Genomic DNA, 57,671 nt, shown 5'->3' on the forward strand with positions numbered 1-57,671 from the left:
AAGAACTTCTCCGGAAATTACCGAACATATTCGCCCGGACCGAAACTGATGATATCAGCGGAATTGAACCACTACAGCGCCTCAAACGCTATATCATTTTTTGTGACCTCTTAAGAACTAAACGACTAATAATAATCGCCACTTTTTACTTTGGGATCGCAAAGGTAAAAACTTCCTCCCGATCTACCAAATCTTTATTTTCAAAGGAACTTACTCGTTTTAAAAACGGGTTGCAAAGATACAAAATAAATTTCAAATTCAGCTATAAAAAAGAAAAATTATTTTCAAAATAATTGCTGAAGAAAATGGAATAAGCGGAATACAAAATACAATCTGTATTCATTATTTTTTAAAAAATCACGCATCCTTAACAGATGCTTTTTCAGAGAACTATATCGTTTTTTTCAAACGCGGATGCAAATATACGAGTGTTTTTTAAAGTGCCAAACTTTTTCGCCTTTTTTAGAAAAAAATATTTTTAACATAACCGCATCATGCCTGCGCCCCAATCTGACCGACCCGTTATTTTTGTCTTAATGCGCGTGCAGCGAGCTTCACACTGCCATGCTGCAGCAGGGCTGATTTGGCTGTTTCATAATCCGAGATACCTGTTTGCTTTATGAGCATTTTTATTCCCCGGTCAACCAGCTTATGGTTGCTGATCTGCATATTGACCATCTGGTTGTCTTCAACCAGCCCGATACCGATCATTGTAGCAGTAGAAATCATATTCAATACCAGCTTTTGTGCCGTTCCGCTTTTCATACGTGTGCTGCCGGTTACAAACTCAGGGCCTACTATCAGCTCAATAGGATAGGCTGCATACTGTGCAACAGGTGATCCTTCATTACACACAACACAACCCGTTGTAACGCCAGATTGCTGAGCATAACGCAATGCCCCAACCACATAAGGCGTCGTTCCGCTGGCCGCTATGCCAACCACCACATCTTTATCGGAAACCTTATAGGTCTGCAAATCTGACCGGCCCAAATCTTCATCATCTTCTGCTTCTTCAATGCCATACCGCAACGCTGCGTCCCCTCCTGCCATTATACCCACAACAAGGTGTGGCGATACCCCATAAGTAGGCGGACACTCACTGGCGTCCAGTACACCCAGCCGGCCACTCGTACCTGCACCTATATAAAGCAGTCTGCCACCTGCCCGTATCTTTTCTTTTACCACGTCCACCAGAGCTGTAATCCAGGGAATAGCACGTTCAATGACCAACGGCACTGTTTTATCTTCTTTATTAATATTGGTCAGCACCTCCTCTGTAGTCATCTTCTCCAGATGCCTGTAGTGAGATGGCTGCTCAGTAACTTTAATAAACTTCATTTCTTTTTAGAATGTAACTGGAACAATTGATATAAGTAATTTCAGCATTTTAGCAGGCAGTATAGCCCACTGCCTAGGGTATTATAGCATTATTCTCATAGTTAAGCACATATGTTTCTATAAACCGGCTGTACTTTGTATACATTTCAGTACATAAAGCTATAGGATCTCCGGTTGGTTCCGTATTAAAAACCTGCTTGTTTTTTATCCAGCTCCACTCCCAGTTCCTGATCTCTTTAATAAAGCTGTCAGCATCAAATGATTTATTATGTTCCAGGCTATACATGGTAGCTCTAAAAAATTGCTGCCAGCGGGGTTTATAAAAGCTGTTGAATAGTCCGCTCCATTGCCGCGCCGAATACTCATGAAGCCTGTTATCCTTATCTCCCCAGGTAGTGATCAGGTTCCGGGCATTGCGTTCGTATAAATCTTTCTCTTCCTCAGTATTTCCTAACCTGCGGGCATCGGCGATCCACCGGCCCAGCAAAAACTCTTTCCTGCTGGCCACCAACCTGTCCATATCTTCTATTAATACGATAAAGTCAGCCGTATATTTTTGGTAAGCAACCATATCTTTTTTACTATAGGCCTCTGTAAACTTCTTATGGATACTGATGGCGTGATTGGAAAGCACCTGCCTTGTTACATCTACCAGGTCGAACCGGAAACCGTCGCTGAGGCTGAGTGCCGGGGCTGCCAGCAACAGTTCATTCCAGGCCCGGGCGAGCTCCTTGTTATCATACGGAAATCTTAAATCTATCCGGATACCTTTTGAAGAAAAAGTGGGACGAGACTGGATCATTGAACGTGGTCCGCGTGAGGTGAGCGAATCAGCATATGCAGTATGCCTTAAAATATTCCATGCGTTATTAGCATGAGCATTCGCCTTACCATACCTGCGCAATGTATACTGCTTCAGCCAGGCTGTAATATCAATGGGATCTGTTCGCCAGGTATTTTCCATCATCATTTCATATACCACAGGGTTGGTTTCTATAGCTTCCATCGTTAAGCCAATGCCTGCCATTTTGCCTGCATGCGGATTTTTAAGATCCCGGGAAGGATTGTTTGCGATGCTATCCATCAGGCCATGCACTACATTGTTACCCCCAAAATTATTCAGCATATTCCAGATCCAGGGTTTGCCATAATAAGAACCGTTTTTAGACCAAACGGGAAATTTTTCCGTCCATAAATCCAGTATGATCATTTTATCATCGGGAACAGCATTCAGCAACGCTTTCACCTGCGGTTCTTTCCAGAACTTTCTTGAAAAATAAAATAACCAGCCCTGCATTATCCAAACGGCATCCGAATCGGCTGTTGCCATCGACTGGTATACATTCCGGCTTACACCTGATATAAAAGCGGGATCGTCAGTGGGAGGATCTACTTCATTAAATGTATCGGCCGAATAAAGATGGTCCGTACCAAACAGACCGGTTTGAATCTCCATGAACCGCCGGCCTGTTGTTACAAACAATGAATCGCCGGGATCAATAATATTGATATTAGGAAAGATACCGTTCCAGCCCACGCTTTTAATATTTGCTTTGGGAAAATATTTTTTAAATGCCGGTGGTACATGACCCGAAAAAGCAGGTAATACCGGCTTCATACCTAACGCCCGCTGACGTTGTAATATTTTCTTCTGAAGCGCTGCATGCTTCAGCATAAGGCTGCGCGGCAGGGGACCTCCCCAGCCATCGAGATTACCCATCCAGAACCATGCGAAATAAGCCGGGCCGCTGAAAAAATTTTCCAGGTCGGCTTCTTTCATACCCATGCCTGTGTACAGCTGGTAAAGCACTTCGTTCAATCCTAAAACAGAAAGCGGCATATTGATACCATTCATTGCCATCCAGTCTATTTCTTGCTCCCACCGCTCCCAATCCCACCAGCTCATGCTATAGTTATAGGTGCAATAGTTCAAATAATATCTGTAATCGTAAGGCGTTTTTTTTACAATTTTAAATTGGGGTAATGGTAATTTAGCAGGCAGGTTCAGATTGCTGCCGTTCCAGGTAACCTGGCAGTGAGCAACGTATTTAAGGTAATGATTAAAAGCGCTTGCGATTGCTATACCACTGGTGCCACGTAAAAGTACCTTTTGGCCTTTTTTATCTATCTCAAAATGGTCTTTCCCGTTTTTTGCAGTCATGCCCTCTACGATAAACTGGTCAGCTTCTACCCCAATGACCCTTCTTATCAAATCCTTTGCCGGCTGTACAAACGGCTTGGTATTGCAGGCCCACCCGTTGAAATAGCCCGTAATCAAAACAAGAAAAATGAAACATCTCAACATCATACAAATTGACTTTATCCCTGATAACAATTAATGCCAGGACTTTAAAAAGAGAACCGGTTTAACACACCATACTTTACTGGAGGTTAAAGGAAGATACCGCATTAAACCGGGTTCGCATATCTTCTTTAGGTACTGTGATATCTAATGTAAGCGTACATACTGTGCCGGATATACTTACCGATTTAATTACTGCCAGCCCATAAGCCTCATGTATCACAGTATCTCCAACCCGTGTGCCCCAGCCTATAACAAACCCCCTGTTTACACTGGTAGCTACTATATTATCTGATAAGCGCCTGTAAGCGTTTGTAACGTTATAATTCTCCCCAACCGGGGTGGGGCCCTTAATATTATTATTAATAAAGTTCTCCATGTTTTTATCGTAAAGGATGGTATCCATTGCCGCGGCGGTTACCTTACCCCTAAATGATGTAACAAGAGTATAAGTTGCCGTCGTAAAACCGTCCATATACGGAGCGATAGATACATCGTACCCTGCTACATTATATAATGAGGGAGTAACAATTCTAAATCCGGTTTGATGGCGGATCAAACCAATATCAACAAATGCGTGATTAGCCGCAGCAGAAGGTATATCGAAGAGATTCGGAGCTTTCCAGAAGCCCATCCAGTTATTTTTACCAGCTCCGATTTCGGAAGTAAGCGTTACATTTTTGAAACGCAATAATGGTGTATACACCTGCAACACCGGCATCTCATAGTGCTGCACCCTGCCTTCATTATTGGTAGTAGAAAAGCGGATGGCCTGTGCTCCTTTTATCCCCATTACATCGGCAGTAAAATTAATTTCATCTGCCGGAGTAAAGCTCACATTCTGCTCAGCTCCATAAATACCACTGGACTTAACAGCATAGGTGATCTTTGTTATTTCTGATGCAGATACAATGGTTCCTTTTATGGAGTTTATATTATCGGCATACAGGATATCTATTGATGTTTTTCCTCCTTCCAGCGCCAGGTTACCAACCTCTCCTATTTTAAAGGTATCCACAGCCATGCCGTTATGTATGTTTTTTGCTGTAATAATTATATCTGTAAGATCATTAGGAACCAGTATATCTAACTTAAAAGGAACATTTTTAGGGTCAGGCACAGAAATATTCGTTTCCGGAGATATCACACCATCCACTACTGTTTTATAAGTTAACGACGTGATGTTATAATCTGAGATAACAGTTCCCTCTACAGCTAATACCCGGTTCACAAATACTCTTTCCACATACTTTATATTGTCCCTGAAACTGATCACAGGCAGATTTCTGATATCTGACATTTTTATGTGCGCCTCAGAGCTGTTATTGTTTTTGTCGAAAGACACAATTACCAGTTCCAGCATTGCAGGTGCTATTTTAAAAGATATGTCCTGGGTAAATGTAGACGGATAATCTTTTTTATCGACGTGTACCGGCGTTCCGGAAGCCGTACCATTTGCTGTTTGGGTCACAAAAAAATACGATAAGCGTTTTACTCCTTCGGATGAAGTTACCGTCACGGGTATTTTTATTTCTTCGCCCACATTAATACCCTGGATAGCCTCAAACTGCTTTTCAATTTTTATCTCGGGGCCCGCTGCGCTTTTCTCTCTCCATTTATCTTTATAGCAGCCTGATATCAGTAAAAATAACAGGGCGAGAGATATAGAATACCGCGTATAATGATAGAGGTTGTTCATGTACAAACTGGTTTTAACGATTAATTTTTAATTCTGCGATTACCGGTAAGTGATCGGAAGCATACGTGTCTGAAACGGTTTGGTGAGATATTACTGAAAATGCAGATGCCGGCCGGTACGCGAGAAAGTCAATTACAGAAGAAGGGTTTTGAGCGGGAAATGTAAGTGCACAACTGCTGCCCTTACAGGTACGGGTAAATGCCCCGTCAAATATGCCAAAAAATTCGGTGTTCGATTCCAGCTCGTTAAAATCTCCTCCCAGCACGATCCGGTCGCCGCGGCTTCCCAGGTTAGCTACAATATCTTTGACCTGCTGCAGCCGATTGGTAGCACTGTTATGCTGCAGGTGTGTTACCGCTATCATTACAGAGTCCTTACCCGGCAAATCCACATAAGCGGTGCCCATTACCCGCTGCTCTGTAGCGTCACTCTCTTTAGTAAGCAAAAATTTCCGCACTTCAGATAAGGGATACCTGCTAAGCACTGCTATTCCGTAAAACCCTTTCAGGTATTCTCTTGCCGAATAATAGGTAAAATTCATCTTCAGGGAATCTGCGATCACTTTAGCCTGATCCCCCGAGTAACCGTTTCTGCCCGTATTTTTATCTACTTCCTGTAAAAAAACAATATCAGGGTTGGCTGTTTTTATTGCCCTCGCCACTGCAGCTACATCTGCAATGCCAGGGTTAGAAGGAGGTACACAAGCATGAATATTGTATGTCATTACTTTCAGGCTGCTTAAAAGCGGCTGACCATCATTATTGGCTCCGTAACGGCCGTCATCTGCACCTATATAAGTGGCCGGACCCGGCGGCATATAAGGTTTTTTATTGCAGCTTAAAAACATCAGGATCATTGTGCTGATAAAAAAGGTTACCACGGTAATTATTTTTAAATTATTAAACTTCATATCACTCTTATTTAATCAATTACTATTTCCACCCCGGATTTTGAGTAAGGTTTGGATTTACCGTTAAATCGTAGATGGGTAGCGGCCATAAATAATCCCTGTTTTCGTTAAAGGCTTTATTTATGTTTATATTAGTTAAAATATTGCCTTTACCGGCACCATCCAGCTCGCTTACAGGAAACAGGTAAGGGCCGGCTGCAGGCGGCTTTTGCCCTGAATATATCTGGATCTCAGCAACGCCATCCTTATCCAGATCATACAATCCTGTACCCGGGAAATAAGTTCCTTTGAAAGGCAGGGCCAGTAAATGCCCTTCTTTCCAACGCATCAGGTCTTCCCATCTCAACCCGTTTTCCATTACCAGTTCTATTCTTCTTTCGCGCCTTATTTCGAGTATCACTCCTTTGTTTGCTCCCGACACATTTTTATATAGTGCAGCCTGGTAGGCGTCGGGATTAGCGTTAGATAATGTAAAACTTAGGTTAGGCATTCCTGCCCTGTCTCTTAAACGTTTAATTGAAATATCAATATCGCCCTGTGACAGGGTGCCTAATTCGGCTTTTGCCTCGGCATAATTCAGCAGCACTTCTGCATACCTGAACAATATCAGATCCTGGTAAGATTGAGAGCTTCCATCAAAGCTGGCTGCGTTCAACCCTTTTGTCGGATGGTATCCTGTCATTGTAAGATTAAAGTTAACCGGCGTTGGCGATGTAGCTCCCACCCTCCGGTAGCCAGGTGTTCTGATGGTTTGTGCCAGGCGCGGATCCCTGTTTTGTATTTCGCCATTGTACTGCATGGTATCGTAGCCCGGAACCTCTGTAAACCTTGATCCGTCTTTCATCAGGTAGCTGTTCACCAGCTTCTTCTCCAGGCCGGGCTTGCCCTGCGTTGTAGAAGTCATATAGAACTGAAGATTATGCGTCAGGTTTAGCGTGTTGGAATATCTTCTGGCAATTATCACTTCGGTCATTACCGGATCGATATTAAGATTATTGAACACATCCTGATACGCATTACCGCTGGGGCCGCTTGTAGCCGTGTAGAGGTTATATACACCTGATGATATCATTTCCTGTGAAGCAGCCACACATTCATTCAGTAGCGCTTCTGCTCCCGGCAGATTGAATTCTGTATGGTATTTACGCCATGTTCCTTCATACAGGCAAACTCTCGATTTAAGTGCCAGTGCAGTCCAGCGTGTTACCCTTTCAACGCTCTTTGCTTCATCTAAATTAGCAATAGCAAAATCCAGGTCAGCTACAATAGAATCCACAATTAAAACACGTGAATCTCTTCCTTTCTGCAAATTGGCGCCATCATTGGTTTCTATCACAGTCCCATACCAGGGCACATCGCCATACCACTTGACCTTATTAAAATAAAATAAAGCCCTGAAAAATTTTGCCACCCCAGCATACTTGTCTCTTAACCTGGTGTTAGAAAAATTAACGATATTCGGATGGTTCAGGAAGTAATTAATCTGCCTCAATGCCTCCCAGTTCCATTTCACATTATCGGTAGGGGGCACCTGTCTTAAGCCGGATATTTCGGCAGATACAGAAGATTTAACAATATCATCGGCGCCTCCCTCATAAATATCGCCTCCTGCCTGGAATGTTGAGTACAACCAGTTCGTATAGGTTTTCATATCATTTTCATTTCTGAAAAACATTTCCGGAGTTACCTTATCGAGAGGTTGCCTGCTTAAAAAATCTTTATTGCAGGAAAATGCAGTTATAATAATTATAGTGAACAAAAATATTTTTGCCTTTTTCATCTTAATGCTTTAACTGTTTATAAACTAATGTCAATACCAAAAGAATATACTTTACTGAACGGGTAAACACGCCCATCCTGGTTAGCCATAGCCTGTTCAGGGTCTATATATTTAGTCCTTAGCTTAGTCCAGGTTACCAGGTTTTCACCACTTACAAACACTCGGAATGAGCTCAGTCCAACTCTTTTCATGAGCGTATTGGGAAGAGAATAACCTATTGTAAGATTTTTCAACCGCAGGTATGCCAGGTCCTGCAGGTATTTATTATTGGCGGCCCTTAATTCATTGTTTGCATTTAAAGCCACATACGCCAGCAGGTTAGGGAAATATGCATTGGGGTTATCTGCACTGTAAATATCTTTTTCAAAGTCTTTAGGAATAAAGCTAAAATAGGGTCTTGAATAAGGTCCCCAGAAACGATCCGCATTATTACCGGGATACCAGTCTTTTTTACCCAGCCCCTGGAAGTATACAGAAACATCTATGCCACCCCAGCTCGCCCTGCCGTTAAAAGAATAGCTATACCTGGGAGTGGTGTTTCCAATCACCCGTTGATCGCCCGGTTCTTCTACTGTGTTGGGATTGGCACTAATAACACCATCACCATTCAGATCCACCCACCTTAAATCACCGGCCCTTATCGGAATATTATTATCAATACGCACACGGTTTAAGAAACTCTGGTCTACCGGGTAAGTTCTTGCCTCTGCATCTGTTTGAAAATACCCATCCGTAATATAGCCCCATATCTCACCGATTGTTTTGCCTTTATAGTAGCTGTATGTAAGTCTGCTATCTTTGATCACTTTCGTTATCCTGGAGTAATTATCTCCTAATACACCACCGATGCTATATCTAAACGGTTTCCCCCCCAATTCAAACCGGTCCTGCCAGTTAACCGATAACTCAAACCCCTGCGTACGCATTTCTCCAACATTCATTAGGGGCGCTGCTGTACCAAATACATTGGGCAGATCATACCCCTCTGCCAGGAATCCTTTCGTTTCTCTTATGTACCTGTCAAAAGAAATATTCAGCCGGTTCTTTAAAAACCCGATATCGATACCACCATTATAGGTAGTTACTTTTTCCCATGTTATATCTGCACTTACAGGTGTAGGGTATCTTACATAATTAGCCCTTTGGCCATCCAGGATGTAGCTCATTGAGCCAGTAGGAGAACTTAATATATACGGATAAAATCCGCCGGCAGCCTCCTGATTACCCAAAGAGCCAACGGAACCCCTGAGCTTTAAATCGCTCACCACCTTTTTTACCGGCTTAAAAAAGCCCTCTTCGCTGGCTCGCCAGCCTAAAGAAACGGATGGTGCAAAAGCAAAATTCCTGCCGTTGGCGAACCGCGAAGATCCATCGTAGCGGCCATTGGTCTCTAATAGATATTTTCCTTTATAATCATAGTTTAAGCGGTAAAAATATCCCCGCAATGCTAACTCGGATGAGCCGCCGGCCACTTCCATAATACCACTTGCGAGATTAAAATCATTTAAATCGGGGTCTGCCAGATCCTGTTTGGACGCCGTGATTTTTTTATTCCTGTAAAGCTCCTGGTTGAAACCTGCAATTATTTTAAAATGGTGGATACGGTTGAAGCTCCAGGTATAATCGCCAAAAATATTAATAACATGCATCTGGTTGAACTGCTGATCTTCTGTAAGCTTGTCCAGTCTGTACCTTGATGCGGTATCCACAACTCCCGGATATAATGAATAGACACCTGGTGTGATGCGATAGAAGCTGGGATCTGTAAACATGCGGTAGGTATAATTGGCAGTAATATTCATATTCCTGAAAGGTGTAATAACAGCCTCTGTAATACTATTCAGTTCGTACTTTCTTTCGGCCCCTTTTGACGTTCCGCTTGATATTAACAAGAAGGCCCCATCCGCAATATCGTAACTATTAAGACCTGTAATATAAAACGGGGTACCATCCGGGTTGTAAGGCGCATATGCCGGGGAAGCATGTACATTAATGGATGAAAAGTTGGCATTGCCCCCATCCTGGCGTCCATAATACAGATAATTCGAATTGTAAAAGTTCATATTCTGCGAAATCTTCAGCCATTTATTCAGCTGCGCCGTAACCTTGGAGCGAATGTTATAAGAGCTGTACTTATCGGTATGCATACGCATAATTCCATCCATCAATTTCATATTCCCATTCAGCATATACTGCACTTTTTCGTTCCCTCCGCTTATATTCAGGTTATGATTTTGATTGGGTTGCCATTTGGTGAACATAATATCCCACCAGTCATAATTACCATAGTAAACATACTGGTCCCTTCCATTCCTGTTTTGAACAGTAATCCAGGGGCGCGAGGGATCTTCGGTTTTATCATTTCTTCTTGCATAGAGCTCGGCATAATCCTGCTCAGTATAGCGGGAGTAACCGCCTACATGTGCCAGTGCTGCATCGTTCAGCTTCATCCAGTCGTACCCGGTTGTAATAAAATCCGTACTAACCGTAGGCGTAGCAAAACCAAAAGAATTATTATACCTTATAGCTGTTTTTCCCAACCTGCCATTTTTTGTTGTTACCAGTACAACACCAAATGCAGCCCTGGCTCCATAAATAGCGGCGGAAGCCGCATCTTTTAAAACAGTTATAGTTTCCACTTCTTCCGGAGAGAGCCTGTCTAAAGTACCCGGTACTCCATCAATTATTACCAGCGGCCCTCCCGATACTACAGGGTTAGACAGCGAAAGATTAACAGAAGTAACGCCCCTTACATTCAGCGAGCCCATAGTGCCCGGCGCGCCGCCGCTAAATCCTATGTTCAGATTAGGAATAGCACCCTGCAGCATTTGTGAAATATTAGTTACAGGCCGATCGCGAAATTCATCACCTTTTACCTGGTTTACAGCACCGGTAACATTTATTTTTTTCTGCGTGCCGTACCCTACCACCACTACCTCATCTAATGCAGTGGTAGCTGCGGGCTGCAGCTTTATAAAAATAGAGTTACTCTCCCCTCTCTTTATATCAAAATTGTTTACAGATTGCGGTAAAAAACCAACATAGGATACCCTTATGTGATAGCTTTGGTCAGCAATAAGCTGATTAAACCTGAAAATACCCGCAGCATTAGTGCTGGTTGTAAATTGCAGCGTTGTATCCGTAGTATTAACGGCCACCACCGTGGCGCCTGCAACAGGTTGAGAATTATCATCATGTACAGTTCCTGTTACAATTACAGGTGGTTGTGCCCGAAGCGGGATACCGTTGATTAGCAGCGCAACAATAAATCCAAAATAACAGCAAAGTTTTCTTAGACGCATCAATTTTAGTTTTATAAATACAGAGTTATTATTTAAACGTTTCCCCGAGATCAGTTCTTACGTATTACAAATTGTGTATTGTTTATCTTTAAGGATAGTGCATGCATATTACAAATGAGCTCCAGTGTCCTGGTAAGCGGATCATTGGTATTTACAGGCCCTGTAATATATATGTCGTCAATATCTGAATTTTTTAGGTCGATCTTTTCTTTTCGTATGGCAGCAAGCACGAGCAATACGTCTTTCAGCTTTTTCTTTCTGAACATAATAATACCGTTGTGCAATGAAAGGCTATCCTGTACCAGTGGCTGAACAGACAGTTTTGAAGGGAGTATATCCGTAGGCTGTAACCCCGGTGCTTTCCCGATTTTATCAGCCGGCTGCTGTAAAAAAGTATCATCCGCCGATGTCTTTTCCTTATATACTTCAATTACATTGTCATGAACACGGTATTGTAAACCGTTCATCGTACAAACCACTTTTATTATTGTCAGCAGCGAATCGCTTCCCGAAAAAGCCCCTGTGAAATAAGCGCCTTCTATATCTTCCGCACGATAAATAATTTTTGCTTTAAATACTTTTTCCAGCCTGCTGAATACTTCGGTTACTTCGGTTTTTCTAAAATGAAGCGATACTTCCGGGATCGCACTGTTACCGGCTACCGGCGCCGCTACAGCAGGAACAGGCTTAGCAGTTGCCAGCTGGGTCTTATCCGGTATCGCCACTACCGCAACAGTGTGCTTATGAATATCTATAATACATTCTTTACCGGGCAGCAGGTAAATATCTTCCATTTTAATCCGGCTTGTAGTTGCTTTTACTACTACCTTGCCTTCAAACAACTGCACGTTTATATTATTCGTGTTATCATCATTTACCATAAAACTGGTACCCAGCGCCGTTGTAGATACCGAACCCGAATAAACGGTAAATGGCTTTAGTTTATTTTTAGCCACTTTAAAAAAAGCTTTTCCCTCCAAAAAAATATTCCGGTTGTGCAGCAGGCTTTTCTCAAATTTGATGACTGATTTTGGATAAAGGCGTACAACAGAACGATCGGCAAGCACTACTTCTTTTATTACATTACTGTTGTTTTTAATGATCTCTAACGGCTCCGCCTGTGCTATTACAGCAGGTTTATGATCAGTATCCCTTTGTATAACGAACCAATAGGCCCCTAATAAAACAGCGGCAATACAGGCTGCTGCTGCCCAATAAGTCAGCTGCAGGATACGCCGCTTCTTAGATGTAGCAGTCATCACAAAGCGCCGCATAGCTTCCTCCGTATCAGGATGAACAGGCAGATTTGCATCGGCTGCGTCCCACTCCGTTTTTGCCAGCAATTCATCCAGCAGGGAAGGGTCTTCCTCCATATATTTCAAAGCAAGCTTTGCCTCCTCATAAGAGCATTCATTCCTTAAAAACTTTTTTAAAAGCTGCTTTTTGTGCATCCGGATCGTTTTAGTCCTGCATAGTAGTACGCACCAGAAAGAACTTTCCCCTACTGCTATTCTTTTTTTTTAGGCCATCCGTATATCACCGTAATATAACAGGTTACAGGTTACCTGTAGCCAAACCGGTTCTGTAACCGGTATAAACGGTCTATTTCTTCACTAATAGCAATACAATGAACCGTAAAAAACGGTAAGGCTTTATACTGGGGGTAAAATGCACTCAGCATTTAGCGGATAAAAAAGTAAATAATGGCCATGCCGGGTAAACAACAAACGATGCAGTAAAAGATTTTTTTTAGCTGCGCAGTAGCTTTCAGCAAATGGTTGTCTACCGTTTTAACAGATATATGGAGGTGCTCAGCAATTTCTTTATAAGACATACCATGTATATGCTTCAGTTCAAATACTCTTTTCCGTTTTTCGGGAAGCGCGTTCATGGCCAGGGAAAGGCTCTGCTTTAATTCAGCATTGAGATACATATTTTCCAGTGACGGCTGGGGAACCGCTTTACAGTCTTCATATTCATTGCTACTCAGATATTTTCGTGAAATAGCCTCTTTTCTTAACCAGTCTATCCATACCTGCCGGGCTTTTTGAAAAAGTTGCTGATCTATCGTCAAATCAATATTAATCCCCCTCCTGTAAGTCCATAGTTTGATAAAAGTCTGCTGCGTAAGATCGCAGGCCGTTGTTTCATCATTGGCCTTCTGTAAAAAATACGCAAACACTTTCTTATGCCAGTCATTATAAATAATGCTGAACACTTTATGGCTCCCGTCTTTTAATTCCTGTAGCATTTCTTTTTGCATAAGAAAAGCAAGTATTTGGCAGCAAAGCTGATGTTTTATACTCAAATTTAAATATTAAATTTACTTTAACAAACTGAAAAACGTATAAAAACCATACCTGCATCTGGGACTATTTTTCCCTGATTACAAATTATAAAGCACTAAAGAGCGGGCAGGACATTTACAGTGAACAGCACTTTTTCAGGATACTGCAGCTTTAATACACCGTGGAATGGCGAACGGAGGCTTTTTAAAAAAGAAAAAAAAGTATTATACAGCGCAGATCAGTACCTGACATTTACCAGCGTTAATCCATGCGCGGGTGTATCGAAAAAGGCATGATTGCAATCTTTAGATTGAATAATATGATGAAGATCTTCCAGGGAAATAATACCGCGCCCAACTTTCAGCATTGTAGCGGTTAATGCGCGCACCATTCCCCGCAAAAATCGATTGGCAGACACTACATACACCCATTGATCCTCTTTTTGCAACCACTCACTTTGCTGGATAGTACAGTTAAATGTTTTCACCTGTGTGTTACGCTTGGAAAATGACGTAAAATCAGTATAGCTTTTTATAACAGAAGCCGCCAGGTTCAGCTTTTCAATATCCAGCGTGTAAGGATAGAAATAGGCCCTGTCTGCAATAAATGGATTTTTGTATTGATAGATGTGGTAATGGTAGGTCCGGCTTAAAGCATCAAAGCGGCAGTGTGCATCATTGCTCATTGCAGTGATATTTTTCACCACGATATCACCGGGTAAAATAGCATTGAGATTATAGATCCATTTTTGCTGAAACGCATCCTCCCAGTCAAAATGAAAAAAATTTTGTAAAGCATGTACCCCGGCATCGGTTCTGGAAGACCCGGTAAAAGAAGGGAGGCCTTTGAAAAATACGTGGAACGCCTTTTCGATTTCACCCTGAATAGTCAACGCATTTTTTTGTGCCTGAAACCCGCTGTAATGCGTACCCTTATATGCAACTTCTAGGAAATAGCGCAAACCAAACAGATTTAGTGTGTACAATTTGAGTTCATAAGTACAATACCCGAAAAGTACCTACTGGATAAGGCTGTTGAACCTGCTTTTGTAATGGGTATCTTTTATTTCAGATTCAAGCGAAGAAAAATGCTCTTTATCCGCAACATGAGGATAAGCCGCTGCATAAAAGTTATACTTGCCTGCATTGGAAAGGAACATGCTGCTTAAATATTTTATTTGAGCAGTTGTGTAGCACTTTGCTTTAAAAGCCTTCTGGGCCTCTGCAATCATACTGTCATCATTAACCTGGGAAGCCATTGTGCGGCGCAGCTTCAAAAAATCGTCTTCATCAGCAACAGATTTGCAGGCACTGTTCGTTGTTTTTACCACCGTTTTGGCCGCCTGTTTCGGTTCTTCGTTCTTCGGCAGCGGCGTTTTTTCTTCTACTTTAAAGGCAGGCTCTTTTTTAGGTGCCGCCTCCGCTGCAGGTGTACCTGTATCTACAGGAACTGTTTGTGCCGAAGAACCGCTATTAGAAACGGCTCGGGGCTCTGGTATAAAAATAGTAATGGGGTCTGCCTGGCCAAATTCGTTCCTGTCATCATAAACCAGGCTAACACCTTTTACGGGTGCAGCGCCTTCCTCTTTTCTTTCAACCGGCTGATCAGTTTTTTTCCTGTCAGGCGTTGTTTCAACTGCGACAGGAGGAGCCGACACCGGCTGTTCGGCAGGCTTTTCTTCAACCGGGGCCGGTTTGGGCTTTTCCAGCAAGCTGGGATCTTTAGCCGCCTGCGACAAAATTTTAGTAAAATCAGAAACATTCTCAGCCATAGCCGGCTCATTCTTTGGCTCTGGTTTAGGGGTATCGGGCTTTTTTGCAACAGCTTCTGCACCCGGTTTGATCGCTTTTTGTATAGCCATTGTTTGCAGATCAAACAATCCCCAGCCATCGGCACCATAATCTTTTATAAGATACCCTTTATCCTTTGAATCTATACGAAAATTGAACGCCTGCTCCTCTGCCTTACTTTGCGGGAAGCCAACTACCAGCTTATAATCACCGTCTTTTAACTGGGGAAGAATAAGATACCCGGAAGCATTTGCCTCAATTTTCTGATTATTGATTTTTATATAAAACGGCTGCGCGGGTTCGGTTTGCAGATAAACAAAATATTTAGACTGTACCTGGTAACCCTGACCCGATCCAACCAACGAAAGGAGCACAAATAAAGCCGAAAAAAGAAAATGCCTGTTCATGAAAGTATGTAATTTTTCCTGCGGCAAATTTAGATAATAGTTGACAGTATCTGCCAGTATTTTTAAGATTAACAAGATAATAGGCTAATGTGATAACGTGCTAATATGCCAATGAGCCGATATGAGATTGTTTAAGGTTCCAAGTTCCGGGTTTCAGGCACAAGCAGCCAAGAGTACAGAATTTCTATACCATATTGGTTAATAATCCCTCTTCTGCTCCTTTGCTACCTTTAAACCACCATTCAACACCATTCAACAACTTTAAACCTTAAACTTTATAACTTTTCAACCTCTCCACCCTGTCACCACCTTCTTCCGTCCTCACCAGCTGCCGCCTGCGCCGCCACCGCCAAAACTGCCGCCGCCAAAACCTCCAAAGCCGCCGCCACCACCACCAGACCAGCCACTACCGCCGCCGCCTTTTAACCAGCCACCCGGAAGAATAACAGGGCCACTCCAATCGTCGCGATAGCCCCGGCGCGATACATATCCGCCTCCACCACCCCCTTTCCGGCTGATGATCGCAATGATGATGAAAAGCACAAAGGCTGCAAATAACAAACCTATGATGCTGCCGCCGCCGCTACCTTTATGGTAATCATCTGGAGCGGTATATCTTCCCGCCGCCGCCTCCATAATATTAGTAGTAGCCTCATCGAGGCCGCGATAGTTATTTCCCTGCCTGAAATTGGGCAATAATGTGTTTTGTACGATCTGGTCGGCAATTAAATCGGTTACGGCTCCTTCCAGCCCGTAACCGGTAGCAATAAAAACACCCCGCTGATCGCCTTTTTCACCTGTATTTACCAGTATCACTACTCCATTACTGAATTGCTTTTGGCCGCCTACGCCCCATTTTCGGCCTAATGCTACAGCATATTCATCACGCGAATAACCTTTCAGCTCATCAACAATAACAATGGCTATCTGGTTAGAAGAGCTGTCGTCATAGGCTACCAGCTTATCTTCCAGGGCCTGTGCCTGTTCACGCGTTAAGAAATGGCCGGTGAAGTCGTTTACCAGCCTGGGAGGAACGGGTGCTGCCGGCAGTACTTTTTCAATCTGAGCTTTCGCAAAAACTGAAACGGACAACAAGATCAGTAAAAGAAATTTTTTCATTGATGCCTTATATCGGGGACTAAAACGGGTATCTTTTATTATTTTCCAAATACAATATCATCGGGAAGCTCATTCTGATCATTAACCCGGTCATAAGGAAAAAATGTATGCAGCCCCTCACCTATTTCATATACACATTTACAAATACCTGCTGCAAAATGTTCCTTATTAAAGTCCTGTAAAATATGACTTACCAGGTTATACCAGTACGCATTACCAGTTCTGTTGTAAATCCCTTCATCACCGAAAACAGCCAGCTGGTGATCTTTATAGGCAATGTATAGCAAAACGGCATTTCTTTCCTTTGTTTGCTCCATCTTCAGGCTGAAGAAAACTTCGGAAGCCCGTTCCAGGGGTTCCACATATTTACAATGACTTTCCATGTAAATACGTATCTCGCCGCTGGTACGGCTTTCAGCGCTTCTGATAGCTGCCACCACCTGCTCTTTTTCTTCGCTGGTAAGGAACTGAGGCTTTTTTTTATTGAAGAGTGAAAATCCCAATTGTCTTAAAATTTTATTTCTACGTTTCGTTCGGCCCCTTCAGCTGCTGTAAAACCTTGCTTTACTTTAAAGCCGAATATGCCGGCCACGATACTTTTAGGGAAGCTGCGGGCAGCCTGGTTATAATCTTTAACAGCTCCATTAAAATCGGCCCGGGCTACTTTTATGCGTCTTTCATTACCTTCTAACTGTACCTGCAATCCCCTGAAAGCGTCAGTGCCTTTTAAAACAGGATATTTCTCTACCACCGCAATCAGGCGGTTGGAGGCGGCTGCCAATGTATCCTGGAGGCCAGATTGTTTCTGATAGGCCTCTGCACTAATTTCAGATGCAGTAACCGACAGCGCGTTACTCCGGGCCTCCGCAATTTTTGTCAGCGTTTCCTGCTCAAAGCCGGTCATTCCTTTTACCGTATTAACAAGATTGGGCGTAAGATCCAGCCTGCGCTGATAGGCATTCTGAACCTCGGCCCAGGTCTGCACCATTTTTTCTTCTTTTTTCACTAAAGAATTATAGGCAACGATCAAGTACAGGCCCAGCAAAATAAAGAACAGACCGATAAGATATCCTGAAAACCGCTTCTGCTGCATGATCGCTTTGATTAAAATTCAACCTTAGGTGCGGTTTCTGCTCCGGGATCTGCTTTAAATGGCTCTTTGGCTTTAAATCCGAACACACCTCCCAAAATATTCATAGGGAAAGACCTCACCTTTGTATTATAGTTGTTTACAGCGCTGTTATAACTGTTGCGCGAAGCACGGATCTCATTTTCTATACTTTCCAGCTGGTTTTGCAACTGTAAAAAGTTTTGATTGGCTTTCAGCTCAGGATAACTTTCTACTACTGCCAGCAAACGGCTCAATGCGCTGCTTACTTCTCCCTGGGCGGCCTGGAATTTTCCAATATTTTCAGGTGTAAGCTGGTCTGCCGAAATGTTTACCGAAGTAGCTCTGGAACGGGCCTCTATCACTTTTGTCAAAGTTTCCTGCTCAAATTTTGCGGCACCTTTTACGGTATTTACCAGGTTGCCAACAAGGTCGTTACGCCTTTGGTAGTCGCTCTGAACGTTGGCCCAGGCATTTTTTACTACTTCATCTTCTGCCACAAGGCTGTTATATCCTTTGCAGCCCATAAAGCCAACAATAATCAGGGCTATCAATACAATTAATCCTAGTCCTTTCATTTTATTTTGTTTTTAGGTTTATTAAACAAATTTAACTGAATTACTAATCGAAAAGGAAACTTATGCCACTTATTCGGCGAAGCACATCTATTCTCCGGTAAAATACCTTCAACGAAAAAGCCATAAAAATATTATTATGGTAATTAAATAAATATAAAGTAAATTAGTAGGGTAAAAGCTGCCATGCTATTATTTAGCATCCCCTTTAAGCCACGATACTGAGATGAATGGAAAGTTTATTGGTTACAAATAAAACTTAACATTATGTACCAGTTTATATATAATCCCTTGCCGAAAAGTAATGCTGCTTACTACTTTTCAACAGCGCCTGGTGGCTGCAACCTGACTAAAAAGCCTCAAAGCCCTTCGGGGTTATTTCTGGAATATTCTTTTATTTTCTCTATGCTGGCGGCTATAATATTATTCCCTGCCTGCAAAGAATCAAATGCCGACCGCCCCGGCGCAAAAAATACGCAGGCAGATAAAGATGCCATACTTGCAACTATTGAAAAAGAAACCGAATCTTTCTTTGCAAGAGATTATGATGCCTGGAAAGCGACTTATGCTCAAACTGATTATGCGTTCCAGGCCTGGAGCAACAGGAATGGAACTTTTGATGCCAGTGTGGGATGGGAGGGCATTAACAGCACCGTTGGTAGATATATTCATGAAAACCCGGAACCGCAATCGAGCAGCCACCCTGTAATAGAGCGTAAAAATATTAAATATAAATTCTATGGTCCTGATGCCTGCTATTTAACCTGGGACCAGTTCAACAGTAATAAGGCGGGCGACAATTTCCATCATAGTAAAGAGGTGCGGGTAATGGAAAAGATCAACGGGCAGTGGAAGATTGTTTGTGTGGCTGCATTCTGGGACTATGTCAACCCTATCGCGGCAGATAAGCTGAAAGACATTCAGCGAATGGATAAAGAATCCAGGGGTTCTGATAAGCTATGATCTATAAGCAAAAACGCTACAACCTGAAAACTCCAGCCAGGCCGTTCAAAGGTAGCACGGGTATGGTGCATCACCTTTCATCTATGAATAATGATACACCCGTGAAGGCTGTTAATATTTAACGGCCTTTTTTATTTTTCCCGGTTTACTGCCGGTAACAGGCTTATCAAGCAAGGGATTTGTAACTATGATAGGTTTGGGCTTGGTAGTTATTTCATTTTTCTCAATTTCTATTTCGTTCACAATAATACTTTCAGGCACTATCCTGCTAAAATCGGGCGTATTGGTCAGCTGCATTTTATCGGAAGCCGTAACAAACCGCCTCAGAGACCGTAAAGTGAGTGGTGTTATTTTACATTCATTTACCATTGCTACAGTGCCCTTCGCTACATCTACTTTATAAATTTCAGGACTGTTAAAAGAAAAATCCTTTACAATATATGCAGCAGACAGCCCCTCTTCCTTAGCCAGCTGCAGCAGTCTGGCCTGCATGGAGTCACTACGGGTTATGCTGGCAGAGGTTAGCTTTAATACACCGGCATTATAGTTACGCCCCATAAAAGACTGTGCAAAGCCCTGCGATTCGGGAAAGTGCCGGGTGGGAGTGCGTCCATTCAGCAAAGCTTTCAGAATTCCCTGCTGTATCAGCACCAGGGAATCGACGGGTATGACGCCCTCATCATCGACCTGGTAATAACCGGTGGTGCGCTTCCCATTAAATGACCTTAAAGCCGGGATAGCGGTAACCGTAAGGTCAGATGATACTAATTTCTGTCCCAGCTTTTCTTCATAATTGGTTTCGCCGGAATTATAACCCAAAACAGATTTACGCCTTGCCTGCAAGGGTTGTGTGAAGCATTGGGCAACAATATCGCTCACTGCATCACCCATAAACAAAACCGGCCCCATATATGATCCTTCAAAAGGCTTTGCCTGTTCCTTTTGCCTGATCTTTGCTATCAAAGCTTTTACCTGCACGCGAAGCTGGTCTGCGGAAGGAAGTTCTTCTATCGATCTTACAGTAACGGTATAGCTGCTGTTAAAAGTATTTCCTTTTTCATCCGAAACCGCACCATAGGCAGCAAAAGTTACATATTCCCCGGGTTTCCTGATAACGGTTCCTTCGCTGCTTACCAGGTAATCTTCATAACTGATTGCTGTCAACCTGCAATAAGAACTTACTATTGCGGGGTTATCCTTAAACAACGCAGATAAATCTCTTAAACGCTGTTCCCATTGTTTGGCGTTTACAGTGATCGGCTGCACTGCACCAAAATCTTTTACCACCGGGGTGATCCTGGAAAGATCATTCATCGCCAGCTCCTTTTCATCTACATTTACACGCTTTAGCGAAGACATAAAGCTGCTGTATTGCCTTGAGTTATTTTTATATGCCCTGTCTGTTTCCAGCCATAACAGCCGGCGGTACTCATCGGCATTATCCTCGTCGGGCAGGCTAATAAAATAACCATCATACATCATATAATCAAAATTCCGGTGATAATCTCCCACTCTTAACTTAACAGATGCAGATTTTTTATTGACAGGTGTTTTGACGATAGTAGTTATTTCCCCGCGCTCACCGTTTAAGCTGTAAGCGTACTCGTTACGTAAATTGTATGCTATGAAAAAAGGCTTTTCCAGGTCGGGCAAATGCAGGCGCTTTATATTACGGTGTAACTCTTTCTCAAGCACATTTACATAAAAATTGTCTTTCAGATCCTGCGCGAACAATGCCGGGCCAGCCAGCGCTGCTATCAAAAACAGGAAGAATATTTTTGCTTTCATAGTGAAATGTAAAATATTAAATCTATAATACTAAAGTATAGGATTGACGATGCCCTGTGAACCCTCAACGGTCAACTTCTTTATCCAGGTCCGGCCTTGGCAATACAGGCATACGTTCGCTTGATTTGCTCTTTTTTTGTGTTTCTATAATATCTACAAAAATAGCAGGTGATGAAGCCGAAACCGGTACCCAGCCAGACCCCGATCCGCACATGCCATTAAATGTCTCTACCTGGCTGCTGCAGGCTGCAATATGCTTGAACATGGATAACGGCGTACCTATCAGGTCCACACCACGCACCAGTTCATCTGGTTGGCCATCTGCGTAAATTTTATACACTTCAGTAGGAAGCACATTAAAAGCATTGGGTGTGGTGCGCCCTACGTTGGTAAACCCGCCCTGCACATCCTGGAACAGATAACCGTAAGGCTTGCCCTGCTTCTTACATTCAGCAATAAGCAGCTGCCGCAAATCTTCAAAAGACTGATCACTTTTACCGGTAACAATAAGGTTGCTTTGCCTGCTTTCGGGCATACCGCCGGGTGCGGTTCTTGCATGACCATTGCTTCCGCTTACCCCGTTAATAGGGGTTCTTGTCATTAAAAAATTTTTAAGGATCCCATTTTCTACCACATCTACCTTTTGAGCGGCTACCCCTTCATCATCAAACTTGTAAAAGCCGTTTACCTCATTACCCGACACCTTTTTCCTTGTAGGATCCATTGCAATGCTTAAGAAACCCGGCAGCACTTCACTTCCTATTTTATTCTTGAAGGTTTGCCCATCCAATTCATTTTTCATTCTTTTTCCTTCAAGCCGGTGCCCAAAAATTTCGTGAAAAAATACTCCTGCAGCGCGGCCGGAAAGAATGGCGGGCCCCACAAAAGGATCAGCCAGGGGCGATTTTCTTAGCACGCTCAACTTAGCACTCATTATTTTAACGTCGGCCAGCACGCTGTCTGCAGGTGGCAATCCTGAAGGATCATAGGCAAAATATAACTTGTAAAGCGGCAGCTCCATTCCATCGTCAGCTTTACTGTTGCCATAAATGCTTTGCCAGGTTTCGGTTGCGTTTTGCACGATATCTGATCCGTCTGTATCAACAAAATATTTCCGGGTTATTTTAAACTCAAAATTGGCCCCACCCATTAGCAGGTCTGGATTTTCTTTAAAAACCGATGTATAGGTTTTCATAGCATCCGCAATTTTTTGAAGGTTGGGTTTCAGTAAAGCATTGTTAACAGGAGCATCAAAAAAAACCGCTTTGGGGGCTGCTGTAAAATCCGCAGCCGTATCTTCTTCTGCCACACGTACCTTTTTATTGGTAAGGAGCTGCTCATACATCTGCACCGCGTTTTTATAGGCCCCATCGGTGCTTTTCCAAATGGCCAGTCTGATCAGGTCTTCATTGTCTGCCACCGGCAATGTACCTGCTGCAGCGCCGAACTGCATATTGTGCGTATTATCGAACTGGTACGACCCTACGCGTATCGTGGGAGTAAAAATCCGGATCCGGGTTGAATCGATTCCGTTAATCACGCCAAAGCTTGAGCTAACCCGGTAAGACATGATATCATCTACCCTGTAGCTCATATAGTATACATTTTTGTCAGCAGCTTTCAGCTGGCCAAATTCGCGCTGCAGCTCCTGCTTTAAAACGGTGGAAAGCTGGTCCTGCGCGCCGGCATTTACACAAAGTACAGCCGTCCCAATCAGCAGTAGAGCCCGGGTTGCTTTTGTCATATTATAAAGATAGATGGTAGATAGCATCCGTAGCTATGGCCGCTTCTTAATTGTTCCTTAATATTGATAATGGGTAGGTTTACAAATCATATGCAGCGCGCACTCCCTATTTATATATATATGTAATCCTCCAGAAGACGCAATTATTTAGGATTTACATAATTTTTAACGTCATCTTCAGTGATGGTTTTGCCGCTGAGAATAACCAGTCGCTCTACCACGTTACGCAGCTCCCTGATATTGCCCGTCCAGTTATATTCCTGAAGCAATAGCATCGCCTTATCATCAATCGCCTTTTTAGTAATTCCATAATCAATACAAATGCTTTCCAGGAACTTGTCAACCAGTTTAGGCACATCACCCCTGCGCTCATTCAGCGAGGGAACATGAATTAAAATAACACTCAGGCGGTGATAGAGATCGAGCCTGAAATTTTTCTGCTCTACTTCCTGTAACAGGTCTTTATTGGTAGCCGCAATCACTCTTACATCCACATTAATATCCTTATCTGCACCTACCCGGGTTATTTTACCTTCCTGCAGGGCCCGTAATACCTTGGCCTGCGCGCTGAGGCTCATATCGCCAATCTCATCCAGGAAAAGCGTACCGCCGTTGGCCTGCTCAAATTTTCCGATCCTTTGCTTAACGGCCGATGTAAAAGAGCCTTTTTCGTGGCCAAACAGTTCTGATTCTATCAATTCTGTTGGAATAGCGGCGCAGTTTACTTCTACCAACGGGCTTGCATTACGAACGCTTTTTTCGTGCAGCCAGCGGGCTACCAATTCTTTGCCCACCCCATTTTCTCCTGTTATCAGCACCCGGGCTTCGGTAGGAGCCACTTTATCAATAGTGTCCTTAATTTTCATTATAGGCTCAGAATCGCCAACAATATCCTGTACTTTGGAGATTCTTTTCTTAAGTACCCTGGTTTCGGTAACGAGCGTCCCCTTATCAAGAGCGTTTTTGATAGTTATGAGCAATCGGTTCAGATCTGGCGGCTTTGAAATAAAATCATAGGCGCCCTTTTTTACCGCCTCAACAGCCGTTTCAATAGTTCCGTGACCAGATATCATGATAACCGGAACATCCGGATGCACCTCCAAAGCCTTATTTAAAAACTCAATGCCATCCATTTTTGGCATTTTAATATCGCACAGAACCGCATCAAACTTATTTTCAGAGAAAATTTTGAGGGCCGATTCTCCGTCAGCGGCTTCGAGGGTTTTATAGCCTTCAAAAGAGAGTATCTCTATCAGCGTTTTCCTGATAGCGACTTCATCGTCTATTACCAGTATCAGCGGGGCATTATCGTTTGTCTTATTTCTATGGGGCACAGGATATAATTTTTAAGTTTTGAACACTACGTTAAAAGTCCATAAGCGAATAAAATTAGCTCACGGACTTTTAAAAATAAAATTCTGACCAGTATTATTTTTTCTGGTACATTACTTCTTTAACCAGCTTTACGGTACGGGCCACATCGGGCAATGCAGCAGCTACGAGGTTAGGCGCGTAGTGTAAAGGGGCATCGGCTGCCGTAATACGGCGGATGGGGGCATCCAGGTAATCAAACGCATCTTTCTGAATATTGTAGGCTATTTCAGAAGAAACGGAGGCAAATGGCCATTGCTCTTCCACAATTACCAGCCTGTTTGTTTTTTTGATGCTGTTCACCATAGTAGGAATATCCAAAGGACGGATCGTGCGCAGATCTATCACTTCGGCGCTGATTCCCTCTTTTTCCAGCTCCGCAGCAGCACCCAACGCTATTTTCATCATTTTATTGAAGGAAACAATAGTAACATCGCTGCCCTCCTTTTTTACATCGGCCTTGCCTAATTCGATATAATATTCTTCTTCCGGAACCTCCATTTTATCGCCATACATCTGCTCACTCTCCATGAACATTACCGGGTCTTCTTCATAACGGATCGCCTGTTTTAACAACCCTTTTGCATCATAAGGATTACTGGGCGAAACCACTTTAATACCCGGGATATTGGCATACATTGACTCAAAAGCAGTGCTGTGCTGCGCACCCAACTGGCCCGCAGAGCCATTGCCCCCTCTGAATACAATAGGACAGGAAATTTGCCCGCCGCTCATTGCCAGCATCTTTGAAGCAGTATTCAATATCTGATCCAATGCCAGAACAGCAAAGTTCCAGGTCATAAATTCTACGATCGGCCTCAAACCATTTTGCGCTGCACCTACGCCAACCGCTGTAAACCCTAACTCGGAAATAGGTGTATCTAATATCCTTTTAGGGCCAAATTCAGCCAGCATACCCTGACTCACTTTGTAAGCGCCGTTATACTCAGCCACTTCCTCTCCCATCAAAAATACACGCTCATCTCTCCTCATCTCCTCGTTCATAGCTTCTCTTAAAGCCTCTCTAAATGCAATGATTCTTGCCATATTATATTATGTTGATACTTTTAAAGTGGGGCAAATTTAAACGTAAAATGTAGAATATTCAACATAAATATAAAATAATCAATAAATCCATGCCGTTATCTTTGTTACATGCAATCTCACTATCCGGTTATTATTATAGGTGGCGGCCCCATAGGTATGGCCTGCGCGATAGAAGCTCAAAAAAATAATATACGCTATATAGTTATAGAAAAAGGCTGCCTGGTAAACTCTTTGTACCATTACCCGGTAAATATGACCTTTTTTTCTACCTCAGAGCGGTTAGAAATCGGCAATGTACCCTTTGTATCGAATAATCCCAAACCTACCCGAAACGAAGCCCTGGAATACTACAGGAGGGTAGCACAAACCTTTGATCTGCATATCCGCCTGTTTGAAGAAGTAACGAAAGTAGACAGCGGACAGAGGGCCGCTGACCGTGCAGCAGATTCCAGGAGCGGCTTTACGGTTCAAACATCTAAAGCAACCTATACCTGCGACAATATTATCATTGCTACCGGCTTTTATGATATCCCTTACCTGCTGAATATTCCAGGGGAAGACCTTGCTAAAGTAACCCATTATTACAGCGACCCGCACTTTTATGCCTTCCAGAATGTAGTGGTGGTAGGCGCTATGAATTCTGCGGTGGATGCAGCACTGGAAACTTTCAGGAAGGGGGCTCATGTTACAATGGTAGTCAAAGGCGATGAAATTGGATCGCGTGTAAAATACTGGGTAAGGCCTGATATTGAGAACCGGATCAAAGAAGGTTCGATCAGGGCTTACTTTAACTCAACATTAAAAGAAATAAGGCCTGATGAAGTTGATATCATTACACCGGAAGGTTTGGTTACCGTAAAAAATGACTGGGTCATTGCAGCAACGGGCTACCAGCCCAACCTTCATTTCCTGGAGCAGGTGGGTATTGAATTAAGCAGCGATGATGTGCGTTGCCCTGTGCTTAACCCGGAAACGCATGAGACCAACATTCCCGGCATTTATCTTGCAGGTGTCATATGCGGAGGTATGAATACGCACCGGCTGTTTATAGAAAATTCAAGAGAACATGCGGTGCTGATTGTAAAAGATATAGTTGAAAAGTTGACAGAGAGAAGACAATAGACGTTAGACTATAGATTTTAGAAATATATGTCTAACATCTAAATACTAATGTCTGCAATTCTAAAACCAGCAAATGAATAAATCAAGCGACTCCATAAAAGCCGCGCAGTTGCGCAAACACAAAGCGGTGGCTACCGGCCTGTTTTTGCTGATGGTAGCTACTTACGTACTTTCTACCTGGCTCTTAAAAAGCCGCAGTGACGTATGGCTGGGTTATCTGAAAGCCTTTTCTGAAGCTGCTATGGTAGGTGCGCTGGCCGACTGGTTTGCGGTAACCGCCCTGTTCCATCATCCCCTGGGAATTCCTATACCTCATACCAACCTCATTGAAAACAGGAAAAAAAGTATTGGAGATAACCTGGGCGGATTTGTGGTATCGAATTTTTTAAATGCTGCGGCTATCCGGCCCTATATTCAGAAACTAAATACCAGCGCCCTGCTTATCCAATGGCTGGGGAGCGAAAAAAATACTGGCATTTTAGTAACCGAATTATCGCGCATTTTGAAAGATGTAGTACAGAATGCCGATGATACAGCTGTTACAGGCTTTATCAGCAATAAATCCAGGGAGCTTCTAAAGGAAATCAAACTCAACGAAGTGCTCGCTTCAGGGCTCGATATGATTATCGAACGCGGTGATCATGTGCGAATACTGGATTACCTTGTAAATAAACTGCGCCAATATGTTGCAGCTAATGAAGCCATGGTCAGGCAAAGAGTAAAAAAAGAAAGCCACTTTCTCATACCCGGCTTTGTTGATAATATTATCGCCTCAAAAATCACCAATGGATTAGCCCGCTACCTGGATGAGATCGAGACCGATCCAAACCATAAGATGCGGCATGAACTGAACGGGCAACTGACCCGGTTTATAAACGACGTAAGAACCAGCCCTAAATGGCAGCAGGAACTGCAGGAAATAAAAGAGATGATCCTGCACAGTGATAAGATACAACAATACGCTTCTACCATATGGAAACAGTTGCAAACAGGTATTATTAACGACCTGGAAGGCCAGCAATCTGCTATCCGGCTCTACCTGAAAAAAAACCTGCTCGAAATGGTAACAAGCCTGAAACAGGATGAAGCCATGCAGCAAAAGCTGAACGCATGGGTCCGGCAAAATGCCTATAAGTATATTTTACGAAACACCGCAAAAGCCGGTGAGTTGATCAGCAATACCGTTGGGAACTGGGAAGGAAAAGAGCTCAGCAACAAGCTGGAGCTGGAGGTAGGCAAAGATCTTCAGTTCATACGCATCAATGGCACATTGGTAGGCGGTCTGGTGGGCCTGATCATTTATACCATTACAAGATTTATAGCACACAGTTAACAAAAAAGAAATGTACGTAGTAATTATTTTTGAAAATATATCGGAAGAAGTAAAAGATATCCTGCTTGCCAGCCTGCAGCATGCAGCCGAAGGGTTTGAAGAAAGTAATAACGGGCTTAAAGCGGTCTTTCTAAAAGAAAACTATGACGAAAAAGCGATAGCTGAAATAGCAGGTAACTACAACGTGCTGTATGAAAAAGAAGAAATAGCTGCCCGCAACTGGAATGCTTTATGGGAATCTAATTTCGATCCGGTAATCATAGATGATTTTGCAGGCATCCGCGCCTCTTTTCATGAACCGCTGAAAAAGGTACAGCACGAAATTATCATCACTCCTAAAATGAGCTTTGGCACAGGGCATCATGCCACTACTCACCTGATGATGCAACAAATGGGAAAAATCGATTTCAAGCACAAATCTGTTTTTGATTTTGGAACCGGTACCGGCATACTCGCCATACTGGCCCATAAGCTTGGCGCCTCGTCTGTTATAGCTAATGATATAGATGAATGGAGCATTACCAATGCCCAGGAAAATTTCGGACATAACCATGCACAGACGATACAGCTTTTGCAATCCGGCTCTGCAGAAATGGATAAAAGCTTCGACATTATCCTCGCTAATATCAACCGTAATGTGCTGACAGATAATATCCCGGTCCTTTCCAGGCAACTTCATAAGAACGGGCTGCTTATTTTAAGCGGTATTTTAGAGGCAGACGAGGAGGTTATCAGCAACTGCGCTGAAGCATACCAATTAAGCCTGCTTGAAAAAACCACAAGAAATCAATGGGTTTGTCTTGCTTTTAAAAAGCCATAGTATATTAATATTTTATAAACCAGCGCTCTTAAAATTAATCCCTATATTTGAATTTCTAAATTGCTCCATATAACAAGAAACAATGCAGGAAATATTATTAGTTTTATGTGCTTATTGTATTGGAAGTATACCCACATCTGTTTGGGTAAGCAGGGGCTTTTTTGGCATTGACATACGTGATTATGGCAGTGGGAATGCCGGCGCAACCAATACTTTCAGAATTCTGGGCCCCCGCTGGGGTTCTTTCGTAATGATCTGCGATGTGCTGAAGGGATTTATTGCTGTAAAACTGGCAGGTTTGCTGCCTGAATTTGATTCTGAAATTGCCTTTCTTAACATACAGCTGATACTTGGCATTGCTGCCGTTATCGGTCATATATTCCCGGTTTGGGCCGATTTCAAAGGTGGCAAAGGTGTTGCAACCTTGTTTGGCATTGTAATAGGTATTTCCCCGTGGACATCACTTGCGTGCTCGGGCGTTTTTTTGCTGGTTTTATACTTAACCCGGTTTGTTTCATTAAGTTCCATACTGGCCAGTATTGCTTTTCCTGTATTTATACTGGTGATTTTTAATGTGGATAATCACTTCTACCGTGTATTTGCTGTTGCAGTAGCGCTTTTAGTGATTCTTACCCATCAAAAAAATATTGGCCGCATTATACGGGGCGGAGAAAGTAAGGTTCCTATTTTTAAAAAGCGTGACCGGAGAAAGCAAAAAGACCAGGAAAGCTGATCCTCCTCTCTTCCCTTCAAACGGTATATTTTAGTTATTATATATTTGGTATAATGATTGCGTTTATAAAAGTTAAAATCAAACGCCAACACATTATGGTGAAAAAGTTAGTAAGCTTTATAGCTGTAGCAATAATTGCAGTATCCTGCTCTACCAATGCCGTGACGGGCAGGAGCCAGTTCAAATTATTACCAGAGTCGCAATTGCAGCAAATGGCCGTTGCAGAATACCAGTCTTTTTTGTCGGGTAACAAGGTGGTAGCGGCAAACGCCAATAATAAAGATGCGGAAATGGTAAACCGTGTAGGACAAAGAATAGTGGCTGCGGTTACCCGCTTTTTTAACCAGAATAATATGAGCCAGGACCTGGAAGGCTATCAGTGGGAAACCAAGCTGGTTCAGAGCAACGAAGCGAATGCATGGTGTATGCCAGGTGGTAAAATTGTGGTTTATACGGGCTTATTACCCATTACTCAGAATGAAGCGGCTTTAGCCAATGTTATGGGACACGAGGTTTCTCATGCTTTATTTGGCCATACTAATGAAAGAATGAGCCAAACCATTGCTGCTCAATATGGAGGAAGCATATTAGATGCATTTATGGCTAATAAAAGTTCGACTGCCATGCGCAATATATTTGGGGCAGCAGTAGGAGTAGGATCGCAGGTAGGGATTTTGGCTTTTGGCAGGAAGCAGGAGCTGGAAGCAGACCGCTATGGTATGATATGGGCCGCTATGGCCGGATATAACCCCCAGGAAGCCATAGGCTTATGGCAAAGAATGCAGGCCCAGGCCGGAAGCGGGAGTACTCCCGAATTTTTAAGTACCCACCCGGGGCCAGAAAGAAGGATCGAACAACTTCAAAAATATCTTCCTGAAGCTTTAAAATATTATCAGCCTATTAAGAAATAAATTTATATAATAAATAAATAATTTAAAAAGCATTAATAAATATAGATTAATGCTTTTTTTGTTAAATAGAAAAAATAATACAACTTTTTGGGTTACCTTTGCAAAACCTTTTCGAGCTTGTAATATTAACCAGGCAGTAACATATCTGGTATTTTTTAATAAATCCCACAAGTTGTATGATTCAAACAGTTTTTGAAAAATTACAGTACGCAGAAGAAAAGAATCTTTTAATTCAGGGTTTACCATCATCTATTGAAAAACAGTTCAGCAAACTATCATTCGCAAAAAACATGACACCACTATTAAGATCAAGGAAGCTTGATTTTGCCCTGGTATTTGCCGTAAATGAAAACCAGCTGAATGGTATTTTAAATGATGTGATGCCTTCATTAAAAGAAGGTACCAAATTCTGGGTTGCGTATCCTAAAACTACTTCCAAAATCGTAACGGATCTTAATCGTGAGCGGAGCTGGAACCGATTAACCAAAGATGGCTATTCCGGTATTGACAACGTAGAATTGGATCATGTGTGGACCGCTACAAGATTTGAAAGATGCAAATCAGAAAGAAGCGTGGCTTCTCCTACAGAAAGAAAAAGAGCCGCACAGCTGGCATAAGCCAGTAAGCGAAACCTAGATAATCAACCCGGTCTGTGACCGGGTTTTTTATTTACGGCATAATTATTGCAAATTTTGAAATAATTAAAACCGTAAATATGAAAAAAATATTCTTTTTAGCAACTGCTTTCTGCCTGACAGGAATTGTTTCAAATGCACAAACCCAAAAGGGTTATTATCTTATCGGAGGTAACATTGCAAGCATGGGTGGTAATACCAATGAAAAAAGCTTTAATCTTAAAATAGAACCTAAGGCCGCCTGGTTTATACAGGATGACCTGGCTATTGGCGGACAGGTAAGTTTAGGATTTGATGCCGGGCGTGGCCGTGGGCCGGCCTTCAACTATTTTGTAGGCCCTATGGCCCGTTATTATTTTGGAGACCAGCAGATAAATACACCTAAACAAACACGTGTTTTTGCTGAAGCCAATGCGGGTATAGGAGGCACCAATGGTGGCGGAAGGTCTACTAACGGTTTTGAGGCCGGCATAGGACCGGGACTTGCATTTTTCGTTAATGAAAATATAGCGCTTGAATTATTAGCGAAAGGAAACATTACTACCGGTGCCGGTAATAACGGAGTAGCGTTTAAGCCTAATCTTGGTTTGGGCTTCCAGATATATTTACCTACTTCTAAACTGAAGTCTATCAGAGATGATATGAAACAAAAGTAAAAGCCAGAAAATTTTTATCCTATGTTAATACTTAAGCCGGTCCTATGACCGGCTTTGCCTATTTTATGAAGGGTCCGCTACAGCTTTTTCGCCGTACATCTGGCTTTTGTATTTCAGAGAGGGGGAAGGGATAAACTTGCCAATGCCCAGGTCTTTCCATTTTGCATTCACAGAAGTAATGGTTTCATTATCAGCTACGATAATGTTAGGCCAATCCCTTTCAAACCCATCCAATTCTTTTGTTTTAATGGTACCATCCAGTCCAAGTATCGCGTTATATTTACCATTGCTTTCAGCTTGCTGATGCATAAAATGATCACGCTTAGGATCGAGATTGTTGCAAAAACGCCATAAAGCCGTGGGTAAATCCTGCGCATTCACTGTATGTTCCACATACAGGATCATCTTTACTCCTTTAAGAGCAGGTAACCCGCTTATGGCATCGTGCAATTCTTTTATATGTCCCGTCCTGTTTTTCTGAACAGAAACCACAATACAGGGAATGCTGTGTTCCAGCAGCGTTGTATTCAAAAAGCGGATCTCCGGAAATGCCTGCAACGCTTCGTTCACTCCGGCACTTGCAGGTACAGGATAACGGGCTTGCCGCTCATCTACTTCTTCATCATACTTAAACGTACCGTCTATGCAAAACTTTCCGCCAAAGCCCAGCTTACTGCAGCTATGATCCAGCACATCCATCGGACCCTGTGAAAAATAAACATCGGTTGCCGGGTTCAGGTTCCTGAATACTTCTTTGGCCAGCTCTTTATAGTTGGTAATAGCAAAATCCGTTTGCGAAGCCAGCACTAATATCTTATTAAACATCATTTGCCCGGCCCCCCACATGGCATTCATTACTTTTTGCCCCTGGCCGGCATACTCTTTATGTATCTGGGTTATTACCAGGTTATGGAATACGCCTTCCACCGGCATATCCATATCCTTAATTTCAGGGACCAGGGTCATTTTAATAGGCGCTAAGAATATTCTTTCGGTAGCTTTACCCAGCCAGGCATCTTCCTGCGGCGGGATACCTACTATAGTTGCGGGGTATACGGCATTCTTTTTATGCGTAATAGCGGTTATATGAAATTTAGGATACCAGTCGGGTAGGGAATAATACCCTGTATGATCGCCAAACGGGCCTTCCCAAAGCATCTCATCATTGGGATCGACATATCCTTCAATCACAAAGTCAGCATCAGCCGGCACTTCAATTTCCGGTTGTGTGATACATTTTACCAATTCTACCTTTTTCTTTCGAAGAAAACCGGCCAGCATATACTCATCCACATTTTCAGGCAAAGGCGCCGTAGCTGAGTAAGCATAAGCAGGATCGCCGCCAAGCGCTACCGCTACGGGCATTTTTTTCCCCAGCTTTTTGTACTCATTGAAATGTTTGGCAGATACTTTATGCTTGTGCCAGTGCATTGCTGTAAGCCGCGGCCCAAAAACCTGCATCCGGTACATGCCCACATTACGTACGCCGGTGTTAGGTTCTTTGGTATGTATTACGGGAAGCGTTACGAAAGGACCTCCATCCTGGGGCCAGCAGGTAATTACGGGCAACTTACCCATATCGGGCAGCCCCCCCCAGGGCTCGCCAGTAGGCAACGGTTTCTCTGTCAGGATCACCTGCTGGCACTCGCCCCTACCTTTTTTAACCCGGGGCATCCAGGAAGCAAACTCGCCCAGTTTAGGCAGCAATTTCAGTTTATCCAGTATATTTTCTTTGGGGGAAGAAAGCAGTTTAAAAAGATGCTCAATATTTCCTGCCACATCGTTCAGTTCCTTCACGCCCAAAGCCATACACATACGCTTCTCGCTGCCATAGGCATTCATTAATACCGGGAATTCGTAGCCTGTATTTTCAAATAATAATGCCTTACCTCCGCCGGGCTCCTTACTTATACGATCGGTGATTTCAGCTATTTCAAGATGTGGATTTACATACGTTTTTATGCGAAGCAGTTCCCCCGCTTTTTCTAATGCTTTTATAAATTCCTGCTGATCTTTATACGCCATTATAAAATATAGTTTAATGCAGAATAAACATCAAACATACAACAAACAATGGATTTAAGCAGCGCATGCAAAAGGCAAATCTAACTTTTCCTGTTTTCATAATCGCCCGGAGTGGATTGAGTAACCGTATGGGGCCCGGACACCTCATACAGCCATCTTCAAAAAAGTAAAAATTATTTTACAGTGCATTCTAGATTCACCGTAATACTCGCTGTTTTATTTTTAGAAGAGGTATTGAATGCTCCTCCATAGCTGTAATCTTCATTACTGTTCTGGCCGGTAATCTGGAATATACCCATATTTGCTTTGCCAACCCCGGTTATACGTCCCCCGGTTTTTTTTGCAATAATATCGGCCCGCTTGCGGGCGTCTTCAGCGGCTTTATCCAGCAGGTCCAGCTTCAGATCAGCCAGCTTGGTATAAAAGTAAAGCGGTTCGGGAGAATTCAGCTCAATGCCGGTTTCAATAAGCCCCGTTATTTCGCGGGAAAGCCCTTCCACTTTAGGAATATCCTTCGATTCTACCTTGATGTTTTGGGTAAGGTTATACCCTGTAAATTCAGAACCGGTAAACCGTCCTTCGGCATTATATTTCGTATCGAACTGCTTGTCTATTTTCACGGACGAAAATATCATTTCTTCAGGTTTTACGCCCTTGCTTACCAGGTAATTCTTCACGTTGCTTTCGTCCGCTTTAATTAGGGCATATGCTTGTTTCAGATCAAATGCTTTGCGGCTGTAACTGCCATTCCATACGATCAGATCGCTTACAAAATCTTTACCCGCGCTGCCTGTAACCCGTATAGTTTCCTGTTTCCTGAATTTATATTTATAGGCACCGGAAATAACAACGGCGCCTGCTACCAGGGCGATGGCTATTAATGCAAACCCTAAAAAACTGAAGCCCTGAAAATAGTTTTTATTTACTGTGTCGCTCATATATGTTTTTTTGTATCTTATAAAAATACTACAATTGTTTTATCCTGATATTTTTAAAATACGCTTTATTTCCATGATCCTGTAAGGCAATATGGCCTGTCTTTGCTTTTCCATAATCAGGATAATCTTTCCATTTGCCGGTAGTACGCTTTTCGTTCCATGCTCCCGTCCAGGCTTCAAATGCCACAATTTTTTCGCCATTCAGCCAGTGTTCCACAAGCCCTTTATTAAAGACTATTTTACTATGGTTCCAGTTGCCTGCCGCTTTTAATTTTTTATTGGGGGCCGCCAGGTTCATTGCATAATCGGCCCCGGCCTGTTGCCATGCTTCCAGCTTGCCTGGAAAATTCACATCGTCAATAATCTGGTATTCCGGCCCGGTTTCGTAAGGACCTTTGTATTTTTTGTCCTCCACAACGTGGTACATTACACCGCTGTTGCTTCCTTTGTCTACCTTCCACTCCCACTCCAGCTCAAAATTATCAAACTGCCTGTCTGTAACAATATCTCCACCTGTATCGTGCGCCGAGGCCCCGAGGCATACTAATGCCCCATCAATAATGGTCCAGTTGGTTACAGGGGCATCGCCTTTATTATAGCCGTGCCAGCCGCTAAGGGTTTTACCATCGAACAGGCTGATCCATTCGTTTTTATTTTTGGAAGATTTATTAGTTACAGCACAGGATGCAAAAACACTTAGAAAAACTAATACAGGTATTGATACTTTCATATAAATATATTTTACGCTCTTTAACCAGAAGTGGGAATTTAGGAGAACCCATCCGTACCGGCACAGGCGGACGGAACAGTCAGTCCAGGTAAAGAGACGCGCATTGCACCAGAAATGAAAAGTGCCATACAAATCCGATGATTTTTATTCGCAGGCTGATAAAAAAACAAGCTATACTTTTTTCATATTTACCGGGTCCCAGTGCATGGGCTTTTTCTCGCGTAAACTATCGTTACACAAAAGGGCCGGGGCCGCCGCACGATAGCCGAAAACCGCATCCTCTGTAACATTTTTATTACTTCCGCTGCGGATAGCGGTAAAGAAGTTGACCATATGATCGTAAGGACCGCCTTTATATCCTTCTTCAGCCTTGTAAGTGATCGTACGGGGAGGCAATATTTTTTTACGTGGTTCGTTGGCATTGGCATTCTTTTGTTTTTGAAGAAAAGGATCGCCGCTGTCAGAAAAATTGTTCTTTTTTAGAGTAACATCATCCCAGGTTACATCCATTGAGCCTTCGCTGCCTACCAGCTTTAAATAGGTGGTGCCACTGGTTCCATCTACAAAATTGCAGCGAAGAGACAGGTTGAAAGCCGGGTGCACAGCAGTTTTAGGATAATCAAATGCGCCTAACTGCATATCGGGGCACTCGCGGCCATCATTCCAGAAACGCAGCCCACCGGTTGAATAGATCCTGTCAGGCCCAACAGAGCCGGTTATAAAATGCAGGCTGGAAAACAGGTGCACATATAAATCACCCGCCATGCCGGTTCCATAGTCATTGTAATTCCGCCAGCGAAAAAACCGCATTTTATCAAAAGGGCGTTTGGTGGTATTACTGATATAAGTTTCCCAGTCTACCGTTTGTTCTGATGCATCGTCGGGAATAGGGTATTGCCATACCGCTACAGGATCGCGCCGTGCCCAAAAGCCTTCAGCATAATTTAATTCACCAATAGCCCCGGCTTTTAAAAGCTCCTTTGCTTTTTCATTTCCTAAAGACGAAACGCCCTGGCTGCCTACCTGAAAAACCCTGCCGGTTCTTTTCTGGGCTGCAATTACATCCGGTCCCTCTTCTATGCTGTGAACCATTGGCTTCTCGCAATACACATGCTTGCCTGCATTCATGGCATCAATAGATATCTGTTTGTGCCAGTGATCGGGAGTTGCAATAATAACCGCATCTATGTCTTTCCGGCTTAAAATTTCTTTATAACTTTTTGTAATAAAAATATCATTCCCCCATTTCTTTTTAGCGGCTTCCAAACGACCTGTATACAAATCACAGGCGGCCACCATTTTAACACCCGGAACCATTATAGCAGTGTTAAGATCGCCACTGCCCATACTGCCGGCCCCGATCAAAGCTACATTGATATTATCGTTCGCGCTAAAGGTTTGATTACGCGACACACCAATGATCTTCCTTATTTCCGCCTCCGACGCAGACAAATAATTGCCCGCGGCAACAGCACCTGAAGTAAGCATTAGTTTTTTCAAAAAAGACCGGCGTGCCTGGTTTGGATTCTCGTTCATATTCTTTTAATTGGGCAGTTAACAGATTTGTTATCCTATCAAAGATAAAAGAATAGCTAGGCTGTAACAAACTGTGAGCAGGTAAATATTTTCCCGCGGTTTAACGGTTGGCTGAAAGGCAATAGCAGCAGCGTTTGTTATGACGGGCATTTTTATTCACATATAGGGTGAAAGGCTTTGCGCCGGCTCAAACAACAGGCAGGAGATTTTTGCAGGAGCAGTATTTTCTTCTGTAAAATATAAGTAGAGGTATCATAAAAATGCCCCGCTTAGGGGCATAATGATCCGCTGAAAACGATGTAAACCCTGATCTAGCCAGGGAATGAAAGTACAGCCTTGAGGAGCACTTTAATAATGCCTCCTTATGGTTTTATACTTCATGACTGGAAGCAACACCTACACGGTTAGCGGCGGCTTTCTTCCTGTTCAGGATTCAAACCGCTCACATGCACGGCCGCCCATCCCTTGGGACCATGTTCCACCTCGAATGTTACCTTTAAATTTTCTTTCAATTCAACAGACGAGGAGTTGATATGAACAAAAATGCTTTCTTTGGTCTGCGCATCTTTGATGAAGCCATATCCTTTAGATGTATCAAAAAATGTAATCATCCCGCTTCGCCTGTTACTTTCGGGATTAAAATCATTACTGTTCCTTACTACCGGAGGTATTGATGTTACTGCGTCCGGCCTTTTATCGGGGATCGTATCGGAAAGATTTCCATACTCATCCACGTAAGCCAGCATATCATCAAGACCTTTCCCTTTTGATGAATTTTCTTTACGCGCCAGCTTTTTTTCTTCTTTTTGCTTTTTTAAATTTCGCTTTTTTAGTTCTCTGTCTCTTTTGTTCCAGCTTTCTGCCATTAAAATATTTTAAAATTTATAAATAAAATTAAGAATAACAATTCATGCCTGCAGGCAATGATTGTTGATACTCAACCGTGTAAACACGTGCTAAAAGTAACCACATTTACCAACGACCGGGATAACCGCTTTTTTCTTCTCTAGGCCGGGCTTCTACTACTTTAATAGAATGGCCGTCGTGCATAGAACCATTCAATTCCCTGATAGCTTTTCTGGCAGCATCCTCAACAGGCATTTCAACAAATCCGAAACCCCTGCTTTGCCTGGTAAATTTGTCTGTGATAATACGGGCAGATGCTACTGATCCGTAGCTGGAAAATAACCCGGAGAGATCTTCATTAGTGAAGCTGTATCCGAGGTTGGACACAAAAATATTCATTTTAATAATTTTAACCAGTTAAAAAATACTTTGAGAAATGGCAAACTTGTAAAACAAAGGGAAGGAGCATGTAAGTGCTTACAACAGAGCAGTAACTCAAATTTCAATTGTGCAAAGATAGGTTAATCATTTTTAATAATGCTGGTTAGGAGTATTATTATACCGTTTTCTTAACAAGACTCAAGCTATGCGCTATCAATGATAGTACCTCCACTCGCCTGCTGCTTGGCACCAGCTTTACGGTAGTGAATAAAAAAATCGCATTGGTAAACCAATGCGATTTGCGGAGACGGCGAGATTCGAACTCGCGATACAGTTTCCCGTATACACACTTTCCAGGCGTGCTCCTTCAACCACTCGGACACGTCTCCGTTTCGTATTATTTTCATTTTTCAACCAAATGATATCCATCCAGTGATTTGAAAAATATTTCCCTTCCTGCCCTTAAGATCCCCTCAATACCTCAGCCGCCATAATGGAAAGGGGTGCAAAAATAGGGCTTTCTTTTTCTATAAACCGAATAATTTTTTAGCGTTTGCTGTAGTGACAGCGGCTACTTCTTCCACCGGTATTTCCATTACCTCTGCCAGTTTATGGCCAATAAAAGGAATGTAGGAAGGCTCATTCCTTTTGCCCCGGTAAGGAACCGGTGCCAGGTAAGGAGCATCTGTCTCCAGCACCACTTTATCCAAGCCTATCTTTTTTATCACCTCATCCAGTCCAGACTTTTTAAAAGTAAGCACTCCTCCTATACCCATATAAAAACCCATGCCGGCAATGGCTTCCGCTTCTTCCAAATCACCTCCAAAACAATGAAAAACACCTCTCAGCCCCCTGCTTATATGCCCGGAAACCAGTTTTATACATTCTTTGGTTGAATTACGGCTATGAATTACAACAGGAATGTTATATGTTACAGCCCACTCCATTTGCTGTTCAAAAGCAGCATACTGCTGCTGTTTAAAAGTAAGATCCCAGTAAAAATCCAGGCCGGTTTCCCCTATAGCAATAAAATCCCTTTGTGCAAGAAACTGCTTAATAATATCCAGTTCCTGCTTAAAACCGGCGTTAACAGAACAGGGATGTAACCCCATCATGGCAAAGCAGGTTACAGGCTCGCTGGCTTCCATTGCGAGCATGGCGCTATGTGTTTGAGAATCAATTGCCGGCATCATAATAGTTGTAACTTTAGCAGCCAACGCCCTTTTCAAAAATTCACTTTTATCAATCAAAAACTGCTCTGAATAGATATGAGCATGCGTATCTATAAACATTTTCTATTAATTTATTGAAAAAATTAGATATTATCTAAAATATTATTTTTCTCTTGCAGATGTGTATAAAAAAAATTAACTTCATCGCAAGTTTTCATAGGGTACGGATTAAAAATCGGGCCGGGGTATTTACCCGGGCCCTTTTTTATAGGGCTCACCATCTGCCAGGCCTTTAAAAATAAAACCCTTTTGAGAGAAATGCTCCAGCACACCGGGCAAGGCGTCGCTTAGATTGTTAAACGCCTTCTCACTATCATGGAATACAATGATCGACCCTTTTACGGCTTTTCTGATAACATTTGCCCTGCAGCTATGCGGAGCAATATGGGTGTCAAAATCCCCGCTCAACACATCCCACATGATCACCTTAAAGCCTTTCTGCAAAAGAGTGCGGCCGGCTTTAGGGGTAATTCTTCCATAAGGCGGCCTGAACAGCCGGGACTGAATATGCACAGAGGCCTCATTGATATTTTGAATATAGTCATCATACTTTGCCTTCCACCCATTCAGGTGGTTATGCGTATGATTACCAACGGTGTGCCCCCGCTTCAGTATATCTTCATAGATATCCTGGTGCGCCACCACATTTTTTCCCAGGCAGAAAAAACTGGCTTTAGCTCCATACTGATCCAGCTGTTTTAATACAAAAGGAGTTGCTACAGGATGAGGACCATCATCAAATGTGAGATATAGCTCTTTATTTTCGGTATTGATATGCCAGGTATATTTATTAAAAACTTTTTTTACCCACAACGGCGTCTTTACAAAATACATAAAAGGCAAAGGTAGTGTATGTTTTCATTAGAGATTATTAACAATTAATATACTATTTCCATATGGAGTTGAAAACATTTTGCATCTAAAAAGAAAAGTTCTTTATCTTGGCACATCCATACAACATAATGAGCACAAAATCGAACGAAGAATATGAGCAGGAACGCAACCGGCAGGTTTCAAGAGTGAGAGCTGTTCTGGATTATGCGATGGGCGCTGTGATTACAGGTATTGGGCTCTTCCTTGTATTCAGGTATGCGTTACCTATACAGTTGAATAAAATATATCCGCCAGATATTTTTGACAAGGTATATGGCGCAATAGCCATTCTTTATGGTGTATGGAGATTGTACAGGGCATATAAGAAAAACTATTTTAAGCAAACCCACTAAAATGCGGATTGTATCTATTGTAATATTTATGACAGTGGTGCTGGTTTCGTGTAAATCTTATAAGCAAAGAAATGAAGCATTACCTGATACTCCCAACCGCGGTACTATTACTATCAGTGCAGATGAAACGTTCAAGCCTATTGTGGATGAGCTGACAAAAGTATACGAGTCAAATAATTACGGCACCAAGATCCATGTTCAATATAAGCCGGAAGCAGATTGTGTAAAAGATCTCTGGAACGACAGCATACGAATGATTATATCTACACTGTACTTAACTGAAGCAGAAAAAAGAGGCGTTGCAGATTCGTTAAAGGTGTTAGTAGATCAATTACCTATTGCAAGAGATGCGATAGCAGTAATCGTCAACCCGGCATCGAAAGACTCCCTGTTTGATATGGACGATATAAGGCACATACTGGCAGGTACTTACCGCAGGCCATTGATCCCGGTTTTTGACGGCGTAAAAGCAACCAGTACTGTAAGATATATTATAGACTCGGTAATGCAGGACGCTAAACTTACCGGTAAAGCAGTAGCTGCGCACACCAGCGACTCTGTTATCAATTATGTAGCTTCTACGCCCGATGCTATAGGCTTTGTGGGAGTGAGCTGGATTGGCAATCCTGACGACGACCAACAGTTAAGTTTTTTAAAAAAAGTTAAAATTGCTCATTTAAAAAGCAACGATAAGGAAGGAAAATATATCTTTCCGGTACAGGCCAACCTTTATGGGCGCAGGTACCCGATGACAAGAGATTTAACATATATACTTAAGGAAAGCCACAGGGGTTTAGGCACAGGATTTGCCGAGTTCTTACGCAATGAAATTGGACAGCTTATTTTTAAAAGAGCCTATTTAATGCCAGGAAGACGGTATTTCGTAGTGAGGCCTATACAACTTAATGAGCGGCCCATTTAAACAAAAAAAATTATATTTACAAATTCTTACTTTTAACAACAACTACAACAACACAATGAAGATGAAGAAAACAATCCATCTACTTGCACTTGGAGTATTGCTGAACGCTGGAGTGTATGCACAGTCCATAGAGGATGGTGTTAAAGCATATTATAACGGGAACTATGCTTCTGCTGTAAGTATCTTAGAAAAAAACGCGGATAAGCCCGAAGCCAGTTACTGGCTGGCCGAGAGCTATTTTCAACAGGCGAAAAATGCCCTGGCTAAAGCTACGATAGAAAAAGGGCTCGCTGTCAAGCCGGGCGATCCCTACCTCCTTGCGGCTAAAGGACACTCCCTGCTACTGGAAAATAAACCGGCAGAAGCTGTCCAAAGCTTTGATGCAGCCATAGCAGCTTCCGGCAAAAAAGATGAGGACAAGGCAAAAGTGTTGAATGCAGTAGGATACAGCGTAACCACCGTATATAACAATGTTGATAAAGTGGGCGATATCAAATACGCAGTTGCCAAACTGGAAGAAGCCAGGAATCTGATACTGGGCATGAAAGAAAAGAACCGCGACGCAAAGTTACTGGCAGATATTGAAACCAACCTGGCAGATGCTACTTTAAAAGCTAATCCTGGAGAAGGCAGCAGGGCTTTTGAATTATACCAGGATGCCCTGACCCTGGATCCGGGTTTTGCAAAAGCAGAGTACAGGAAGGCAATGATCTTCAGATCCCAGAGAAATATGGAAATGTACCTGCAGTCTTTAGATAAGGCAGTAGCAGCCAATCCTTCTTATTTCCCTGCTCAGGAAGATTTGTATAACTATTATACTTATAATGCGCAAGACGCAGCTAAGGCAAAACCTTATGGGGATAAATTGGTAAGCCTTTTACCTCCCGGCCCTAATAATGAATACTTCAAGGCTGTGGGCTCTTACTACAGTAAAAACTATTCTGAGGCTATTAATATTGGTAAAACAATTATTTCCCAGGCAGGCGATCAAACCAAGCCCGAGGTATATAAGCTGATAGCATACAGTCTTATCGAAAATAAAGATACAGCAGCGGCTATACCATTTGTAGAAGATTATTTTAAAAACCAGGTAAAAGAAAAAATCGTTCCTTTTGATTACAGCTTAAAAGCTACTGCCTACTCAACAACTCCCGGCAAGGAAGCCGAAGTGATCAAAACCTACATGGATGCTGCAGCAGCTGACACTACTATTGCGGGTAAAGTAACCATACTGGAAGATGGAGCAAAAGCATTCTCGAATGCCGGCAAAGGTGCTTTAGCAGGTGATTTGTATGCTAAGATCCTGGAAATTAAGCCTGCAGATAAATTAACTATTAATGACTATTTTAACGCCGGTTACACAGGGTATTACAAATCTGGCAAATACGATAAAGCATGGGAAGTGTTTGATGCAGCCCGTACCAAATTCCCTGACTGGAATTATGGCTATATGCTTGCTTTTGGCAGCAGTAAAATTTTTGATACTGCTAATGCACAAAATAAATTTGTACCGGATGGAGAAAAATATATAGCTTATTTACAATCACCCAGCGACACTTCAGCCACGGCAGTAAAAAGAGGAGAAATTTTTAAAACTGCTACCGATCTGGCTATATTCTATATTAATGTTAAGAAAGACACTCCTAACGGATTAAAGTATTTACAGCTAGCGTACAATAACGCCGATGATCCTACGGCTAAAGAGCAAATAGCTGGTTATATTAAAGGCTTAGGTGGTACTCCGGGAACAGAATCTCCGGCTCCGGCTTCCACAGGTGGGCCCAAGCATTAAAAATAAAATCGTTAATAAAAAACACCCCGTACTTACGGGGTGTTTTTTATTATATAATATCCATTTGCCATCAGAATGTCAGGAAATTGTTGCAACTCTTTAAGGTTTATTGCCCAACCTGTCTTATTTTTGCTCATTACTTGATATATATGGTTTATTTACTAAAAACCGTTACAGATCATACAGCGCAGTCTTTCTTACCGGTTGGATTGCAGCTTGTTTTTGCAGCCGGGCTCATTATAACGCTGGTATTTGTGACCCACCTGTTAGGTCCAAAACGCAAAACAAAGGATAAACTCGAAAACTTTTCAAGCGGTATCGGATCTCATGGTGATGCCCGCCAGCCAATGGCCATTAAATACTTTTTAACAGCCATCCTTTTTGTGCTTTTTGATGTGGAAGTGATCTTTTTCTACCCTTACGCTGTTATATTTAAGGATCTTGGATGGGAAGGCTTCTACGCTGTATTGATGTTTATTGCTTTTTTCTTATGTGGGTTTATCTACATTATCAGGAAAGGTGCTTTAAAATGGGAAGACTAATAAAATGTAGAATATTAAATGTAGAATGATGAATATTAAAATTTTACATTCTATATTTTACATTTAAAATTTTAAATTCTGATGAGACCAGTTTCTTATAACATAAAGAAAAAACCTCTCGAAACTGATATCAGCATGGCAGAAATGCCTGCGGGTCATGAAGGACAGGGTTTTTTTGCTACTACGCTCGACAGTGTAATTGGCCTGGCAAGGAAAAACTCTATCTGGCCTTTACCTTTTGCTACTTCCTGCTGTGGTATTGAATTTATGGCCACTATGGCCTCCACTTATGATCTCGCTCGTTTTGGTGCGGAGCGTGTAGGTTTTTCACCACGCCAATGCGATCTTTTGATGGTTATGGGAACGATTGCGAAGAAAATGGGCCCGGTGGTAAAACAGGTATACCTGCAGATGGCAGAACCCCGCTGGGTAATTGCTGTAGGCGCCTGTGCCAGCAGCGGTGGTATTTTTGATACTTACAGTGTACTGCAGGGAATTGACCAGGTTGTGCCTGTAGATGTATATGTGCCGGGATGCCCTCCAAGGCCTGAAGCCATTCTGGACGGTGTAATGCGTATCCAGGACCTGATAGGCAAAGAAAGCCTGCGCAGAAGGAACGGGGAGCAATATAAAGCGTTGTTGGAAAGCTACGGGATACAGTAGGCAAATTTCAAATCTCAAATCTCAAAAGCATGGCATTGACCAGCGAATATATACAGCAAAGACTTACAGAAAAATTTGGTGACCAGGTTTCGGACTTCGGGGTTCAGTATGATATTTTAAGTTTTCATGCCGAAAACGAGATCAACCTGAAAGTGCTGAATTTTTTACGCGAAGAAGCTGATCTGGGATTTAATTTCCTCACAGATCTATGCGGTGTTCACTATCCTGACCAAAAAGGGAAAGAGCTGGCGGTAGTGTATCATCTGCACAATATAAAGGAAAATGTAAGGGTTCGCTTTAAAGTATTTACAGATATTGTAAAACCCCAGGTATTTACAGCAACAGGCGTTTTTTCGGCAGCTAACTGGATGGAACGTGAAACTTACGATTTTTACGGTATTAACTTTATAGGGCATCCTAATCTTATACGGATATTGAATGTGGATGAAATGGATTATTTCCCTATGCGTAAAGAGTACCCGCTGGAAGATCAGAGCCGCACAGATAAAGATGATGAGATGTTTGGGCGCGGTGGAATGTTAGGCTTTGGCACCGAAAAAACCATGCACGGTACCATAGCTGAAGATGAAAAATAATCTCTAACTAATTAAATGCTGAATATGTATCATTGGATACAGAAGAACAGATTGGTTTTGGCTTTGGTATTAAGTGCCATGTGCATACTTGTTATTGCTTTTGGTCCATCAGGTACCGGATGGGTTGGTTTTTGTGAAGGCATGCTTTCCGCAATAGTTGTTGTTTCAGTTGTTCAGAAGATACAACATAAAAAAGCAATTCAATAACGCAACGCTGTTGCTTCCGATAGCTGTCGGCAGTGCGATGCATTCCAATCCAACTCAATCATTGCAGTAAAATTGGTTAGAAAATAAAAAAGACGAACCGGATTTTAATTACATGTCAGATATACATCACCATATTGACCTCCCCGCCGGTAGTATTGAAAAACAAACTACCACGCTGAACCTGGGTCCTACGCACCCGGCTACTCACGGGGTTTTTCAGAATATTATTGAGCTGGACGGCGAGAAAATTGTAAAAGCAGATGCCACGGTGGGTTATATCCACCGTGCCTTTGAAAAAATTTCAGAGCGCAGATCGCTGTACCAGATCACACCGCTTACAGACAGGCTGAATTATTGTTCTGCCCCGCTGAATAACATGGGCTGGCATATGACCTGTGAAAAACTGTTGGGTGTAAAAACGCCTAAGCGGGTAGATTACCTGCGCATTATTGTAATGGAGCTGTCACGTATTGCCGATCACCTTATCTGCAGCTCTATTATGGGGGTAGATGCAGGCGCTTTTACGGGCTTCTTATATGTAATGCAGTATCGTGAGCTGATCTATGAAGTGTTTGAGGAAATATGCGGATCGAGGTTAACTACCAATATCGGACGTATTGGTGGCTTTGAAAGAGATTTTAATGATATTGCCTTCCGGAAAATTGAACAATTTTTAAAAGAATACCCCGCCGTTTTACAGGAATTTGAAAACCTGTTTACCCGCAACCGTATCTTTATGGAAAGAACGATGGGGGCAGGTGCTATATCTGCAGAACGTGCATTAAACTATGGGTTTACAGGCCCCAACCTGCGTGCTGCAGGCGTAGACTATGACGTACGCGTGGTGGCGCCCTATTGCAGCTATGAAGAGTTTGAGTTTGATATACCGGTAGGCTCCACCGGCGATTGTTATGACCGCTTCCAGGTACGAAACGGTGAAATGTGGCAAAGCATGCGCATTATAGAACAGGCAATGCAAAAACTGAATGACCTGAAAGGCGAAGATGCTACGGTGTATCATGCAGATGTGCCCGAATATTACCTGCCACCCAAAAAAGATGTATATACTAAAATGGAAGCCCTGATCTGGCATTTTAAGATCATTATGGGAGAAATTGATATGCCTAAAGGCGAAGTATATCACAGTATTGAAGCGGGTAACGGGGAGCTGGGCTTTTACTTTATAAGCGATGGTGGCAGAAGCCCGTACCGGCTGCATTTCAGACGTCCCTGCTTTATTTATTACCAGGCTTACGAGGAATTGGTAAAAGGGGGGATGTTAAGCGATGCCATCATTGTAATGTCTTCATTAAACCTGATAGCAGGCGAAATGGATGCTTAAAAAATTAATACAGCATGATGAATTAAAATATTAAACCTGCTTATAATCATATTTTATATGTAGGAATGATTTTTAATTTTGACTTTTAACTTACTATGGATATGGTTCAATTCTCGCAGGAAAATTTGGAAAGGGTAGATAAGATCATCGCGCGTTATCCCGAAGGCAGGCAAAAAAGCGCTTTGCTGCCGGTATTGCACGTAGCGCAGGAGCAGTTTGGATGGTTAAGTGTGGAAACGATGGATTATGTGGCATCGCTGTTGAGCATCGACCCTATTGAAGTATATGAAGTAGCCTCATTCTACAGCATGTACAACCTGAAACCTGTGGGTAAATATATGTTTGAGGTTTGCCAGACAGGACCTTGCATGCTAAGAGGCTGTGATGATATTATAGCGTATATTGGAGAAAAATTAAATATTAAACCCGGAGAAACTACGTCTGATGGTATGTTTACTTTAAAAACGGTAGAATGCCTGGGCGCCTGTGGCTATGCCCCAATGATGCAGCTGGGCCAATTTTATAAAGAGCATCTTACCAAAGAAAAAGTGGATGCGATTATAGAAGAGTGCAGGGCGAAGAACAATTAAAACTTCTTTTAGGATAATATACAATGGGTAGAAAACTATTATTAGAAAAAGCGCATGTGGAAGGCATCAGGTATTTTGATACCTATCGCCGGGAGGGCGGCTACCGCAGCGTAGAAAAGGCGCTGAAAACAATGGCACCGGATGAGGTAACCGAAGAAGTAAAAAAATCAGGACTTCGTGGCCGCGGCGGAGCAGGTTTCCCTACCGGTATGAAATGGAGCTTCCTGGCAAAGCCCGAAGGTATTCCCCGTCACCTTGTAGTAAATGCTGATGAAAGCGAGCCCGGTACTTTTAAAGACCGCTACCTGATGGAGCATATTCCGCACCTGTTAATTGAGGGTATCATTGTAGCTTCATACGCTTTAGGCAGTAATACTTCTTTTATATACATCCGTGGCGAATATGCCTGGATCGTAGATATTTTAGAACAAGCTATACTGGAAGCCCGCAACAACGGTTTTCTCGGTAAAAATATATTAAGCAGCGGATTTGATTGTGATATTTATGTACAACGTGGTGCAGGAGCTTACATTTGCGGTGAAGAAACGGCATTACTCGAATCACTGGAAGGTAAAAGAGGCAATCCCCGCATCAAGCCCCCCTTCCCTGCTGTTAAAGGCGTATGGGACCGGCCGACGGTGGTAAATAATGTAGAAAGCATTGCCGCAGTGGTTCCCATTATTAATGAAGGGGGTGAGGAATATGCTAAAATAGGAATGGGCAAATCAACCGGTACCAAATTAATTTCTGCCTGTGGTAATATTAATAAACCCGGTGTTTATGAAATTGATATGACTATTTCGGTAGAAGAGTTCATATACAGCGATGAGTGGTGCGGCGGTATTGCCAACAGTAAAAGATTAAAAGCCTGTATCCCGGGCGGATCTTCAGTACCCATTCTCCCTGCCAATCTTTTGTTGAAAACAGCAAAAGGAGAGCAAAGGATGATGAACTATGAAAGTCTTTCTGAAGGAGGCTTTCAAACCGGTTCTATGATGGGCAGCGGCGGTTTTATTGTTTTTGATGAAGACCAGTGTGTGGTAAAACATACTTATACCCTGGCAAGATTTTACCGCCACGAAAGTTGCGGGCAATGTTCTCCCTGCCGGGAAGGAACCGGCTGGATGGAAAAACTGCTGCTCCGTTTAGATAAGGGGCATGGTAAAATGAGCGATATTGACCTGCTTTGGGATATACAAAGTAAGATTGAAGGAAATACGATCTGCCCTCTGGGTGATGCAGCCGCATGGCCGGTAGCCGCAGCAATCCGTCATTTCCGCGACGAATTTGAATGGCATGTTACCCACGCCCGGGAGGCACAGGTGAGAAATTTTGGGCTGGCACATTATGCTGATACGAGGGAAGCTGTGCCGGCGTAGCGCTGTTCCATGCCAAAGCGTATTATGACCCAGAATAATTTTGTGTGGTAAGATTCATCATCTAAAGTTGACTGATTTAAATTATGGCAGACGAAATAAAAAAGGAAGCACCTCCGAAAATGAAAGTTACAATAGATAATATATCTGTGGAGGTGGATCCCGGCACTACAATACTGCAGGCAGCACGTATGATTGGTGGAGATGTTACTCCGCCGGCTATGTGCTATTATACACCGCTGAAAGGCAGCGGTGGTAAATGCCGTACCTGCCTGGTTGAAGTAAGCAAAGGTTCTGAAAAAGACCCGCGCCCCATGCCTAAACTGGTAGCCAGCTGCCGCACCGGTGTTATGGACGGAATGGAGGTGAAGAACATTACCAGTCAGCGGGTATTGGATGCACGTGCGGGTGTGGTTGAGTTTTTACTGTTGAATCATCCGCTGGACTGCCCTATCTGCGACCAGGCAGGTGAATGCCACTTACAGGACCTGAGCTATGAGCATGGCAAAGAAGGTACCCGTTACGAGTTCAAAAAAAGAACTTTCAAAAAGCATAACCTGGGTCAATACATACAATTGCACATGACACGTTGTATACTTTGTTACCGTTGCGTGTTTACAGCTGACCAGGTTACCAATAAACGCCAGCATGGCATTTTGGATCGTGGAGATCATGCAGAGATTGCAACATACATCGAGCAATCTTTAGACAACGATTTTATCGGAAATGTGATTGATGTTTGCCCTGTAGGCGCATTAACCGATAAAACATTCCGCTTTAAAAACCGGGTATGGTTTACCAAACCAGAAGACGCTCATCGCGATTGCGATACATGTTGCGGTAAAGTGACTTTATGGAAACGCGGCGATGAAGTATTGCGTGTAACCGCCCGTAAAGACCCGTGGGGCGAGGTAATGAATGACGAAGAAGGAAAAACGGGGTGGATATGTAACGAATGCCGCTTTGAAAAGAAGGATGCAAAAGACTGGGTAATAGAAGGGCCCACCAAGGTATCGCGCCATTCGGTAATTGGAGTGAACCATTATGAAGTGCTGAACAAGCCTGAAGAAACTGTAGCAAAAGTGATGGGAGGCCGACAGCCTAAATTATTATTGGATATACACAAAATAAGCGAGGTAAACCCGCCTTCGATTGATTTAAGTAAAATTGAGGGGCCACCGACAAGCAAAACATATTTGAATGATATAAAGAATTAATGATCCATTCAAAATTGATATTACAGCAATAAAAACATGATAACATTACTCGCAATAGACTGGTTTTTTATTATAGAAAAACTGATTTTAATAGCCCTTGTGGTTACCCTTTCGATGATCGTGGCCATGTATGCTACCTACGGAGAAAGAAAAGTGGCCGCATTTATCCAGGACAGGATTGGCCCTAACCGCGCAGGCCCGTTTGGGTTGCTTCAACCGCTTGCTGACGGTGGTAAGCTTTTCTTTAAAGAAGAGATCATTCCGTTAGCCTCTTCAAAATTCTTGTTTGTATTAGGCCCTGTGCTGGCCATGGTTACCGCCCTGCTTACCAGCGCGGTGATTCCGTGGGGATCTCCTGCTGTTATAGCCGGCAGAACCGTTCCTTTGCAGGTAGCAGATATTAATATCGGTATTCTTTATGTTTTTGGTGTGGTGAGCCTGGGCGTATATGGTATTATGATTGGCGGATGGGCCTCTAATAACAAATTCTCTTTGCTAGCTGCTATCAGAGGGGCATCGCAAATGATCTCTTATGAGCTGGCAATGGGACTCTCGCTTATTGCAGTACTGATGCTTACCGGATCTCTGCAAATGAGCACTATTGTTCAAAATCAGCTGGATCATGGCTGGAACGTTATTTATCAGCCCCTGGGTTTCCTGATATTTTTTATATGCGCGCTGGCAGAATGTAACCGTACCCCCTTTGATCTGCCCGAAGCAGAAAGCGAGCTCAACTTCGGCTACCACCAGGAATATTCCAGTATGAAACTGGGATTTTACCTGTTTGCAGAATATATCAATATGTTTATCAGTGGTGTCATTATGTCTACGCTGTACTTCGGGGGTTATGATATTCCGTTCGTGAACGAAGCATCGTGGGGCATATCACAAAATCTCTTAGCATTTATCAGTTTTGTAGTATTGTTATGCAAGGCATTTTTCTTTGTGTTTGTGTTCATGTGGATCCGCTGGACGGTTCCCCGTTTCCGTTTTGACCAGCTGATGCACTTAGGATGGAAAAGGCTGGTGCCCTTAGCATTGCTGAATATGCTGATAACAGCGGTGGTTGTACTTTTATTAAACAGATAATAGTTGGAAGCTGACAGAAAGTAACAGGAACATAAAATAGTAAGTCTGTCAACTGTCATCTAAATACTGTCAACTAAGTTATATTTGCGAAAAATTAAAATACTGCTCGAAAACTAATGGGTATTCAATATACAAATAGAGCCAAGCCGGTTGACCGCAGCCCGATGACCTGGGTAGAGCGCCTGTACCTGTGGAATATTTTAAAAGGAATGGGCATTACGCTGAAACATTTTTTCAGGAAAAAGCCTACTATCCAATACCCCGAACAAACCAGAACTTTCAGCAAGGTATTCCGCGGGCTTCATATTTTAAACCGTGATGAGGAAGGCCGTGAAAGATGTACGGCCTGCGGGCTCTGTGCTGTAGCCTGCCCTGCAGAAGCCATTACTATGGAAGCTGCTGAAAGACAGGATGGCGAAGAGGATTTGTACCGTGAGGAAAAATATGCAGCTAAATACGAGATCAATATGCTGCGTTGTATTTTTTGCGGATACTGCGAAGACGCCTGTCCGAAAGATGCCATTTATCTTTCGCAAACTTTTACCCCGGCAAACTATAACCGCAAAGGTTTTATCTATAAAAAAGAGGACCTGTTAATTCCAAACCCGGTAACGGAACCGGAGGCTTATCAAAAAGCCCTGGGAACTATCAGCAGGGAAAATAAAATAGCGGAGGAAGTTAATTAAGAAAAATGGGCATTACACAAATACTCTTCTGGATACTTACAGTGGCGGCATTGTTTAGCGCCATCATGGTTATATCAAGCAAAAACCCGGTACATAGTGTATTATGGCTGGTAGCTACTTTTTTCACCATATCAGGACACTATATTTTACTGAATGCACAGTTTCTTGCTATAGTAAATATCATTGTTTATGCAGGAGCCATTATGGTACTATTCCTTTTTGTGATCATGCTGATGAACCTGAATAAGAGTACAGAACCTTTAAAAAACCGTTGGTTACAGATCATAGGTACCGTATCGGGCGGGTGTTTATTACTGGTGCTGGTAGCTGCTTTAAGAAACACCGAAGTGTCTAAAAATATTGCGGAAATGAACACCGGTGATGCAGGACTTATAAAAACCTTGGGGAAGGAGTTGTTTACCACATTTGTAGTGCCGTTTGAAATAAGCAGTATTTTATTTTTGAGCGCAATGGTAGGCGCTGTGGTTATTGGAAAAAAAGATTAAAAAAGTGAAATTCCCGATTAGAGATCAAGGACCGTTGTAACCCGGAAATCTCAAATCAGGAGTAAGAAATCAGCAATTAATAACATGCCAATAAATTATTACATCGTTCTGGCTTTAGCATTATTTACAATCGGGATTGTAGGCGTATTAACGCGTCGTAATGCAATTATTGTGTTTATGTGTATCGAACTAATGCTGAATTCGGTAAACCTGCTGTTGGTGGCGTTCTCAAAAATGCAGCCGGCAAAAGATGCAGCGTTAACAGTAGCCGGAACGGATGGGCAATTGTTTGTATTTTTTATCATGGTGGTAGCTGCGGCAGAAGTAAGTGTAGGGTTGGCTATTATAGTAATGATGTATAGAAATATTCACTCGGTGGATATTAATTTCTTAAACAGATTGAAACATTAAGGCAGGTTGAAAAGTTTGCAGGTTGAAAGTTTACATGTTAGCAGTATAAATTATTTAGATGAAAATTGAACTGATCTTAATACCATTATTACCATTAGCGGGTTTCCTGCTTAATGGATTATTAAGAAACTATCTGTCGAAAGGACTTAGCGGAATTATAGGAAGCGGCTCTGTGCTGGGATCATTTATATTAAGCATAATGGTATTTGCACAGGTAAAAGCAGGTCATACTGCAGTGGTGGAATACTTTGATTTTATAAAAGCAGGCTCCCTGAATATTCCCTTTGCTTTCCAGGCCGATCAGCTCTCCGCTATCTTCCTGCTGATCATAACCGGTGTGGGCTTTTTAATTCATGTATACTCCACCTCTTACATGCACGAAGAAAAACCACATCATTTTGCAAGATATTTTGCTTATCTCAACCTGTTTGTGTTCTCTATGCTGCTGCTGGTGATGGGGGCCAATTTTGTTATTATGTTCATTGGATGGGAAGGTGTGGGCTTATGTTCTTATCTACTGATCGGGTACTGGTTTAAAAATAAAGATTACACAAAAGCCGGATCCAAAGCCTTTATTATGAACCGAATCGGAGACCTGGCGTTCCTTATTGCTTTGTTCATGCTTATCAATAAACTGGGATCTGTTACTTTCAGCGAAATATTTACTGCCGAAGCAATGGCAAAGCTTTCGGGTTTTGATATTACAGTGATCACTACTTTATTATTTATAGGTGCTACCGGGAAAAGTGCCCAGATACCGTTATACACCTGGTTACCCGATGCGATGGCCGGCCCCACTCCTGTTTCGGCTCTGATACATGCTGCCACGATGGTTACAGCCGGTATTTATATGATCGCTCGCAGCAACCTGATGTACTCGATGGCGCCCGGCACGCTCAACTGTATCGCGATTATTGGTATTGCAACCGCATTGTTAGCAGCCAGTATTGCATTAAAACAAAATGACATTAAAAAAGTACTGGCCTACTCTACTGTAAGCCAGTTAGGCTATATGTTCCTGGCTTTGGGAACCGGCTCGTATGTAGCGGCTGTTTTTCACGTAATGACACACGCTTTCTTTAAAGCTTTATTGTTCCTGGGTTCCGGTTCAGTGATCCATGCAATGGGCGGCGAGCAGGATATGCGCAAAATGGGAGGACTTGCCCGGTACATGAAGATCACCAATATTACGTTCTTAGTGGGTTGCCTGGCGATAGCAGGTATACCCGGGTTTTCGGGTTTCTTTTCCAAAGATGAAATTTTAGCAGGAGCCTTTGCCACATCTCCTGTTTTGTATGCGCTGGGTTTAATCGGCGCATTAATGACCGCCTTTTATATGTTCCGCTTATACGCTACAACCTTTAAAGGCAGCTTCCGCGGCACACACGAGCAGGAGCATCATTTGCATGAAAGCCCTGCAGCGATCACTATCCCGTTAATTATATTGGCCATTCTTTCTGTTGTTGGCGGGTATATAGGCATTCCCGAATTTTTAATGCACGGTGCGCACTCCTTAAAAGAGTTCTTGCAGCCGGTATTTGCACAATCGTATGCCATACTCCCTGCCCATGAAGTATCGCATAGTACGGAATGGGCGTTAACCGGCATGTCCTCCTTACTGATTATTATTATGGTAGTAATTGCCTGGGCCAGGTTCAGCAAAAAACCGGATCTTGAAGACGCAAAAGGCTTTGGTAAATTACTACAGGATAAGTGGTACGTAGATGAGATTTACAATGCAATTATTATAAAGCCATTAAATGCCATCGGAGCATTTTTTAATAACGTATTTGAAAAAAATATTATAGACGGAATTGTAAATGGCATTGGGAAACTGGTGAGTTATGGCGGCAGACAATTGCGCTGGCTGCAAAGCGGACAAACCGGCGCTTATGTATTAATGATGGCGTTAGGTATGTTGCTGGTTTTTGTGTTTCAATTTTTTATAAGAAAATAAAAGTCCTTTCCCTTCCTGAGGGAAAAGAGGGGAAGTGCTTACAAGGAATATATTGATTTTGAAAATTTAAAAACGATCCCGGCTCCGGAGTTCAGCTCCCTTTTCTTTAGGAAAGGAGTCGGGGGGGAAGCTTATATTTATGATCGCATTGTTGTTGATATTGATACCCCTGCTTGGCGGCATTATTACTTTTCTCATAAAGAAAGAAGAAGGGGCGAGAACATGGTCGTTATTGGCGGCTATTGCAACTTTTGTTGTTGCCATACTGGGCTTTAGTATATGCAGCAACCCCGAAGCCCTTACCTATAAAGCGCCGTGGATGGGCCTGCTGAACAGCAGCTTTTCTATAGCTGCTGATGGCATGGGCGCTATGCTGTGTATGCTCACCGCCATTTCTTTCCCCCTTATATTTATATCCACCTGGAATACGGCGTATAAAAAAGCCAATAACTTTTTAGGATTAATGCTGCTTACACAAGCTGGATTAATGGGTGTGTTTTTAGCTATGGATGCGTTACTGTTCTATTTCTTCTGGGAGCTGGCTTTAATTCCTGTATACTTTATATGCTCTCAATGGGGAGGAAACCGGCGTATTAAAGTTACTTTCAAGTTTTTCATTTATACTTTTGTTGGTTCGCTTTTAATGCTGGTAGGTATTTTATATATTTACTCTAAAACCAATTCCTTTGATATCGCAGCATTTTACCAGTCTGCTCTGTCGCTGAAAGAGCAAACATGGGTGTTCTGGCTATTCTTCCTGGCTTTTGCTATCAAAATGCCTGTATTCCCTTTCCATACCTGGCAGCCCGACACCTACGAACAATCGCCTACTGCTGCTACCATGGTGTTAAGCGGCATTATGGTTAAAATGGGATTGCTGGGGTTATTAAGATGGTTATTACCAGTACTTCCTATAGCCTCATACAGCTGGGGAGATACTATTTCCACTATGTCTGTTATCGGTATCATTTATGCCTCGCTGGTAGCGATTCAGCAGGACGATATGAAACGACTTATCGCATATTCGTCTATTGCTCACATCGGCCTTATGTGCCTTGCCGTATTTGCAGAAAACAAAAGTGCAGTACAGGGTACATTACTGCAGATGTTCTCTCACGGGATCAATATCCTGGGTATGTGGATTATTGTTGAGATTATAGAAAGAAAATTCGGAACAAGAAAAATGAGCGAACTGGGAGGTATTGCCCAAAAAGCACCGGTGCTGGCCATCTTCTTCTTTATCATAGCGTTTGCCAATATTGCCTTACCGCTTACGAACGCCTTTGTTGGAGAGTTCATGATGCTTAATGGTATTTTAGGCATAAACCCGCAGTTTTCTAAATACGGAGTGCTCTTTGCTGTTGCTGCGGGGCTGGGTATTATTCTGGGACCTGTCTATACGCTGAAAATGGCCCGGAAAGTATTTTTAGGGAAAACCAACAGCCTCACAGAAAGCGCAACGGATATCGCCTTTCATGAAAAAGCAATATTGGGGGTAATAGCGGCAACCATTATCATAACGGGTATTTATCCCCAGCACCTGCTGCACTCATTCGAAGACATTACCCATTCAATCTTAAATAAATCAGATGTGTTTCACCTTTTAAAAATGAAGCACTAATCCATATTAGTATGAACGCATTAGTACTCTCTGCAATATTTGGCGTTGTGATGATGTTTAGCGGCGTGTTCTTTAAAAGAAACGCTTCCATAAAAACAACAGGTATTATAGCAATGATACTGCTGTTAATAGCTAATTGCATGGAAATGAAAGGCATTAAATGGTTCCCGTTCGACGTTTCGGCCTTTATATCCTTTAATGATTATTCTTTATTTTTTAACGCTTTTGCTATTTTTGCTGCCCTGGTATATTTACTGGTATCCTCAGGCGAAATGGAAAAAGTAGGAAGAAATTTCGCTGATTACTTTGCGCTGGTATTCTTTATTATTGCAGGTATCATCATTACCACCAGCTTCACCTCTCTGTTGACCCTGTTCCTGGGAATAGAAATCATATCTATCCCGTTATACATACTTACGGGATCCGATAAACGGAATCTGAAAAGCAATGAGGCCGCTTTGAAATACTTTTTAATGGGCTCATTTTCTACAGGTATCATGTTGATGGGAATTGCCCTGATTTATGGCTCACAGGGAACATTTTCTATAGATAAGATGAATTTTGTTGCAGATGCCAAATCCAACCCTAACCTGCACATTGCCGGTATGTTGTTCCTGCTGTTTGCGATGAGCTTTAAAGCATCGGTGGCTCCTTTCCATTTCTGGACGCCTGATGTATATGATGGCGCACCTACAGTATTTACCTCTTTTATGGCAACAATTGTTAAAGCCGCAGTATTCGTAGGGTTTGTTCGTTTATTTGGAGGAGCGTTTGTTTCGCTGGAAAAAACATGGTCGGTATGGATAGCGGTTATGATCGCTGCCACATTATTCATAGGCAACATCACGGCAGTCTTCCAGCAGAGCGTAAAACGGATGTTGGCCTACTCCAGCATTTCGCAGGCAGGCTTTTTCTTATTTGCCGTTTATGCCATGAACAGCACAGCCCGGGAAGGATTACTGATCTACTCGGCAGCCTATTGCCTAGCCACAATCGGCATTTTTGCAGTTCTGGGTAAAATGAACGACTATAGCTTTGAAGGCTTCAACGGGCTCGCAAAGCATCAACCTGTATTGGCCTTTACCACCACAATATGCTTACTTTCCTTAGCGGGTATTCCTTTGACAGCCGGCTTCCTGGGTAAATTTTATATGCTTAAAGCGGCTATTGCTACAGGACAGAACTTATGGCTGGTGATATTTGCTGTTATTATGGCGGCTGTAAGCGTTTACTATTATTTCCGTGTAATACAGGCCATGTATTTTAAAGACGGGCCGGCACAAACAGTGCACGCCAGCGCCCTTGAGAAATATACGCTGATCTTTATCTGCCTCCTTATTGTACTGTTGGGGATATTTCCTAATGTGTTTTTAAACTGGCTGTACTTTTAGCCCGGTCCAATTTTTAAAGCTAACAGAGATATTCCTGTTACAATAACGCTCTCACACGTCAATCCACAGCCCAGCTCTTGCGATGCCTTGTCTTCCCTGTTTTAA

The 57,671-nt window shown here is 42.6% G+C and carries 52 protein-coding genes and 1 tRNA gene; 26 read left to right on the top strand and 27 right to left on the bottom strand.

Annotated features, from left to right (window positions below):
• Window positions 1-522 precede the first annotated feature (522 nt).
• The 14 genes from murQ to ACYVBM_RS00070 form a co-directional block, all read right to left on the bottom strand.
• A complete protein-coding gene (gene murQ, locus ACYVBM_RS00005; RefSeq protein WP_460683544.1) occupies window positions 523-1,341 on the bottom strand; it encodes an N-acetylmuramic acid 6-phosphate etherase in 819 nt (272 codons plus the stop codon).
• Between the two features lie 73 nt (window positions 1,342-1,414).
• On the bottom strand, window positions 1,415-3,649 hold the full coding sequence (locus ACYVBM_RS00010; protein WP_460683545.1) for an alpha-N-acetylglucosaminidase: 2,235 nt from the start codon (window positions 3,647-3,649) through the stop codon (window positions 1,415-1,417).
• A 73-nt stretch (window positions 3,650-3,722) separates the two neighbouring features.
• Window positions 3,723-5,342: a hypothetical protein gene (locus tag ACYVBM_RS00015; RefSeq protein ID WP_460683546.1), complete on the bottom strand. Its 1,620-nt coding sequence runs from the start codon at window positions 5,340-5,342 to the stop codon at window positions 3,723-3,725.
• 13 nt (window positions 5,343-5,355) lie between these two features.
• Entirely contained in the window at window positions 5,356-6,252 is an 897-nt protein-coding gene (locus ACYVBM_RS00020) for an endonuclease/exonuclease/phosphatase family protein (protein WP_460683547.1), read from the bottom strand.
• Window positions 6,253-6,274: 22 nt separating this feature from the next.
• Window positions 6,275-8,032, bottom strand: coding sequence for a RagB/SusD family nutrient uptake outer membrane protein (locus ACYVBM_RS00025; RefSeq protein ID WP_460683548.1), 1,758 nt, complete (start codon window positions 8,030-8,032; stop codon window positions 6,275-6,277).
• Between the two features lie 17 nt (window positions 8,033-8,049).
• A complete protein-coding gene (locus ACYVBM_RS00030; RefSeq protein ID WP_460683549.1) occupies window positions 8,050-11,334 on the bottom strand; it encodes a SusC/RagA family TonB-linked outer membrane protein in 3,285 nt (1,094 codons plus the stop codon).
• A gap of 50 nt (window positions 11,335-11,384) precedes the next feature.
• Window positions 11,385-12,785 carry a FecR domain-containing protein gene (locus tag ACYVBM_RS00035; protein WP_460683550.1) on the bottom strand — a complete coding sequence of 467 codons (1,401 nt, stop codon included), beginning with the start codon at window positions 12,783-12,785 and terminating at the stop codon, window positions 11,385-11,387.
• Between the two features lie 230 nt (window positions 12,786-13,015).
• Complete coding sequence (locus ACYVBM_RS00040) at window positions 13,016-13,597, bottom strand: RNA polymerase sigma factor (protein ID WP_460683551.1); 582 nt, start codon at window positions 13,595-13,597, stop codon at window positions 13,016-13,018.
• A 263-nt stretch (window positions 13,598-13,860) separates the two neighbouring features.
• Window positions 13,861-14,583, bottom strand: a complete 723-nt coding sequence (truA, locus tag ACYVBM_RS00045) for a tRNA pseudouridine(38-40) synthase TruA (protein ID WP_460683552.1) — start codon at window positions 14,581-14,583, stop codon at window positions 13,861-13,863.
• Between the two features lie 57 nt (window positions 14,584-14,640).
• Window positions 14,641-15,819 (bottom strand): DUF4476 domain-containing protein, encoded by a 1,179-nt coding sequence (locus ACYVBM_RS00050; protein ID WP_460683553.1) that lies wholly within the window; start codon window positions 15,817-15,819, stop codon window positions 14,641-14,643.
• Window positions 15,820-16,140: 321 nt separating this feature from the next.
• Window positions 16,141-16,938 (bottom strand): TPM domain-containing protein, encoded by a 798-nt coding sequence (locus ACYVBM_RS00055; protein WP_460683554.1) that lies wholly within the window; start codon window positions 16,936-16,938, stop codon window positions 16,141-16,143.
• 38 nt (window positions 16,939-16,976) lie between these two features.
• Window positions 16,977-17,441: a TPM domain-containing protein gene (locus ACYVBM_RS00060; RefSeq protein ID WP_460683555.1), complete on the bottom strand. Its 465-nt coding sequence runs from the start codon at window positions 17,439-17,441 to the stop codon at window positions 16,977-16,979.
• A 5-nt stretch (window positions 17,442-17,446) separates the two neighbouring features.
• A complete protein-coding gene (locus tag ACYVBM_RS00065) occupies window positions 17,447-18,031 on the bottom strand; it encodes a LemA family protein (RefSeq protein ID WP_460683556.1) in 585 nt (194 codons plus the stop codon).
• An 11-nt stretch (window positions 18,032-18,042) separates the two neighbouring features.
• The gene (locus ACYVBM_RS00070; RefSeq protein WP_460683557.1) at window positions 18,043-18,624 is read right to left on the bottom strand and encodes a LemA family protein; all 582 of its coding nucleotides are present in this window, start codon (window positions 18,622-18,624) and stop codon (window positions 18,043-18,045) included.
• A 264-nt stretch (window positions 18,625-18,888) separates the two neighbouring features.
• Between ACYVBM_RS00070 and ACYVBM_RS00075 the strand changes: the two genes are divergently transcribed.
• Entirely contained in the window at window positions 18,889-19,584 is a 696-nt protein-coding gene (locus tag ACYVBM_RS00075; protein ID WP_460683558.1) for a hypothetical protein, read from the top strand.
• A gap of 111 nt (window positions 19,585-19,695) precedes the next feature.
• Here the strand turns inward: ACYVBM_RS00075 and ACYVBM_RS00080 are convergent, their stop codons facing one another.
• The 4 genes from ACYVBM_RS00080 to ACYVBM_RS00095 all read right to left on the bottom strand — a co-directional run bounded on the left by ACYVBM_RS00080 (window position 19,696) and on the right by ACYVBM_RS00095 (window position 25,534).
• Window positions 19,696-21,372: a metallopeptidase TldD-related protein gene (locus ACYVBM_RS00080; RefSeq protein ID WP_460683559.1), complete on the bottom strand. Its 1,677-nt coding sequence runs from the start codon at window positions 21,370-21,372 to the stop codon at window positions 19,696-19,698.
• A 64-nt stretch (window positions 21,373-21,436) separates the two neighbouring features.
• A complete protein-coding gene (locus tag ACYVBM_RS00085; RefSeq protein ID WP_460683560.1) occupies window positions 21,437-23,116 on the bottom strand; it encodes a TldD/PmbA family protein in 1,680 nt (559 codons plus the stop codon).
• A 143-nt stretch (window positions 23,117-23,259) separates the two neighbouring features.
• Entirely contained in the window at window positions 23,260-24,450 is a 1,191-nt protein-coding gene (locus ACYVBM_RS00090; protein ID WP_460683561.1) for a sigma-54-dependent transcriptional regulator, read from the bottom strand.
• A gap of 94 nt (window positions 24,451-24,544) precedes the next feature.
• On the bottom strand, window positions 24,545-25,534 hold the full coding sequence (locus ACYVBM_RS00095) for a pyruvate dehydrogenase complex E1 component subunit beta (protein ID WP_460683562.1): 990 nt from the start codon (window positions 25,532-25,534) through the stop codon (window positions 24,545-24,547).
• A gap of 108 nt (window positions 25,535-25,642) precedes the next feature.
• Between ACYVBM_RS00095 and ACYVBM_RS00100 the strand changes: the two genes are divergently transcribed.
• The 7 genes from ACYVBM_RS00100 to ACYVBM_RS00130 all read left to right on the top strand — a co-directional run bounded on the left by ACYVBM_RS00100 (window position 25,643) and on the right by ACYVBM_RS00130 (window position 31,744).
• Entirely contained in the window at window positions 25,643-26,656 is a 1,014-nt protein-coding gene (locus ACYVBM_RS00100; protein WP_460683563.1) for a YpdA family putative bacillithiol disulfide reductase, read from the top strand.
• A 73-nt stretch (window positions 26,657-26,729) separates the two neighbouring features.
• A complete protein-coding gene (locus ACYVBM_RS00105; RefSeq protein WP_460683564.1) occupies window positions 26,730-27,989 on the top strand; it encodes a DUF445 domain-containing protein in 1,260 nt (419 codons plus the stop codon).
• Window positions 27,990-27,999: 10 nt separating this feature from the next.
• A complete protein-coding gene (gene prmA, locus ACYVBM_RS00110) occupies window positions 28,000-28,809 on the top strand; it encodes a 50S ribosomal protein L11 methyltransferase (protein WP_460683565.1) in 810 nt (269 codons plus the stop codon).
• Window positions 28,810-28,891: 82 nt separating this feature from the next.
• On the top strand, window positions 28,892-29,542 hold the full coding sequence (gene plsY, locus ACYVBM_RS00115; RefSeq protein WP_460683566.1) for a glycerol-3-phosphate 1-O-acyltransferase PlsY: 651 nt from the start codon (window positions 28,892-28,894) through the stop codon (window positions 29,540-29,542).
• A 95-nt stretch (window positions 29,543-29,637) separates the two neighbouring features.
• Window positions 29,638-30,453, top strand: a complete 816-nt coding sequence (locus ACYVBM_RS00120; RefSeq protein WP_460683567.1) for a M48 family metallopeptidase — start codon at window positions 29,638-29,640, stop codon at window positions 30,451-30,453.
• Between the two features lie 176 nt (window positions 30,454-30,629).
• On the top strand, window positions 30,630-31,070 hold the full coding sequence (locus ACYVBM_RS00125; protein ID WP_460683568.1) for a hypothetical protein: 441 nt from the start codon (window positions 30,630-30,632) through the stop codon (window positions 31,068-31,070).
• A 98-nt stretch (window positions 31,071-31,168) separates the two neighbouring features.
• Window positions 31,169-31,744: a hypothetical protein gene (locus ACYVBM_RS00130; RefSeq protein WP_460683569.1), complete on the top strand. Its 576-nt coding sequence runs from the start codon at window positions 31,169-31,171 to the stop codon at window positions 31,742-31,744.
• Between the two features lie 63 nt (window positions 31,745-31,807).
• Here ACYVBM_RS00130 and ACYVBM_RS00135 read toward each other — a convergent pair whose 3' ends face one another.
• From ACYVBM_RS00135 to ACYVBM_RS00175, 9 genes are all read right to left on the bottom strand, one after another.
• A complete protein-coding gene (locus tag ACYVBM_RS00135) occupies window positions 31,808-33,769 on the bottom strand; it encodes a menaquinone biosynthesis decarboxylase (RefSeq protein WP_460683570.1) in 1,962 nt (653 codons plus the stop codon).
• 173 nt (window positions 33,770-33,942) lie between these two features.
• Window positions 33,943-34,707, bottom strand: a complete 765-nt coding sequence (locus ACYVBM_RS00140; RefSeq protein ID WP_460683571.1) for an SIMPL domain-containing protein — start codon at window positions 34,705-34,707, stop codon at window positions 33,943-33,945.
• Between the two features lie 28 nt (window positions 34,708-34,735).
• Window positions 34,736-35,437: a 3-keto-disaccharide hydrolase gene (locus ACYVBM_RS00145; protein WP_460683572.1), complete on the bottom strand. Its 702-nt coding sequence runs from the start codon at window positions 35,435-35,437 to the stop codon at window positions 34,736-34,738.
• A 171-nt stretch (window positions 35,438-35,608) separates the two neighbouring features.
• Window positions 35,609-36,973 (bottom strand): Gfo/Idh/MocA family protein, encoded by a 1,365-nt coding sequence (locus ACYVBM_RS00150; protein ID WP_460683573.1) that lies wholly within the window; start codon window positions 36,971-36,973, stop codon window positions 35,609-35,611.
• A gap of 404 nt (window positions 36,974-37,377) precedes the next feature.
• Window positions 37,378-37,839 carry a cold shock domain-containing protein gene (locus ACYVBM_RS00155; RefSeq protein WP_460683574.1) on the bottom strand — a complete coding sequence of 154 codons (462 nt, stop codon included), beginning with the start codon at window positions 37,837-37,839 and terminating at the stop codon, window positions 37,378-37,380.
• A 106-nt stretch (window positions 37,840-37,945) separates the two neighbouring features.
• Entirely contained in the window at window positions 37,946-38,218 is a 273-nt protein-coding gene (locus tag ACYVBM_RS00160; protein ID WP_460683575.1) for an RNA recognition motif domain-containing protein, read from the bottom strand.
• A 284-nt stretch (window positions 38,219-38,502) separates the two neighbouring features.
• Window positions 38,503-38,589 (bottom strand) — tRNA-Ser (locus ACYVBM_RS00165).
• A gap of 138 nt (window positions 38,590-38,727) precedes the next feature.
• Window positions 38,728-39,492 (bottom strand): TatD family hydrolase, encoded by a 765-nt coding sequence (locus ACYVBM_RS00170; protein WP_460683576.1) that lies wholly within the window; start codon window positions 39,490-39,492, stop codon window positions 38,728-38,730.
• 129 nt (window positions 39,493-39,621) lie between these two features.
• Entirely contained in the window at window positions 39,622-40,266 is a 645-nt protein-coding gene (locus ACYVBM_RS00175) for a polysaccharide deacetylase family protein (RefSeq protein ID WP_460683577.1), read from the bottom strand.
• 128 nt (window positions 40,267-40,394) lie between these two features.
• On the opposite strand from ACYVBM_RS00175, the gene ACYVBM_RS00180 reads away from it, so the two are divergent.
• The 18 genes from ACYVBM_RS00180 (at window position 40,395) to ACYVBM_RS00265 (ending at window position 57,566) form a co-directional block, all read left to right on the top strand.
• A complete protein-coding gene (locus ACYVBM_RS00180) occupies window positions 40,395-40,658 on the top strand; it encodes a hypothetical protein (RefSeq protein ID WP_460683578.1) in 264 nt (87 codons plus the stop codon).
• 1 nt (window position 40,659) lies between these two features.
• Window positions 40,660-41,580, top strand: coding sequence for a PstS family phosphate ABC transporter substrate-binding protein (locus tag ACYVBM_RS00185; RefSeq protein WP_460683579.1), 921 nt, complete (start codon window positions 40,660-40,662; stop codon window positions 41,578-41,580).
• Between the two features lie 61 nt (window positions 41,581-41,641).
• Window positions 41,642-43,372, top strand: coding sequence for a tetratricopeptide repeat protein (locus ACYVBM_RS00190; RefSeq protein ID WP_460683580.1), 1,731 nt, complete (start codon window positions 41,642-41,644; stop codon window positions 43,370-43,372).
• Between the two features lie 149 nt (window positions 43,373-43,521).
• Window positions 43,522-43,914, top strand: coding sequence for an NADH-quinone oxidoreductase subunit A (locus ACYVBM_RS00195; protein WP_460683581.1), 393 nt, complete (start codon window positions 43,522-43,524; stop codon window positions 43,912-43,914).
• An 81-nt stretch (window positions 43,915-43,995) separates the two neighbouring features.
• The gene (locus tag ACYVBM_RS00200; RefSeq protein WP_460683582.1) at window positions 43,996-44,577 is read left to right on the top strand and encodes an NADH-quinone oxidoreductase subunit B; all 582 of its coding nucleotides are present in this window, start codon (window positions 43,996-43,998) and stop codon (window positions 44,575-44,577) included.
• A 29-nt stretch (window positions 44,578-44,606) separates the two neighbouring features.
• Window positions 44,607-45,173 carry an NADH-quinone oxidoreductase subunit C gene (locus ACYVBM_RS00205; RefSeq protein WP_460683583.1) on the top strand — a complete coding sequence of 189 codons (567 nt, stop codon included), beginning with the start codon at window positions 44,607-44,609 and terminating at the stop codon, window positions 45,171-45,173.
• A 24-nt stretch (window positions 45,174-45,197) separates the two neighbouring features.
• A complete protein-coding gene (locus ACYVBM_RS00210) occupies window positions 45,198-45,380 on the top strand; it encodes a hypothetical protein (protein WP_460683584.1) in 183 nt (60 codons plus the stop codon).
• A gap of 112 nt (window positions 45,381-45,492) precedes the next feature.
• Window positions 45,493-46,722, top strand: a complete 1,230-nt coding sequence (locus ACYVBM_RS00215; RefSeq protein ID WP_460683585.1) for an NADH-quinone oxidoreductase subunit D — start codon at window positions 45,493-45,495, stop codon at window positions 46,720-46,722.
• Window positions 46,723-46,823: 101 nt separating this feature from the next.
• Entirely contained in the window at window positions 46,824-47,312 is a 489-nt protein-coding gene (locus ACYVBM_RS00220) for an NADH-quinone oxidoreductase subunit NuoE family protein (RefSeq protein ID WP_460683586.1), read from the top strand.
• Between the two features lie 23 nt (window positions 47,313-47,335).
• A complete protein-coding gene (gene nuoF / locus ACYVBM_RS00225) occupies window positions 47,336-48,691 on the top strand; it encodes an NADH-quinone oxidoreductase subunit NuoF (RefSeq protein WP_460683587.1) in 1,356 nt (451 codons plus the stop codon).
• An 83-nt stretch (window positions 48,692-48,774) separates the two neighbouring features.
• Window positions 48,775-49,905, top strand: coding sequence for an NADH-quinone oxidoreductase subunit G (locus tag ACYVBM_RS00230; RefSeq protein WP_460683588.1), 1,131 nt, complete (start codon window positions 48,775-48,777; stop codon window positions 49,903-49,905).
• Window positions 49,906-49,941: 36 nt separating this feature from the next.
• Window positions 49,942-50,994, top strand: a complete 1,053-nt coding sequence (gene nuoH / locus ACYVBM_RS00235) for an NADH-quinone oxidoreductase subunit NuoH (RefSeq protein WP_460683589.1) — start codon at window positions 49,942-49,944, stop codon at window positions 50,992-50,994.
• Between the two features lie 116 nt (window positions 50,995-51,110).
• Window positions 51,111-51,680: an NADH-quinone oxidoreductase subunit NuoI gene (nuoI, locus tag ACYVBM_RS00240; protein WP_460683590.1), complete on the top strand. Its 570-nt coding sequence runs from the start codon at window positions 51,111-51,113 to the stop codon at window positions 51,678-51,680.
• A 5-nt stretch (window positions 51,681-51,685) separates the two neighbouring features.
• Window positions 51,686-52,186 carry an NADH-quinone oxidoreductase subunit J family protein gene (locus ACYVBM_RS00245; protein WP_460683591.1) on the top strand — a complete coding sequence of 167 codons (501 nt, stop codon included), beginning with the start codon at window positions 51,686-51,688 and terminating at the stop codon, window positions 52,184-52,186.
• An 84-nt stretch (window positions 52,187-52,270) separates the two neighbouring features.
• Window positions 52,271-52,597, top strand: coding sequence for an NADH-quinone oxidoreductase subunit NuoK (gene nuoK / locus ACYVBM_RS00250; RefSeq protein ID WP_460683592.1), 327 nt, complete (start codon window positions 52,271-52,273; stop codon window positions 52,595-52,597).
• Between the two features lie 58 nt (window positions 52,598-52,655).
• Window positions 52,656-54,554, top strand: a complete 1,899-nt coding sequence (gene nuoL, locus ACYVBM_RS00255; protein WP_460683593.1) for an NADH-quinone oxidoreductase subunit L — start codon at window positions 52,656-52,658, stop codon at window positions 54,552-54,554.
• Window positions 54,555-54,693: 139 nt separating this feature from the next.
• Window positions 54,694-56,175, top strand: a complete 1,482-nt coding sequence (locus tag ACYVBM_RS00260; RefSeq protein ID WP_460683594.1) for a complex I subunit 4 family protein — start codon at window positions 54,694-54,696, stop codon at window positions 56,173-56,175.
• An 11-nt stretch (window positions 56,176-56,186) separates the two neighbouring features.
• Window positions 56,187-57,566: an NADH-quinone oxidoreductase subunit N gene (locus ACYVBM_RS00265; RefSeq protein WP_460683595.1), complete on the top strand. Its 1,380-nt coding sequence runs from the start codon at window positions 56,187-56,189 to the stop codon at window positions 57,564-57,566.
• The last annotated feature ends 105 nt before the right edge of the window (window positions 57,567-57,671 follow it).

Source organism: Niabella aquatica (genome assembly GCF_054779315.1).

Bases quoted from the DNA above. Each gene is read 5' to 3' on its own strand.
- murQ (WP_460683544.1), bottom strand. From the start codon at position 1,341: ATGAAGTTTATTAAAGTTACTGAGCAGCCATCTCACTACAGGCATCTG.
- ACYVBM_RS00010 (WP_460683545.1), bottom strand. From the start codon at position 3,649: ATGATGTTGAGATGTTTCATTTTTCTTGTTTTGATTACGGGCTATTTC.
- ACYVBM_RS00015 (WP_460683546.1), bottom strand. From the start codon at position 5,342: ATGAACAACCTCTATCATTATACGCGGTATTCTATATCTCTCGCCCTG.
- ACYVBM_RS00020 (WP_460683547.1), bottom strand. From the start codon at position 6,252: ATGAAGTTTAATAATTTAAAAATAATTACCGTGGTAACCTTTTTTATC.
- ACYVBM_RS00025 (WP_460683548.1), bottom strand. From the start codon at position 8,032: ATGAAAAAGGCAAAAATATTTTTGTTCACTATAATTATTATAACTGCA.
- ACYVBM_RS00030 (WP_460683549.1), bottom strand. From the start codon at position 11,334: ATGCGTCTAAGAAAACTTTGCTGTTATTTTGGATTTATTGTTGCGCTG.
- ACYVBM_RS00035 (WP_460683550.1), bottom strand. From the start codon at position 12,785: ATGCACAAAAAGCAGCTTTTAAAAAAGTTTTTAAGGAATGAATGCTCT.
- ACYVBM_RS00040 (WP_460683551.1), bottom strand. From the start codon at position 13,597: ATGCAAAAAGAAATGCTACAGGAATTAAAAGACGGGAGCCATAAAGTG.
- ACYVBM_RS00050 (WP_460683553.1), bottom strand. From the start codon at position 15,819: ATGAACAGGCATTTTCTTTTTTCGGCTTTATTTGTGCTCCTTTCGTTG.
- ACYVBM_RS00055 (WP_460683554.1), bottom strand. From the start codon at position 16,938: ATGAAAAAATTTCTTTTACTGATCTTGTTGTCCGTTTCAGTTTTTGCG.
- ACYVBM_RS00065 (WP_460683556.1), bottom strand. From the start codon at position 18,031: ATGCAGCAGAAGCGGTTTTCAGGATATCTTATCGGTCTGTTCTTTATT.
- ACYVBM_RS00070 (WP_460683557.1), bottom strand. From the start codon at position 18,624: ATGAAAGGACTAGGATTAATTGTATTGATAGCCCTGATTATTGTTGGC.
- ACYVBM_RS00075 (WP_460683558.1), top strand. From the start codon at position 18,889: ATGTACCAGTTTATATATAATCCCTTGCCGAAAAGTAATGCTGCTTAC.
- ACYVBM_RS00080 (WP_460683559.1), bottom strand. From the start codon at position 21,372: ATGAAAGCAAAAATATTCTTCCTGTTTTTGATAGCAGCGCTGGCTGGC.
- ACYVBM_RS00085 (WP_460683560.1), bottom strand. From the start codon at position 23,116: ATGACAAAAGCAACCCGGGCTCTACTGCTGATTGGGACGGCTGTACTT.
- ACYVBM_RS00095 (WP_460683562.1), bottom strand. From the start codon at position 25,534: ATGGCAAGAATCATTGCATTTAGAGAGGCTTTAAGAGAAGCTATGAAC.
- ACYVBM_RS00100 (WP_460683563.1), top strand. From the start codon at position 25,643: ATGCAATCTCACTATCCGGTTATTATTATAGGTGGCGGCCCCATAGGT.
- ACYVBM_RS00105 (WP_460683564.1), top strand. From the start codon at position 26,730: ATGAATAAATCAAGCGACTCCATAAAAGCCGCGCAGTTGCGCAAACAC.
- prmA (WP_460683565.1), top strand. From the start codon at position 28,000: ATGTACGTAGTAATTATTTTTGAAAATATATCGGAAGAAGTAAAAGAT.
- plsY (WP_460683566.1), top strand. From the start codon at position 28,892: ATGCAGGAAATATTATTAGTTTTATGTGCTTATTGTATTGGAAGTATA.
- ACYVBM_RS00120 (WP_460683567.1), top strand. From the start codon at position 29,638: ATGGTGAAAAAGTTAGTAAGCTTTATAGCTGTAGCAATAATTGCAGTA.
- ACYVBM_RS00125 (WP_460683568.1), top strand. From the start codon at position 30,630: ATGATTCAAACAGTTTTTGAAAAATTACAGTACGCAGAAGAAAAGAAT.
- ACYVBM_RS00130 (WP_460683569.1), top strand. From the start codon at position 31,169: ATGAAAAAAATATTCTTTTTAGCAACTGCTTTCTGCCTGACAGGAATT.
- ACYVBM_RS00135 (WP_460683570.1), bottom strand. From the start codon at position 33,769: ATGGCGTATAAAGATCAGCAGGAATTTATAAAAGCATTAGAAAAAGCG.
- ACYVBM_RS00140 (WP_460683571.1), bottom strand. From the start codon at position 34,707: ATGAGCGACACAGTAAATAAAAACTATTTTCAGGGCTTCAGTTTTTTA.
- ACYVBM_RS00145 (WP_460683572.1), bottom strand. From the start codon at position 35,437: ATGAAAGTATCAATACCTGTATTAGTTTTTCTAAGTGTTTTTGCATCC.
- ACYVBM_RS00150 (WP_460683573.1), bottom strand. From the start codon at position 36,973: ATGAACGAGAATCCAAACCAGGCACGCCGGTCTTTTTTGAAAAAACTA.
- ACYVBM_RS00155 (WP_460683574.1), bottom strand. From the start codon at position 37,839: ATGGCAGAAAGCTGGAACAAAAGAGACAGAGAACTAAAAAAGCGAAAT.
- ACYVBM_RS00160 (WP_460683575.1), bottom strand. From the start codon at position 38,218: ATGAATATTTTTGTGTCCAACCTCGGATACAGCTTCACTAATGAAGAT.
- ACYVBM_RS00170 (WP_460683576.1), bottom strand. From the start codon at position 39,492: ATGTTTATAGATACGCATGCTCATATCTATTCAGAGCAGTTTTTGATT.
- ACYVBM_RS00175 (WP_460683577.1), bottom strand. From the start codon at position 40,266: ATGTATTTTGTAAAGACGCCGTTGTGGGTAAAAAAAGTTTTTAATAAA.
- ACYVBM_RS00180 (WP_460683578.1), top strand. From the start codon at position 40,395: ATGAGCACAAAATCGAACGAAGAATATGAGCAGGAACGCAACCGGCAG.
- ACYVBM_RS00185 (WP_460683579.1), top strand. From the start codon at position 40,660: ATGCGGATTGTATCTATTGTAATATTTATGACAGTGGTGCTGGTTTCG.
- ACYVBM_RS00190 (WP_460683580.1), top strand. From the start codon at position 41,642: ATGAAGAAAACAATCCATCTACTTGCACTTGGAGTATTGCTGAACGCT.
- ACYVBM_RS00195 (WP_460683581.1), top strand. From the start codon at position 43,522: ATGGTTTATTTACTAAAAACCGTTACAGATCATACAGCGCAGTCTTTC.
- ACYVBM_RS00200 (WP_460683582.1), top strand. From the start codon at position 43,996: ATGAGACCAGTTTCTTATAACATAAAGAAAAAACCTCTCGAAACTGAT.
- ACYVBM_RS00205 (WP_460683583.1), top strand. From the start codon at position 44,607: ATGGCATTGACCAGCGAATATATACAGCAAAGACTTACAGAAAAATTT.
- ACYVBM_RS00210 (WP_460683584.1), top strand. From the start codon at position 45,198: ATGTATCATTGGATACAGAAGAACAGATTGGTTTTGGCTTTGGTATTA.
- ACYVBM_RS00215 (WP_460683585.1), top strand. From the start codon at position 45,493: ATGTCAGATATACATCACCATATTGACCTCCCCGCCGGTAGTATTGAA.
- ACYVBM_RS00220 (WP_460683586.1), top strand. From the start codon at position 46,824: ATGGTTCAATTCTCGCAGGAAAATTTGGAAAGGGTAGATAAGATCATC.
- nuoF (WP_460683587.1), top strand. From the start codon at position 47,336: ATGGGTAGAAAACTATTATTAGAAAAAGCGCATGTGGAAGGCATCAGG.
- ACYVBM_RS00230 (WP_460683588.1), top strand. From the start codon at position 48,775: ATGGCAGACGAAATAAAAAAGGAAGCACCTCCGAAAATGAAAGTTACA.
- nuoH (WP_460683589.1), top strand. From the start codon at position 49,942: ATGATAACATTACTCGCAATAGACTGGTTTTTTATTATAGAAAAACTG.
- nuoI (WP_460683590.1), top strand. From the start codon at position 51,111: ATGGGTATTCAATATACAAATAGAGCCAAGCCGGTTGACCGCAGCCCG.
- ACYVBM_RS00245 (WP_460683591.1), top strand. From the start codon at position 51,686: ATGGGCATTACACAAATACTCTTCTGGATACTTACAGTGGCGGCATTG.
- nuoK (WP_460683592.1), top strand. From the start codon at position 52,271: ATGCCAATAAATTATTACATCGTTCTGGCTTTAGCATTATTTACAATC.
- nuoL (WP_460683593.1), top strand. From the start codon at position 52,656: ATGAAAATTGAACTGATCTTAATACCATTATTACCATTAGCGGGTTTC.
- ACYVBM_RS00260 (WP_460683594.1), top strand. From the start codon at position 54,694: ATGATCGCATTGTTGTTGATATTGATACCCCTGCTTGGCGGCATTATT.
- ACYVBM_RS00265 (WP_460683595.1), top strand. From the start codon at position 56,187: ATGAACGCATTAGTACTCTCTGCAATATTTGGCGTTGTGATGATGTTT.